Source organism: Phycicoccus jejuensis, assembly GCF_000720925.1.
Lineage (GTDB): Bacteria > Actinomycetota > Actinomycetes > Actinomycetales > Dermatophilaceae > Phycicoccus > Phycicoccus jejuensis.
Window position 1 is genome coordinate 397,095 of the sequence record NZ_JOEE01000003.1, and the last position, 55,492, is coordinate 452,586.

Here is a 55,492-nt window from a genome sequence, read left to right on the forward strand (position 1 = left end):
AGATGGCCCGGGGGCTCGCGCTCGCCGAGTCGACGCCCGGGCCGCTCATCATGGTCGTGCAGTTCGTCGCCTTCCTCGGCGCGTACCGCGACCCCGGCGCCCTCTCCCCCTGGGCCGCCGGGGTCCTCGCGTCGCTCCTGACGACGTGGGTCGTGTTCGTCCCCTCGTTCGTCCTCGTCTTCCTCGGCGCCCCGTTCATCGAGCGGCTGCGCGGCAACCGCACGCTCGCCGCCGCGCTGGGCGGGGTCACCGCCGCCGTCGTCGGCGTCATCGCCCACCTCGGCGTCTACCTCGCGGTCCACACCCTCGCCGACCGCACCGTCGTCGCGGCCCGCGGGCCGGTCTCGGTCGAGCTCCCGGACCCGCGCGCCCTCGACCCCGTCGCGTTCGGCCACCTCGCGCTGGCCGCCGTCCTGCTCCTGTGGCGCGGGTGGTCCGTGCTGCGGACCCTGGCGGCCTGCGCGGGCGTCGGACTCGTCGTCGCGCTCGCCCGCCTCGCCCTGGCCTGACGAGCGCGGCGGCGGCTCGGCCGGGTCGGCGGGTCAGCCCTTGAGGAGCTGACGAGCCATGACGATCCGCTGGACCTGGTTGGTGCCCTCGTAGATCTGGGTGATCTTCGCGTCGCGCATCATCCGCTCGAGCGGGAAGTCACGCGTGTACCCGGCGCCGCCGAGCAGCTGGACGGCGTCGGTCGTCACCTGCATCGCGACGTCGGACGCGTAAGCCTTGGCCGCGGCGCCGAAGAACGGCAGGTCGGCGTCGGAGCGCTCGGACTTCGCGGCGGCGACGTAGACGAGCTGGCGGGCGGCCTCGAGCTGCATCGCCATGTCGGCGAGCATGAACTGCACGCCCTGGAACTCGGCGACCTTCTTCCCGAACTGCTGCCGCTCCTTGACGTAGGCCACGGCCTGGTCGAGCGCGCCCTGGGCGATGCCGACGGCCTGGGCGCCGATGGTCACGCGGGTGTGGTCGAGGGTCGCGAGGGCGATCTTCAGGCCGGCGCCGACCTCGCCGACGACGCGGTCGCCGGGGATGCGGCAGCGGTCGAAGTGCAGCTCGCGCGTCGGGCTGCCCTTGATGCCGAGCTTGCGCTCCTTCTCGCCGAACGAGAACCCCTCGTCCGACTTCTCGACCACGAAGGCGGTGATGTTGTTGCCGCGCGGGCCGTCGGGGTCGGTCACCGCGAGGACCGTGTAGTACTCGGAGACACCGGCGTTGGTGATCCAGGACTTCTGGCCGGTCAGCACCCAGTCGTCGCCGTCGCGCACGGCCTTGCACTTCATCGCCGCCGTGTCCGAGCCGGCCTCGCGCTCCGAGAGGCCGTAGGAGAAGGTCGACTCCCCCGCCGCGAGCGGCGTGAGGTAGCGCTTCTTGACGTCGTCGTTCGCCGCGAGGAGCAGCGGCATCGAGCCGAGCTTGTTGACCGCCGGGATGAGCGAGGACGACGCGCAGACCCGGGCGACCTCCTCGATGACGAGGCAGGTGGCGAGCGCGTCGGCCCCCACGCCGCCGAACTCCTCGGGCACGTGCGGGGCGAAGAAGTCCGAGGCGACGAGCGCGTCGTGCGCCTCCTGCGGGTAGCGCGACTCCTCGTCGACCACAGCGGCGAACGGCGCGATCTTGTCCTCGGCGACGGCGCGGACGGCCTCGCGGATGGCCTCGTGGTCCTCCGAGAGCCGGTAGGTGTCGAAGTCGGGGTTGCCGCTCATGGGTGCCTCTTCCGTCCGGCGGCCAAGGCCGCGCGTGGTACTCAGTCCCGTCTCACGATACTCAGTACCACCGTCAGCGTCTATCGTGGGCCGTGTGACGTCCACCCCCCGCGAGCGGCTCACCGACGCCGCCTTCGCCCTCTTCGCCGAGCGCGGCTTCCACGAGACGACGGTCGACGACGTCGTCGCCCGGGCGGGCGTCGGCCGCACGACCTTCTTCCGCGTCTTCAGCGGCAAGGAGGACGCGGTCTTCCCGGACCACGAGGCGCTCGTCGCACGCGTCGAGGAGCGCCTGGCCGCGTCCGAGGCCCCCGCGCTGCAGGCGGCGGCCGACGCCGCGGGGCTCGTGCTCGAGCACTACCTGGCCGAGGGCGACCGGGCGCGGCTGCGCTACCGGATCACCCGGCAGGTCGCCGCCCTGCGCGACCGCGAGGCCGCGAGCCAGCTGCCCTACCACCGCACCTTCCGGGTCTTCCTGCGCCGGCTGACCGACGAGAGCGAGGCCTCCGACTTGCGCGCCGAGCTCCTCGCGGGCGCCGTCGTCACCGCCCACAACCACGTCCTGCGCCGGTGGCTGCGTGGCCACACCGACGCCGCCGACGCCCGCGCCGAGCTCGGCCGGGCGATGGCCGAGGTCGCCCGCTGGGCGGCGCCGTCGGGCTCTCCCGCCCCGCCGCCGCCCGAGACCGAGATCGTCGTCGTGCGCTCCTCCCGCCCCGTGGAGGAGCTCCTCCCCGCCCTGCGCGCGGCCGCCGGCGAGCCGACGACCTGACGGCCCGGGCCGGACCGCACCGGCCCCCGGGGGCGACGTGGACCGCCGGGCCCCCTAGCCTGCCCTCATGGACGAGAGCGGCCGGCTGACCTACGTGCTGGTGGACGGCGAGAACATCGACGCCACCCTGGGCAACGCGATCCTGGCCCGGCGGCCCCGGCCCGAGGAGCGCCCGCGGTGGGAGCGGGTCCTCAAGTTCGCCGAGGAGCACTGGCAGCAGCCGACCCGCGGGCTGTTCTTCCTCGCAGCCAACTCCGAGCTGCCGATGTCGTTCGTCCAGGCGCTGCTCGCCATCGGCTACCGGCCGGTGCCGCTGTCCGGCGACCCGGGCGTCAAGGTCGTCGACGTCGCGATCCAGCGCACCCTCGAGGCGCTGCAGGAGCGCTCCGCCGACGTCATCCTCGTGAGCAACGACGGCGACTTCCTGCCGCAGGTCGAGGGCCTCCTCGACGGCCGCAAGGTCGCGGTCGCGGGCTTCGACGAGTTCCGCAACCAGGCCTTCAACGCGCTCGTGGGCCGTGGGCTCGAGGCGCTCGACCTCGAGCACGACGTCCGCGCGTTCAAGGAGCCCCTCCCGCGCGTCCGGATCATCCCCATCGACGAGTTCGACCCCACCCTCTTCCTCTGACCGACCCCACCCCCACCCTGGGGAAAGCCGGGGCTGGACGTCGCGCGCGGTCAGGTGTGGAAGAGGTCCCAGCACAGGGGGTTGCGGCGCTCCTGGTCCTCAAGGACGAGCCCGCGCACGGCCTCGGGCAGCTGCGCGCGCTGCCACGCGCACTCGGCCCTCCCCGCCGCCTCCGCCTCGCCGGGCGCTGCCGCCGCCCGCACGGCCTTGAGGGCGTACGCGGCCGCCCCGAGGTCGTGCGCCGCGACGTGCGCGACGCACGCCGCCTGCCCGCAGGCGTAGGCCGCGAAGCGCGAGGCCCCTCGCAGGTCGCGGGCCGCCCCCATCGCGTGCCCGCCGGCCGCACGCGAGGCCATCATCCCGACCTCGCCGCGCACCCAGCCCCGGACCGCCTCGAGGGCGGCCCGGGGGCGGGGGTCGTCGGGCCGCTCGGCCTCGACGAGCGGCAGGACGTGCTCGGCGCAGGCCACCGCCCACAGGGCCAGCAGGCGGTGGTCGGCGTCGGTCAGGGTGCCCCCGCGGCGGACGGTCGTCAGCCGCGGGTCCCGCTCGGGCGGGAGGATCACCGGAGCCGGCCCGGGGCGGTCACTCGCCGCGCAGCAGGTGCCACAGGTGGCCGTGGCGCTCGCGGTCGACGAGCTCCGGCATCACCTCGCGCTCGAACAGCTCGACGCCCGAGAGGTCGTAGGCCTGCTCGACGAAGTAGGTGATGGCGTACGTCATCCCGCGCGCCTGGAGGTCCTTCAGCTTCTCGACGACCTGCTCGGGCGTGCCGACGAGGGGCCCGGTCTCGAAGGAGCGCACGGTGTCGTCGACGACGTCGTCCGGCAGCCCGGCGGACGCGTAGTGGTCGCGGATCCACGCGAGCCGCTCCTGCACCTCGCGCTCGTCGCGCCCGATGACGACGTTGTAGTTGGCGCTGCGGACGATCTCGCCGAAGTCCCGGCCGATGTCGCGGCAGTGCTGCTCGAGGATCGCGCTCTTGGCGCTGAAGCCCTCGGGCGAGCCGTCGAAGTTCGTGTAGTCGGCGTACTCGGCCGCGATGCGCAGCGTCTTCTTCTCGCCGCCGCCGGCGACCCACATCGGGATGCCGTTCGCGCGCGAGCCCGGCATCGACGTGCCCTGCAGCGGCTGCGGGAAGCACATCGCGCCGTCGACCTGGTAGTGGTCGCCGTCGAGCGTCGCGCGCCCGGTGGTCCACATCTGCCGCATGACCTCGACGCCCTCGCGCAGGCGGGCCAGCCGCTCGCCGGCGCCCGGGAAGCCGTAGCCGTAGGCCCGCCACTCGTGCTCGTACCAGCCGGCGCCGATGCCCATCTCGACGCGTCCCTCCGAGACGGCGTCGACGGTGGCGGCGACCTTGGCGAGGTAGGTCGGCTCGCGGTAGCCCAGGCAGGTGCACATCTGGCCGAGGCGGACCCGGCCGGTGACGCCCGCGAACGCCGCCATGAGGGTCCACGCCTCGTGCACGCCGGCCTCGGTCGGCCGCGGGACCGGGTGGAAGTGGTCGTAGACCCAGATCGAGGTCCAGTCCTCGATGCCGTCGGCGCGGCGCGCGAGCCCGGCCATCACCCCCCAGTGCTGGGCCGGGTCGATGCCGACGAGGTCGTGGCGCCAGCCCTGCGGGACGAACAGTCCGAACTTCATCGTGAGCTCTCCTCGTGGTCGTGGACCTCGATCATGCCCCAGCGCGCCGAACCGTAGGCTGTCGGCCGTGACCCACAGGATCTGCGTCGTCGGCACCTCGTACGTCGGGCTCTCGCTCGCGGTCCTGCTGGCGCGCCGGCACGACGTCGTCGCCTTCGACATCGACGAGTCCCGCGTCGCGACCCTGCGCGAGGGTCGCAGCCCCATCTCGGACCCCGACATCGAGAGCCACCTCGCCGCCGGCGGGCTGAACCTCACGGTGACGACCGACAAAGAGGAGGCGTACCGCGGCGCAGAGTTCGTCGTCGTCGCCACCCCGACGAACTACGACGAGCGGACGAACTACTTCGACACGAGCAGCGTCGAGCAGGTCGTCGGCGACGTCCGCCGCATCGCGCCCGACGCCACCGCCGTCGTCAAGTCGACCGTCCCCGTCGGGTTCACCCGCGGCCTGCGCGAGCGCCTGGGCACCGACCGCGTCGTCTTCAGCCCCGAGTTCCTCCGCGAGGGCCGCGCGCTGCACGACAACCTCCACCCCTCGCGCATCGTCGTCGGCGACCGCAGCGAGCGCGGCGAGCTCTTCGCCCGCCTCCTCGCCGAGGCGGCCCTCGACCCCGACGTGCCCGTCCTGCTCACCGACCCCACCGAGGCCGAGGCGATCAAGCTCTTCGCCAACACCTACCTCGCGATGCGGGTCGCGTACTTCAACGAGCTCGACACCTACGCGGCGACCCACGGGCTCGACACGCGCCAGATCATCGACGGCGTCGGCCTCGACCCGCGCATCGGGACGCACTACAACAACCCGAGCTTCGGCTACGGCGGCTACTGCCTGCCCAAGGACACCAAGCAGCTGCTCGCGAACTACGCGGACGTGCCGCAGACGCTCATCCAGGCGATCGTCGACGCCAACACGACCCGCAAGGACTTCGTGGCGACCGACATCCTCGCCCGCCGCCCGAAGGTCGTCGGCATCCACCGGCTCATCATGAAGTCCGGGTCCGACAACTTCCGCAGCAGCAGCGTCCAGGGCGTCATGAAGCGCCTCAAGGCCAAGGGCGTCGAGGTCGTCGTCTTCGAGCCCGAGCTGCACGAGGACCACTTCTTCGGCTCGCCGCTCGTCTCGCTCGAGGAGCTCAAGGAGCGTGCCGACGTCATCGTCGCCAACCGCCTCGTCGACGAGCTCGCCGACGTCGCGGACCGCGTCTACACGCGCGACCTCTTCGGCAACGACTGACGGGCCCCGACCGTCCCGCCGTCGGGAGCCCGTCCGCGCGGCGCCCCCCACCGACACCGGCGGCGGAGCATGATGGACGGATGGGCGCACTGAGGCACCAGAACGACCCCGACCTGATCCGCGAGCTGCTCATGGACCCCGGCATCTGGGTGGTCGTCGGCCTGTCGGACAACCGGTCCCGTCCCGCGTGGTCGGTGTCGCGCTGGATGAGCGTCGAGCTCGGGACGCCGATCATCCCGGTGCACCCCAAGGCCCAGACGGTCCACGGCGCACAGGGGTACGCGAGCCTCGCCGACATCCCCGACCAGGACCTCAAGGTCGTCGACTGCTTCGTCAACTCCTCGCGGGTCGGCGCGGTCGTCGACCAGGCGATCGAGCACAAGGACCGCCTCCAGCTCGACGCCGTGTGGATGCAGGTCGGGGTGGTCGACGTCGCGGCGGCCGAGCGCGCCCGGCGCGCGGGCCTCGGCGTGGTCATGGACACCTGCCCGAAGATCGAGTGGCCGAAGGTCCGCCGCGACGGCATGCAGCGCTGAGCCCCGCTCCCGGGCACCCCTCGGGCCCCGATATCGTTGACCCAGCGCGCGTGCTCACCGGCGCTCCCCTCTGCTCCGACCCCGAGAGGCCTCCACCGCCGTGCGGATCCTGCGTCCCGCCACCCTCGAGCGGCTCGAGGTCACCCAGACCGACGACAGGCTCGAGGTCCTCGTCGTCGCCCGCCCCGGGGTGCGGCTGCTCGAGGTCGCGGTGGTCGCCCGGGCGGGCGAGGTCGCCACGCTGTGGTCGGCGCCCCTCGGCGGCAGCAGCACCGAGCGCGCCCGTGTGCCCCTCGCGGAGGTGGGCGCGTCCGCCGACCCCCGCTTCGAGACGATCGTCCGGGCTCCTCGCCCCGGCACCGACCCGATGGCCATCCTCGACCTCGAGCTCACCCTCGAGGCCGACGAGGGCGACGACGTCGTCCGCCCGGGCCGGGGCACCTACCGCACCCTGCCCGTCCGGGACTCCTCCTTCGCCGCCTCCCGGGCGGTGGAGGTCCCCGGCGGCGTCATCGCCCCGTACCAGCGCCGCGGGGGCAACCTCAGCCTCGCCTACGCCCGCCAGGAGCCCCCGGTGTCGGGGTCCGGCCGGGTCGTCCGGGTGCGGGCCTCGCACGAGGGATGGGAGGTCCACGGTGTCGTCGACACCCGCAGCTTCGCCCTCACCTCCGGTGAGCTGACGCTCGTGGCGCGGCGGACGGGCGAGCGCATCCCGCTGCGCACCGAGCTGAGGCCCCTCTCGCCGGTGGAGCGGCCGGCCGCGGCCCGGCGCACCCGCTTCGTCGCGCACCTGACGGCCGCGGACGTCGTCGGGCGCCTGGACCGGCCGGAGTTCCTCGACGTCGTGCTGTCGGCCGACGTCGCGCACCACCACCACCGTGCCGAGGTCCCCGTCCGCCAGGTGGCCCGGCGGATGCGGCTCTCGATGCCCGCGTCCGTCCTGCGGTCCGGCGACGGCGCCGGCGAGGTCCGCGCCTACCGCACCTTCAAGTCCGGCGCCCTCGCCCTCGAGTTCCGTCCGCTCGACGCCGCGGCCGTCGACCTCGCCCGCTCACCGGCGCGCAACGGGGTCCGCCTGCGCTGGCAGACCCGGCACCGCCCGGTCTGGGTGGTTGGCGAGCGTCCGGACACCGCCCAGGACACCGGGATCGCGCTGTACCGCCACCTGCGCGAGCACCACCCCGAGATCGACGCGCGCTACGTCATCGCCCCCGGGTCCCCCGACCGCGAGGCCCTCGGCGACGACCCGGGAGTGCTGGAGTTCGGCAGCCGCGAGCACGTCGAGGCCACCCTGGCGGCGCGGCGCATCCTCTCCTCGCACCACGGCGACTACCTGCTCGCCACCCGCAGCCCCGCCTTCCAGCGCAACGTGCGGGCCCGCCGGGTCTTCCTCCAGCACGGCGTCATGGGAACCAAGAACATGGTCGCCAACTACGGCTGGAAGGCGCCCGGCTTCAGCGCCGACGCGTTCGTCGTCAGCTCCGAGCGCGAGCGCCGGATGATCGTCGACGACTTCGGCTGGCCCGAGCACCGGGTCGTCGTCACGGGCCTGTCGCGGCACGACCGGCTCTTCGAGGAGCACCCGCCGCCCGAGCGCCGCCTCCTCGTCATGCCGACGTGGCGGGACTGGCTGCGCACCTCCGACGACGTCGCGACGAGCGAGTTCTTCGCGCGGTGGAACGACCTGCTCCACGACCCCGCGTTCGTCGACTTCCTGCGCCGCAACGACCTGCGCGCGGACCTCTACCTCCACGCGAACATGCAGCCGTTCGCGCACCTCTTCGACCTCTCGCACGTCGACGTCGTCCGCCACGGCGAGGTGAGCATCCAGGACCTGCTGCTGCGCTCGACCGCGATGCTCACCGACTACACGAGCGCGGCGATCGACTTCTCGTTCCTCGACCGCCCGGTCGTCTACTACCAGTTCGACCGCACCCGGTTCATCGGCAAGCGCCCCTCGCACTTCGACCTCGACGAGGAGCTGCCCGGCGAGATCGTCGCGACCCGGGCGGAGGTGCTCGAGGAGCTCGACGCCGCCGCCGCACGCGGGTTCGCCATCAGCCCGGCGGCCCGGCGCAAGTCCGACAACCTCATCGCCCACCGCGACGCCGGCGCCCGCGAGCGCATCGTCGAGGCGGCCCGCTCGGCCCCCCGTCGACGCCTGGACCCGCCGGGCCTGCGCGACCTCGTCGGGTCCGCCGAGCGGCTGTGGCAGCGCTCGAGCCGCCGCGGCAAGGTCGCCGCCGTCCGTCGCCGGGTCGTGCGTCCTGCCGGCCGGGTCGCCTTCACCCTCGCGAGCCGGCTGCCGCGCTCCTCCCTCGTCGTCTTCGAGAGCAACATCGGCAACGACCTCGGCGACAGCCCCGGCGCCATCCACCGCGAGGTGCTGCGCCGCCGCCTGCCGGTGCGGACCGCGTGGAGCCTCGAGCCCGGCGTGCCGGTGCCGGCCGACGTGCCGGTGCTGCGCCGGCAGTCGCTGCGCCACCAGTGGGTCATGGGTCGCGCCCGCGTCTGGGTCAGCAACCAGAACATGCCTGCCCTCGTCCCCCGGCCGCGGGCGACGTCATGGGTGCAGACCTGGCACGGCACGCCGCTCAAGCGGATGCTCCACGACCTCGACGCCGTCGTCGGCCGCGACGCCGGTTACGTCGGGCGCGTCGACCGGATGATCGGCGACTGGAGCGTGCTGCTCTCGCCCGGGCCGTGGGCCACCGAGCGCTTCCGCTCCGCCTTTCGGTACGACGGGCCGGTCATCGAGCAGGGCTACCCGCGCAACGACGTGCTCGTCACCGCGCCGCAGGAGCGCGCCGCCGCGGTGCGCCGCCGCCTCGGCCTCGCCCGGTCCAAGAAGGTCCTCGTCTACGCGCCGACCTTCCGCGACGACCAGCGCTCGGGCAACCGCTTCACCTTCACCGTGCCGGTCGACCTCGACGCGCTGGTGCGCCTCGTCGGCGAGGAGTACGAGGTGCTCGTGCGCCTGCACCCGGTGGTCCGCGGCAAGGTGCGGCTGCCGTGGGGTGTCCACGAGACCGGCGCCGGCTTCGAGATGGACGACCTCCTCGCCGCCGCGGACGTCCTCGTCACCGACTACTCCTCGGTGATGTTCGACTACTCCGTGCTCGGCCGGCCGATGGTCTTCTTCGTCCCGGACCTCGACCACTACCGCGACTCGCTGCGGGGCTTCTACCTCGACTTCGAGCAGGAGGCGCCCGGGCCGCTCGTGCGCACTACCGCCGAGCTCGCCGAGGTGCTGCTCGACGACGCGCGCCTGGCCGGGTACTCCCCGGCGGTCCGCGACTTCCGCGAGCGGTTCGCGCCCCTCGACGACGGCGGCGCCGCGCGGCGCGTCGTCGACGACCTGCAGCGGCGCGGCATCCTCCCGGCCGACCCCGCCTGAGCCGACCGGCCGGGGCCGACCTTGCCGGAGCCGAGCCGGCCGGAGCCGAGGGCTCAGGAGCGGCGGCGCTCCCGCAGGGCCGCGCCCTTGGCGTGCGCCTGGTCGCGCAGCGCGGTGCGGAACTCCCCCATCGCCGCGCGCAGCCGCTGCGCCTCGGCTCCCTCGCCGGACCCGAGGATGCGGGCCGCGAGCAGGCCGGCGTTGCGCGCCCCGCCGACCGACACCGTGGCCACCGGCACGCCGGCGGGCATCTGGACGATCGAGAGCAACGAGTCCATCCCGTCGAGGTACTTCAGGGGCACCGGCACGCCGATGACCGGCAGCGAGGTGACCGACGCGAGCATGCCGGGCAGGTGCGCGGCGCCCCCGGCCCCGGCGATGACCACGCGCAGCCCGCGCTTCTCGGCGGAGCGGCCGTACTCGAGCATCTCCTCGGGCATCCGGTGCGCGGAGACGACGTCGACCTCGCACTCGACGCCGAGCTCCTCGAGCGCGGCGACGGCGGCCCCCATGACGGGCCAGTCGGAGTCCGAGCCCATGACGACGCCGACGACCGGCTGCGTGCTCATTCGGTGACCACTCCCTGGAGGTAGTCGGCGGCGTGCCCGGCCCGCTCGCGCAGGTCGGCGAGGTCGTCGCCGGAGACGTTGACGTGCCCGATCTTGCGGCCCGGGCGCACGCCCTTGCCGTAGAGGTGGACCTTGGCCTCGGGGTCGCGGGCCATGACGTGCCGGTAGGCCGGGTAGAGCTCGGGGTAGTCACCGCCGAGGACGTTGGCCATGACGGTCCAGGGCGCGCGCGGCCGCGGCGAGCCGAGCGGCAGGTCGAGCACCGCTCGCAGGTGCTGCTCGAACTGCCCCGTCACCGCGCCGTCCATCGACCAGTGGCCGGAGTTGTGCGGGCGCATCGCGAGCTCGTTGACGACGAACCCTGGCTCGCCGTCCGCCCCCTCCAGCTCGAAGAGCTCGACCGCGAGGACACCGGTGACGCCGAGCGCGCCGGCCACGCGCAGCCCCGCCTCGACGGCCCGCGCCGACAGGTCCGCGTCGAGCGCGGGCGCCGGGGCGAGCACCTCGGTGCAGATGCCGTCGGTCTGGACGGTCTCGACGACGGGCCACGCGGCCGCCTGCCCCGAGGGGCTGCGTGCCAGGAGCACGGCGAGCTCGCGGCGGAAGGGCACCTTCTCCTCGAGGAGCAGCCCGGTGCCGGCCTCCTGGGCCCGGGCGAGCCAGTCCTCGAGCTCGGCGGCGGACGACACGACGGCCACGCCCTTGCCGTCGTACCCGCCCCGCGGGGTCTTGGCGACGAACGGCCGGCCGACCTCGTCGGCGAAGGCCTCGACGTCGGCCGCGGTGTCGGCGCGCACCCAGCGGGGGCAGGGCACCCCGAGCGCGGTGAGCCGCTTGCGCATCGCGAGCTTGTCCTGGGCGAAGCGCAGGGCGTCGGGCGTCGGGTGCACCGGCACCCCGGTCGCGACGAGCTGCGCGAGGACCTCGGCCGGGACGTGCTCGTGGTCGAAGGTGACGACGTCGCAGGCCTGCGCGAAGGCGAGGACGGCCTCGGCGTCGGTGTGGTGGCCGACCGGCGAGCTCGGGACGACGAGGGCGGCGCTGGCGTCCTCGGCCTCCGCGAGGACGCTCAGCGTGACGCCGAGCTCCGCGGCGGGGCCGGCGCACATCCGCGCCAGCTGCCCTCCCCCGACGATGCCGACGACGGGGAACCCTCCGGGCGCACGACGTGGGGTGGTCACCCGGCCGAGGATACCGACCTGCACTCAGTAGGCTGCACGGGTGACCGCCCAGGACGCCCCCTCGCGAGGCCCCGTCTCCCGCGTCCTCGCCTCGGCGCGGGGCGCGGTCGACGTGCTGTACCGCGAGATGATCAAGTTCGGGGTCGTCGGCGCCGTCGCCTTCGTCATCGACCTGGGCGGCGCGAACCTCCTCTGGCACACGGTGCTCGCCGACAAGATCACGACCGCCAAGATCATCTCCGGGGCGGTGGCCACGCTCGTCGCGTGGATCGGCAACCGGCAGTGGACCTTCCGGCACCGCCGCAGCCGCCCGGTCCACCACGAGGTGATGCTCTTCTTCGGGGTCAACCTCGTCGCGCTCGGCATCTCGGCGCTCGTGCTGGCCCTCTCGCACTACGGGCTCGGGTTCGAGAGCCGCCTGGCCGACAACGTCGCGACGGTCGTCGGCATCGGCCTCGGGACGCTCTTCCGCTTCTGGGCCTACCGGCGGCTCGTCTTCTCGCACGAGCCCCTCTGAGACCTGCCACTCAGTCGGTGCTGACCGACAGGAAGAGCGCGAAGACCGGCGGCGCGGCGCGGGCCAGCTCCAGCCGGCCCCCGGCGCCCTCGGCGAGGTCGCGCGCGAGCGAGAGCCCCAGCCCGGAGCCGGACGACGACACCGAGCGCTCGAAGATGTGCGGCGCCATCGACGCCGGCACCCCGTCGCCCTGGTCGCTCACCTCGATGACGACCGACGGCCCCACGCGTCGCGCGTTGACCTCGACCGTCCCGCGCCCGTAGGCGAGGGAGTTCTCGAGCAGCGTCGTGAGGATCTGGCCGAGCGCCACCGGGGTCGCGCGCACGAGGAGGCCGCGCTCGCCGCTCACCTTGATGCTGCGCCGTGCCTGCGCGAAGGCCGGCTGCCACTCGCGCTGGAGCGAGGCGAGGACCGAGTCGAGCGAGACCGACGGGTTGACCTCGGCGCCGTGCCGCGTGCGCGTCATCAGGTCGTCGACGACCTTGCTCAGCCGCTCGACCTGCCCGATGGCGATCGTCGACTCCTCGGCGACGACGGAGAGGTCGTCGGTGAGGTTGATCTCCTCGAGGCGCATGAGGAGCGCGGTGAGCGGCGTGCGCAGCTGGTGCGAGGCGTCGGCCGCGAAGTCGCGCTCCGACGCCAGGCGCCGAGCGCCCTGGGCCGCGCCGCGGATGAGGGCCGCGTCGAGCCGGTCGACCTCGACGATGCCCGAGTGCAGCGGCACCGGCCGGTCACCGGCGTTGAGCCGGTCGACCCGTTGTCGGAGCGTCTCGAGCAGCGTCGAGACGCGCGCGGCGCTGCGCTCGGCGAGCCACATCGCCCCGAGGACCGCCACGGCGAGCGCGGCGAGCACGGTGATCCCGGGCGCGACCCAGGACGCGGGGTCGTCGGTCGTCGGCACGCCCTCGGCGGCGACCCCCGCGACGGCGGCGACGGCGGCCACGGTCGTGAGCCCGAACGCCTGGAGGACGACGGTCAGCGCGATGCGGCGCACGCGGCGTCAGTCCTCCGGGGAGTCGAACCGGAAGCCGAGGCCGCGGATCGTCGTGATGTAGCGCGGGCTCGCGGCATCGTCGCCGAGCTTCCGGCGCAGCACGGAGATGTGCATGTCGAGCGTCTTCGTCGACCCGTACCAGGCGCTGTCCCAGACGTCGCGCATGAGCTTCTCGCGGGAGACGACCTTGCCCTCGTTCGCGACGAGCACGCGCAGCAGCTCGAACTCCTTGCCGGTCAGCTGCACCTCCTCGCCGCGCAGGAACACCCGGCGGCCGTCGGGGTCGATGTCGATCAGCTGCTCGCCCTCGTCCTCGGCGGCCTCGACGACGCCGCGGCGCAGCAGCGCCCGGGCCCGCGCGAGCAGCTCGGCGAGCCGGAAGGGCTTGGTCACGTAGTCGTCGGCGCCGGCGTCGAGCCCGACGACGGTGTCGACCTCGTCGGCGCGGGCGGTGAGGATGAGGACGGGGACGCCGCTGCCCTCCTGCCGCAGCCGGCGGCAGACCTCGAGGCCGTCCATCTTCGGCAGGCCGAGGTCGAGCACGACGAGGTCGGGCTGGCGCAGGGCCGCCGCGAGGGCGGACTCACCGTCGGAGCACACCTCGACGTCGTAGCCCTCGCGCCGCAGGGCGCGGGCGAGCGGGTCGGAGATGGCCGGGTCGTCCTCGGCGAGCAACACCTTCGTCATGGGGGCGATCGTAGTCACGCAGAGCCGTTCGGCACGGCAGGGCGGCGACCTCCGGGCGAGCGCTGGAGCTCGTGGAGGGTCACGACACCGATGCCGCGCAGCATCCGGCGGCGGCGTTCGACCGCCGTGAAGCCGGACACCGAGCCCAGCGCGCGGGCCATGTCCTCGTCGACGAAGACGGTGCCCGACGGCGTGACGGCGGTGATCCGGCTGGCCTTGTTGACCGTCACCCCGAAGACGTCCCCGAGCCGCGAGACGACCCGGCCGTGCGCCATCCCGACGCGCACCGGGGGCAGCAGCTCGTCCCCGGCCATTGCGTCGACGAGGTCGAGGGCGATCGCGGACGCCGCGGCGATGTCGGTGTGGACGAAGAGGACCTCGTCACCCACCGTCTTGATGACGCGGCCGCCGTGCTCGGCGACGACGTCGCTGGCGAGCAGCTCGAAGTGCTGGACGAGCCGGGCGAGCTGGCGCTCGCTCATCCGGCGCACGAAGGACGTGAACGACACGAGGTCGGCGAACCCCACGGCGCGCACGGGCGCCGACGGGTCGGAGCGGACGGCGGGGTCGGCGTCCGCGAGCATACGCTGGATCGCGTTCGTCAGGTGCCGGCGCCACACGTAGACGAGCAGCGGCTCGATGTCGTCGATGGTGCGCGAGAGCAGGTTCGCCGCGTCGGCGGCGATGCGGGGCTCGGGCACCGAGCGGGTGTCCTTGCCCTCGAGCTGGTCCGAGACCTCCGGCGTCAGCGACTCGGCGACGAGCTGGGTCTGCCAGACCGCGAGCCGGTCGGCGGTCCGGGCGAAGGCCCGGGTCATCCCGAGCGCGAGCTCCTCGCTCACCGCACCGCGCTGGACGAGGTCGGTGACGCGGCGCAGGGCGGCCCGGTCGGCCTCGGTGAACATCGCCTCGTCGTCCTCGACGAGCTGGAAGCCCATCGCGTGCCAGAAGCGGCGCGCCTCGGTGGGGTCGACGCCCGCGGCCGCGCTCACCTCGGCGCGGGCCATCGACGCCGAGCGACCGAGCAGCGAGCGCTCGACCCGCTCGGCGAGGTCGTCGGCGGCCGGCTCCGGCGGCGGGACGGGGAGGACGGTCTCCTCCCCCGGTGGCTCCTGCGTCATCCCACCTCCCTCGCTCAGCGCGACCGGACGTGGACGACGTCGCCGGCGGAGACGCTCGTCGTCCCGCCCTCGGTGCGCACGGCCAGTCTGCCCTCCGCGTCCACGCCTGTCGCCCTGCCCCGCCGGACGCTGCCGTCCGGCTGGTGGACCTCGACGTCGCGCCCGACCGTGCCGCACGCGTCGCGGTAGGCGGCGACCGACGGGCCCGCCGGGCCGGTGTCCTCCCGCAGGACCGCGGCGAGGTGGCGCAGGTAGGACGTGAGCAGCGCGGCGCGGTCGACGCCCGGTGCGCCCGCGGCCCGCAGCGACGTGGCGGTGTCGAGCGGCAGCTCCGCGCGCGGCGTGTCGACGTTGACCCCGCAGCCGACGACGACCCCGGCGGGCGGGACCCACTCGCAGAGCAGGCCGGCGAGCTTGCGGTCGCCGTCCCCGGGGACGAGGACGTCGTTGGGCCACTTGAGGCTCGTCGCGACGCCGGCCACCTCCGAGACCGCCCGGTGCAGCGCGAGCCCGGCGAGCAGCGGCACCCACCCGGCGCCGGACGCCGGCACCGGCACGCAGACCGAGACGGCGAGCGCCGTGCCGGGCGTCGTCGTCCAGGCGCGCCCCAGCCGGCCACGGCCGGTCTCCTGCACCTCCGCGACGAGGACGCGCCACGGCCGCGGGTCGGCGCGCACCTCGTCGTTCGTCGACCCGACCCGCTCCCGCACCTCGACCGGGAGCCACGGGTCGCCGGGTGTGACGGACGCCGCGTCCAGCGCCGCGTTCAGGGGGTTCTCGCTCACGGCGCCAAGGCTAGGCTCGGGTCATGTCGAAGAGCGACCACCACTCCATGGGCGGGACCGACGTACCGACCGACATCGACACCACGACCACCGCGGGGAAGCTGGCCGACCTCAAGCGGCGCGTCGCGGAGGTCGCCAACGCGGGGTCGGAGCGCGCGGTCGAGAAGCAGCACGCGCGGGGCAAGAAGACCGCCCGCGAGCGCCTCGAGATGCTCCTCGACGAGGGCTCGTTCGTCGAGATGGACAAGTACGCCCGGCACCGGTCGGTCTCCTTCGGGCAGGACAAGAACCGCCCCTACGGCGACGGCGTCGTCACCGGGTACGGCACGGTCGACGGCCGCACGGTCGCGGTGTTCGCGCAGGACTTCACGGTCTTCGGCGGCTCGCTCGGCGAGGTCTTCGGCGAGAAGATCTGCAAGGTCATGGACTTCGCGATGAAGGTCGGCTGCCCCGTGGTCGGGCTCAACGACTCCGGCGGCGCGCGCATCCAGGAGGGTGTCGTGTCGCTCGGCCTGTACGGCGAGATCTTCCGGCGCAACGTCCACGCGTCCGGGGTGGTCCCGCAGATCTCGCTCATCATGGGCCCGTGCGCCGGCGGCGCCGTGTACTCGCCGGCCGTCACCGACTTCACCGTGATGGTCGACCAGACGTCGCACATGTTCATCACCGGCCCGGACGTCATCAAGACCGTCACCGGCGAGGACGTCGGCTTCGAGGAGCTCGGCGGCGCGCGGACGCACAACACGAAGTCCGGTGTGGCGCACTACATGGGCACCGACGAGGACGACGCCGTCGAGTACGTCAAGGCGCTGCTGTCGTACCTGCCCAGCAACAACATGGAGGACCCGCCGGTCTTCGGCGAGGAGCTCGACCTCGAGGTCACCGACGACGACCGCTTCCTCGACACGATCGTCCCGGACAGCCCGAACGTCCCCTACGACATGCACCAGGTCATCGAGAAGGTCGTCGACGACGGCGAGTTCCTCGAGGTCTCGCCGCTGTTCGCGCCGAACATCATCACCGGCTTCGGTCGCGTCGAGGGTCGCTCGGTCGGCGTCGTGGCGAACAACCCGATGCAGTTCGCCGGCACGCTCGACATCGACGCCTCCGAGAAGGCCGCGCGCTTCGTGCGCACCTGCGACGCCTTCAACGTCCCCGTGCTGACCTTCGTCGACGTGCCCGGCTTCCTCCCCGGCACCGACCAGGAGTGGGACGGCATCATCCGGCGCGGCGCCAAGCTCATCTACGCGTACGCCGAGGCCACCGTCCCGCTCGTCACGGTCATCACCCGCAAGGCGTACGGCGGTGCCTACGACGTCATGGGCTCCAAGCACCTCGGCGCCGACATCAACCTCGCGTGGCCGACCGCGCAGATCGCCGTCATGGGCGCGCAGGGCGCGGTGAACATCCTCTACCGCAAGGAGCTGGCGAAGGCCGCCGAGAAGGGCGAGTCGGTCGAGGAGGCGCGCGCGGCGTTCATCAAGCAGTACGAGGACGCGCTGGCCAACCCCTACGTCGCCGCCGAGCGCGGGTACGTCGACACCGTCATCACCCCGTCGAACACGCGGATGAACGTCACGAAGGCGCTGCGGGCGCTGCGCACCAAGCGCGAGTCCCTCCCGCCGAAGAAGCACGGGAACATTCCCCTGTGATGGCTTCGCAGGCTCAGCCCTCCCACGGGACCCGCCCTATGACCTCTTCGCAGGCTCAGAGCTCAGGGGGACCCGGCCCTGTGATGGCTGACGACGTGCAGCAGAACGAGCCGCCGGCGATCGTCGTCCACGGCCCCGCGACCCCCGAGGAGGTCGCGGCGGTCGTCGCCGTGCTCCTGGCCGCCGGCGGCGGCGAGGACCCGGCGCCGCCGCAGCGCACCTCGAGGTGGGCGGCCCACGACGCCGCCGTCCGCCGGCCCGTCGGCCACGGCCCCGGCGCCTGGCACACCACCTACCGCCGCTGACCGCCCCGCCCCGTCCCTCCCCGCCCCGTCCCTCCCCGCCCCGTCCCTCCCCGCCCCCACCGGCCTCCCGCTGACGCCCGTGCACAAACCGACGAATGTGTCGATTCGTGCACACCCCCGGACTCGCCCGATGTACACATTCCGACGAATGTGTCGATTGCCGTACGCCCCGACGGCTGACGGCGTGCCCTGCCAAGCCTGCTGCCACCCCTGGCCTGTGGACAACGCGATCTGATGCTGCATCGGGTGCCACGCTCGAAGGATGCAGACCGACGACCCGCTGAGCCCTTTCCTCGCGGCTGACGCAGTTGCCCTCGGCATCTCGGCGCGCGCGCTCCGCGGATCTCGCTACCGGACGGTCCTGCGTGGCGTACTCGTCGACGTCCGGGTGCCCGACACCGTCGTCGTCCGCTCGCGAGCGGCGCTCCTCGTCGCCCCCGACGGTGCAGTCCTCAGCCACTGGACGGCGGCTCGCCTCTGGGGTGGGCGTGTCCCGGACAACGACTGTGTTCACGTCGCGTTCTCCCGCCGCGTGAGATGGCGGCTGCGTGGGGTCAAGCCGCACTGCTTCACCTACCGACTCGGCACCACGCGCCGGCACGGTCTCCCGGTCACCACCCCTGCTGTCACGTTCTGTCACCTCGCGAGGTTCCTCGGGCTGGTCGACCTTGTCGCCCTCGGGGACAGCCTCGTGCGGCGCGGACACATCACGGTGCTCGACCTCCGTGCGTCGGCAGAGGGCTGGGAAGGCCAGTGCCGCGCCGAGGCCACCGACGCCGCGCGCCTCGTCCGGGACGGCGTCGACTCGTCACCCGAGACGTCGCTGCGACTGCTCATCGTGCTGTCCGGCCTCCCCGAACCGCAGATCAATGTCACCGCCCACCACGAGGACGGTTCGATCCGCTACCGCATCGAGCTCGCCTTCGAGGAGCACCGGGTCGCCATCGAGTACGACGGTCGCTGGCACGAGGAACCCGCCCAACGTCTGCACGACTCCTCGCGCCGATCACGCCTGTCCGAGGAGGACGGATGGACGTTCCTCGTCGTCACTCCGGACCAGCTCTTCAACGCCACGGAGAACCTCGTCAGTCGGCTGCACGACGAGCTGAGGACTCTGGGTGTGCCGGTACCGCCTCGACCGCACGACGCGTGGCGCCGACATTTCCGTGTCGTGCGAGTGGCCGCCTGACGGCCGCCACTGGACCACCGTGCATCAATCGACACCTTCGACGATTCGTGCACACCCGGTCCGTCCAGGCGTGCATCAATCGACACATTCGACGATTCCTGCACACCCCGTGTCGTCCAGGCGTGCATCAATCGACACATTCGACGATTGCTGCACATCGGCGGGGGGTCAGGGGGTGCGGCGGGCGACCGACCGCTCGAGCTCGGCGTGGTGCTGGGGGTCGAGCACCCGCGCCCCGAGCACCTCGGCCGCCGCCTCCAGGTCGCCGCAGAGCGCCCGGAACACCCGCGGGACGACGATGCCGTGCTCCGGCCGCTCCACCACCTCGACGACGTCCCCGGCCGACACCGTCCCCGGCTCGAGCACCGCGAGGTAGGCCCCGGTCCGCCCGCGCTCGGTGAAGCGCCGCACCCAGCCGCGCTCGCCCATCCACGCCCTGAACGTCGCGCACGGGATGCGCGGTCCGGTCACCTCGAGCAGCGCCGTCCCGACCCGCCAGCGCTCGCCGACGAGGGCCGCGTCGACGTCGAGGCCCTCCGTCGTGAGGTTCTCGCCGAAGAGCCCGTCGCGCAGCCCGCGCCCGAGCTCGACGCCCCAGTGGTCGAGCTCCTCCCGGGCCACGGCGTAGACCGCCTGCGAGGACCCGCCGTGGTGCCTGCGCGAGACGACGTCGTCCCCGACGACCCCGCTGCCGAGCCCGCCCCGCTTCGGCCCGGGGTCGCGCACCTCGACCGCCGCGACCGGCTGCTTGTCGATGGCGCTGGCCCGGCCGCGCGCCCCGACGCCCTCGCGCGGGCCACCGACGTTGACCGACCGGATGCGTGCTGTCACGGACCCGAGCCTAGGCCGGGAAACCGGGGCGCCGCCGACGCCCTCCTCGGGTAGCGTCCGCCGGGTGAGCGAGCCCACCACCGTCCGCACCCCCACCGCCGTCGACGCCGTCGCCGACGCCCACTTCGACGCCGCCGTCGCCCTCAGCCCGATGGAGGCCACCTACCTCGGCGTCCCCGGCCACGAGCACGAGCTCGACGACCTCTCCCCCGAGGGCTACGCGGCCCACGCGGACCTCGCCCGCGCCACCCTCGTCCGCCTCGACGCCGCGGAGCCGGTCGACGACGTCGACCGCGTCACCGTCGCCGCGATGCGCGAGCGGCTCGGCCTCGCGCTCGAGACCCACGACGCCGGCCTGGACCGGATGCAGCTCGACGTCATCGCCTCCCCGCTGCAGGGCGTCCGCGACGTCCTCGACCTCATGGCGACCGACACCCAGGACGACTGGGCGACGATGGCCGCCCGCGTCGGGCAGATCCCGCGGGCGCTCGAGCAGTACACCGGGACCCTGCGCGAGTCGGCCGACCGCGGGCTCGTCACGCCACGGCGGCAGGTGGAGGCCTGCATCCGCCAGTGCGAGGACCTCGTCGCCCCCGACGGCTACTTCGCGGGCCTCCTCGCGGGAGCCCGGGCGGGCGACGCGCCGCTCGACGACGCCGTCGCCGCCGACCTGCGCCGGGCCGTGGAGGGCGCGGCCGCCGCCTACCGCCGCGCCGGCGAGGACCTCGCGACGCACCTGCTCGACCGGGCGCCGGAGTCCGACGCCGCCGGCCGCGACCGCTACGCCCTCGCCTCGCGCTCCTTCCTCGGCGCGGCCGTCGACCTCGAGGAGACCTACGCGTGGGGTCAGGAGGAGCTCGCCCGCATCACCGCCGACATGGAGCGCACCGCCGCCCGCATCGTCCCCGGCGGCTCGGTCGACGACGCCGTCGCGCACCTCGACCGCGACGAGGCCTACCGCCTCCACGGCACGGACGCGCTCCAGCGGTGGATGCAGGTGCGCGCCGACGAGGCCATCGAGGCGCTCGCCGGCACCCACTTCGACATCCCGGAGCCGGTGCGCACCATCGAGTGCCGCATCGCCCCGACGCAGACCGGCGGGATCTACTACACCGGCCCGAGCGACGACTTCGCGCGCCCCGGCCGGATGTGGTGGTCGGTGCCCAAGGGCGTCACGGAGTTCGGCACCTGGAAGGAGCTGACGACCGTCTACCACGAGGGTGTCCCGGGGCACCACCTCCAGGTCGCGCAGACGGTGTACCGCCGCGAGCTGCTCAACAAGTGGCGCCGGATGATGTGCTGGGTCAGCGGTCACGGCGAGGGCTGGGCCCTGTACGCCGAGCGGCTCATGGCCGAGCTCGGGTACCTCGAGGACCCCGGCATGTACCTCGGGATGCTCGACGCCCAGTCGCTGCGCGCGGTGCGCGTCGTCATCGACATCGGCGTCCACTGCGGGTTCGAGGCCCCGGCCGAGGTCGGCGGTGGCGCGTGGACCTACGAGAAGGCCTGGACGCTGCTCAGCCGCCACGCCCGCAACGACGAGGCCTCGCTGCGCTTCGAGCTCGACCGCTACCTGGGCTGGCCCGGGCAGGCCCCGAGCTACAAGATCGGCGAGCGGCTCTGGCTCCAGATGCGCGACGAGGTGGCCGCCCGCGAGGGGGACGCGTTCTCGCTCAAGGACTTCCACCGCCGGGCGCTCGACGTCGGCTCGGTCGGGCTCGACGTGCTGCGCACCGCCGTCGTCGGGGGCTGAGGCACCCGGACGCACCGGCCGGGAAAACTCGAGGGCCCGAGGGGGTGGACACCGGTGGACCCGCGTCCCCTACGCTGGTGGATCACCGGGGGGTGGGGCCGACGGCCGGGTCGACGCCTCCCCGTCCTGCGACCGTGGGACCCGGACCCGGAGGAGCACCCATGCCGAGATCACGAGGGCGACGCCCGGCGGGCAGCAACACCCGCGAGGACATCCTCGCCGCCGCCACGCACCAGTTCGGTGAGCACGGGTACCCCGGCACGACGCTGCGGGCCATCGCCCGTGAGGCCGACGTCGACACCCGGCTCGTCACGCACTACTTCGGCACCAAGCAGAACCTCTTCGTCGCGGTCGTCGACTTCCCCTTCGACCCCGACCAGCTCGCGGGCGCGGTGATGTCCGAGGGCCCGGAGCGGGCCGGGTACCGCCTCGCGCAGGTGGTCGTCCGGATGTTCGACGACCCCGGCACCCGGCAGTCGATGACCGGCCTCGTGCGCGCCGCGGCCTCGGAGGACGACGCCGCGCTGCTCGTCCGCGACGTCCTGTCCGACCGGATGCTCACCCCGCTCGCGCGCCTGCTCGGCGAGGACGAGCCGGAGCTGCGGGCCTCGCTCATCGGCAGCCAGCTCGTCGGCTACATCTTCTCGCGCTACGTGCTGGCCCTCCCGGGCATCCCCGAGGAGGACCCGGACCGCCTCGCGGCCGCGGTCGGTCCGGTCCTGCAGCACTACCTCACCGGGGCCCTCGAGGACGTCGTTCCCCGCTGACGACCGGCCGCGCGCCGGCAACGCACCGACCGTTCGCCGACCGTCCACGGACCGGGCACCGCGGGGTCCGCCCGGCCCCGGGCTCCCCTCCGGCGCCGCAACAGGCGAGAATGCACGCCGTGGAGCCCGCCGCGCTCGTCGTCGCCATCATCCTCGTCGTCATCGTCGTCAGCCGTCTCGCCGCACCCCTCCGGGTCCCGGCGCCGATCGCGCTGCTCGTCGTCGGCGCCGTGCTGTCGGCCATCCCCCAGGTCCCCGAGATCCGCCTCTCCCCCGAGGTCGCGCTCTTCGGGCTGCTGCCGCCGCTGCTGTACTCGGCCGCGCTGTCGAGCTCGCTCGTCGACATCCGCACCTTCCGCTCGAAGATCCTCAGCCTGTCGGTCGGCCTCGTCCTCTTCACCGCGTTCGGGGTCGCGCTCGTCGTCTGGGCGCTCATGCCGGGCGTCTCGTTCGCCCTGGCACTGGCCCTCGGGGCGGTCGTGGCGCCCCCGGACGCCGTGGCTGCCACCGCCGTGGCGCGCCGCATCGGCCTGCCGCGCAAGATCACGACGATCCTCGAGGGCGAGTCGCTGCTCAACGACGCGACCGCGCTCGTCACCCTCCGCACCGCCCTCGCGGCGGCCGGCCTCGCGGCGCACGGCGCCGAGATCACGCAGGTCACCTTCACGTCGGTCACCCTCGAGCTGCTCGTCGCGGCGGTCGGCGGCGTGGCCGTCGGGGTCGTCGCGTTCGTCGTCATCGGCTGGATGCGCCGCCGGCTCACCGAGGTCGCCGCCGACACAGCGCTGTCGTTCATCGCGCCGTACGTCGCGTACGCCCCGGCGGAGGCCGTCGGCGCGTCGGGCGTCCTCGCCGTCGTCACGGCGGGCCTGCTGCTCGCCTACCGGGCTCCGATGCTGCAGTCCGCGCCGTCGCGCCTGGCCGAGCGGATCAACTGGGGCAGCGTCACCTTCGTCCTCGAGAACGCGGTCTTCCTGCTCATCGGCCTGCAGGTGTGGACGCTCTTCGAGGACACCCGCACCGGCGAGCTCGGCGCCGGCCGCACGCTGGCCGTCGCCGGCGCCGTCCTGCTGACCGTCCTCGTCCTGCGGCCGCTGTGGCTGTTCGGGCAGTCGGTCGTCCAGGTGCTGCGGGGACGGGCCGACCGCCGACAGATGCTCGGCTGGTCCCTCGTCACCGGCTGGGCCGGGATGCGCGGTGTGGTCACCCTCGCGGCGGCCCTCACGCTGCCCGAGGACACCCCGATGCGCCCCGAGCTCGTGCTCATCGCCCTCGTCGTCACCGTCGGCACGCTCGTCCTCCAGGGCACGACCCTGCCGGCGCTCGCCCGCGGCCTCGACGTGCGCGGCCCCGACCCACGCGAGGACGCGCTCCAGGAGGCGACCGTGCTCGGCGCGACGACCGGGGCCGGGCTGCGCCACCTCGAGGCCGACCCCGACGTCGACCAGGACGTGCTCGAGGTCATCCGCCAGCAGGCCGCCGACCGGGTCAACCGCAGCTGGGAACGGCTCGGCACGCTCGGCCGGACCGACCGCGAGAGCCCCGCCGAGGCCCGCGCCCGGCTGCGCGCCGAGATGATCCGTGCCGAGCGCGAGGAGCTGCTGCGCATCCGCGGCAACGGCGAGGTCGACCACGCCGTCCTCACGAGCGTGCTCGCCCAGCTCGACGCCGAGGAGACCGCCCTGGTGTGGAGCGCCACCCGGACCGCGGGCGTGCGCGAGTCCGAGCTGCGACCCCCCGACCGCGTGGCCGGCGCGTGCGACCACCTCGCCGACGACAGCGCCCCGCACCCCCCGTCCGACACCGAGGGGTGCCCCGAGTGCCGGGCCGAGGGCCTCACCTGGGTGCACCTGCGCTCGTGCACCGAGTGCGGGCACGTCGGCTGCTGCGACTCCTCCGTCGGGCAGCACGCGAGCCGCCACTTCCACACCTCGGGCCACCCGGTGATGCGCTCGATCGAGCCCGGCGAGGCGTGGCGCTGGTGCTTCGTCGACGAGGTGCTGGGCTGAGGCCCGGCGCCGCCGTCTACCGTGTGCGCCATGCCCGACGTCACCCTCGTCCTCGCCTCCGCCAGCCCTGCCCGCCTCGCGACCCTGCGGTCGGCCGGCGTCGAGCCCGTCGTCCGGGTCTCCGACGTCGACGAGCCCGGTGCGGTCGCCGCGGCCGAGCAGGAGCACGGCACCCTCGCGGCCGAGGACGTCACCCTGCTCCTCGCCCGCGCCAAGGCCGAGGACGTCGTCGCGAGCCTCGAGGAGTCCGGCGAGGACCTCCAGGTCGAGCTCGTCCTCGGTTGCGACTCGATGCTCGAGCTCGACGGAGAGGTGCACGGCAAGCCGGCCGACGCCGCCGAGGCCATCGAGCGCTGGCGCCGGATGCGCGGGCGCTCCGGGGTCCTGCACACCGGCCACTGGCTCGTCGACCTGCGCGACACGGGTGACGGAGGCACCGGCGGCCAGCTCGGCGGCACGGCGAGCACGACCGTGTACTTCGCCGACCTCTCCGACGCCGAGATCGACGACTACGTCGCGACCGGCGAGCCGCTGCGGGTCGCGGGTGCCTTCACCCTCGACGGCCTCGGCGGGCCGTACGTCGCCGGCATCGAGGGCGATCCCGGCACCGTCGTCGGCGTCTCCCTGCCGCTGCTGCGCGAGCTCGTCGGCGAGCTGGGCCTCGCCTGGCACGACCTGCGCACCCGCTGACCCACCTCTCCCCCCGCACGCTCGCGGGCTACGAGTGCTTGCCAGAAAGTACTTGACGTATTGGAAAGTACTTTCGTAGTGTGATGCTCATGCACACGACACGGGAGGGATCCACGATGAACGACCTGACGCCCCAGCAGGCCCGCGAGCGGCTCGCCCACGCCGAGGCCGCCACCGGCCGTCGCGACGCCGAGCGCCGCGTCCACGCCTGGGCCACCGCCGGCTTCGGCGCCGCGATGGGCGCCTACCTGTCGCTCTCGCGGGCCACCGACGACACGCCCTTCGAGCAGCCCGTGCTCGTCGCCTACACGCTGGCGATCGTCGGCCTGGCCACGTGGCAGACCCGCGCCTCGCGGGCCTGGCCCCGGCACGCCCGACGGGCCGGGTACGTCGGCCTCGGCGTCACCTTCGGGCTGTTCCTCGTCGCCGTCATCGGTCTCAACATCCGCGAGGCGGAGCAGAAGATGGACGGCCTGGCACCGTCGGAGAACCCGTGGCTGCTCGCGCTCGCCGGGGTCGTCGTCGCGGCCCCGATGCTCCTCGCGGCGGTGCGCATCCGCCGCGGTGACCCGCGGTGAGCGCCGACGGCACCACCCGGCCCCCGCACGCGCGGCACCGCCTCGACGACGTCCTGCACGCCCCGGTGCGCTTCAGCATCGCCGCCACGCTCGCCGGTGTCGACGAGGCCGAGTTCGCCCTCGTGCGCGACGAGGTGGAGGTGTCGGACTCGGTGCTCTCCAAGCAGGTCTCGGCGCTCGAGCAGGCCGGCTACGTCAAGGTCCGCAAGGGCTACGTCGGCAAGCGGCCGCGGACCTGGCTGTCGCTCACGCGGGCCGGCCGCGACGCGTGGCAGGCCCACCTCGCGGCGCTGCGCGACATCGCCGGCGCCTGAGCACGCCGCCCGACCCCGACGCGAGAACCCGTCGAGTGAACAGAACACGCCGTGCGAGCGACCGCGCACGCGGCGTGTTCTGTTCACTCGACGGGTGGGCGCCGAGGACCGGACGAGGTCAGACCGGGGGGACGTCGCGGCGCTTGGTCGAGAAGTGCCGGTCGCGGCGGGCGGCGTAGCGCAGCCGGTGCAGCAGCTCGGCCCGCAGCTCGTCGGCCTCCACCACCTGGTCGACGACGAGGTCGGCCGCGAGCCGCTCGAGGTCGACGTCCTCGAGGTACTCGGCCCGCCGCGCCTCGACGAACGCGTCGCGCGCCTCGGCCCCCTCGGCGGCCTCGATCTCGGCGATCTTGTTGGCGTACACCGCGTTGACGGCGGCTTCGGGCCCCATGACGGCGATGCGCGCCGTCGGCAACGCGATCGTCGCGTCGGGGCCGAAGCCCGGCCCGCCCATCGCGTAGAGCCCTGCGCCGTAAGCCTTGCGGACGACGACGCAGAACTGCGGCACGGTCGCGGAGGCGACGGCCGAGACCATCTTCGCGCCGTGCCGGATGATGCCGCCGCGCTCGACCTCGGAGCCGATCATGAAGCCGGGGACGTCGGCGAGGTAGACGAGCGGGATCGAGAACGCGTCACACAGCCAGATGAACCGGGCAGCCTTGTCGGCGGAGTCGGTGAACAGCACGCCGCCCTTGACGGCCGAGTTGTTGGCGACGATGCCGACCGACTCCCCCGCCATCCGGCCGAAGCCGACGACGAGCTCGGGGGCGAAGAGCGGCTTGATCTCGAAGAAGCTGTCGTCGTCGACGAGGCCGTCGATCAGCTCGTGGACGTCGAACGGCTGGCTCTCGCGCTCGGGCACGCTGGCCTGCGTCAGCGGCGCGGTCGGCTCCTCCGCGTGGTAGCTCGGCGTGGGGACGCGCCACGAGTCGGGCACGTACGAGAAGTACAGGCGTGCGAGCTCGATGGCCTCGGTGTCGTCGGCGGCGAGCAGGTCGCCGACGCCCGAGACGGTGCAGTGCATCCGGGCGCCGCCCATCTCCTCGAGCGACACCTTCTCGCCGACGACCATCTCGGCCATCCGCGGGCTGCCGAGGTACATCGAGGCGTTGCCCTCGACCATGATGATGACGTCGCAGAAGCTCGGGATGTACGCGCCGCCGGCGGCCGACGGGCCGAAGAGGCAGCAGATCTGCGGGACCTTGCCCGAGAGCGCGACCTGGTGGTGGAAGATCCGCCCCGCCCCGCGCCGGCCGGGGAACATCTCGACCTGGTCGGTGATCCGGGCGCCCGCGGAGTCGACGAGCCAGAAGACCGGCAGCTCCTCGCGCAGGGCGGTCTCGGTGGCGCGCACGATCTTCTCGACCGTGCGGGCACCCCACGACCCCGCCTTGACGGTCGGGTCGTTGGCGATGACGACGACGGGCCGGTCCTCGACCGTGCCGCGCCCGGTGACCACGCCGTCGGCGGGCAGCCCGGCCGCGCGCGAGTTGGCGTAGCGGCCGTCCTCGACGAACGAGCCCTCGTCGAGCAGCAGCGCGATGCGGTCGCGGACGTAGAGCTTGCCCTGGGCGGCGAGCTTGGCCGCCGCCTTCTCCGTCGGCGCGGCCGAGGCCGCGTGGGCGGCCTGCAGCCGGGCGCGGACGTCGGCGACGCGGGCGTCGGTGGTCACGGGGTCGGTGCTCATGCCGGGAGGCCGAGGCCCTTCGCGAGGACCATCCGCTGGACCTCGGAGGTGCCCTCGCCGATCTCGAGGATCTTCGCGTCGCGGTAGAAGCGCGCCACCGGGTACTCCTCCATGAAGCCGTTGCCGCCGAAGACCTGGGTCGCGATGCGGGTCGCGGTGACCGCGGCCTCGGAGGTGTAGAGCTTCGCCTTCGCGGCGGCCTGCTTGACCTCCTCGACCGAGCGGCGGCCGGCCTCGTGCTCGTCCTTGAGCCAGGCGGCGCGGTAGGTGAGCAGGCGGGCGGCGTCCTCCATGACGGCGAGGTCGGCGACGGGGAAGGCCACGCCCTGGTTGACGCCGATCGGGCGACCGAAGGCGGTGCGGGACTTCGCGTACGCCGCGGCCTCCTCCCGCATCCGCGTGATGAGGCCGAGCGCGAGCGCGCTGATCGCGATGCGCCCGTCGTCGAGGGTCTTGAGGAACTGGTGGAAACCACGTCCGCGCTCGCCGAGGAGGTTCGCCTCCGGGACGCGGCACCCGGCGAACGAGAGGCCGTGGGTGTCGGAGATGTTCCAGCCCATCTTCTGGTAGGCCGGCTCGACGGTGAACCCGGTTGTGCCGGAGGGGATCATGATGGCGCTGATCTCGGGGCGGCCGTTCTCGAGCGTGCCGGTGCGCGCCGTGACCGTGACGACCGAGGTGATGTCGGTGCCGGAGTTCGTGATGAACGCCTTCGCCCCGTCGACGACCCACTCGCCGCCGTCGAGCACCGCCTTGGTGCGGGTGGCGCCGGCGTCCGACCCGGCGTCCGGCTCGGTGAGGCCGAAGCCGGCGAGCGCGCGGCCGGCGACGAGGTCGGGCAGGAAGCGCTCCTTCTGCTCCTCGCTGCCGTACGTGAGGATCGGGTTGATGCCGAGGCCGACCCCGGCCGAGAGCGTGATGCCGATCGACTGGTCGACCCGGCCGAGCTCCTCGATGGCGATGCACAGGCTCGTGAACGCCCCGCCGTCGGCGTCCTCGAGCGACCCGCCGAACGCCTCGGGGACGACGAGCCCGAAGAGCCCGAGCTCCCCCATGCGCGGCACGAGGTCGGCCGGGAAGTGGTGGTCGCGGTCCCACTGCGCGACGTGCGGCTCGACGGCGTCGGTCGCGAACTCGCGGACGACCGCCCGGAAGTCCTCGTGGTCCTTGCTGAGCTCGTACATGGGCGCCCCTTCGCGCTCGAGGTGCGCGGCCCCGGGTCACGGCGGCCGGCGGTGGTCACGTTCTTGACGTTGACGTCAACGTAAAGCAATACTCACCCCCGTGACAAGCCAGCGCACCTCCCCCGGCACGACGGACGTCCTGCCCGACGAGGTCGACCCGGCGTCCGACGCCATGACGTGGACGATCGCCGAGGTCGCCGACGAGTTCGGCGTGACCCACCGCACGGTGCGCCACTACGAGGACCTCGGCCTCATCTCACCGGAGCGCCGCGGCACCACGCGCGTCTACCACCGGCGCGACCGCACCCGCCTCGGGCTCGTCCTGCGCGGCAAGCGCCTCGGGTTCCCGCTCGAGGAGATCCGCACGATCATCGACCTCTACGACGCACCGCGCGGCCGGCGCAGCCAGCTCGAGTACGTCCTCGCCCAGATCGACGAGCGCCGGGCCGACCTCGAGCAGCGCCGCCGCGACCTCGAGGCCGCGCTCGCCGAGCTCGACGGCTTCGAGCGCCGCTGCCGCGAGGACCTCGGCCGGATGCGCTGAGCCCGCGCACCCCGATTACCCGCCGGTGCTCCGGCTCAGCCCGCCAGGAAGGCGTCGACCTCGGCGCGCGTCGGGGCGGTGTCCGGGCCGCGCCTCGTGACCTTGAGGGCGGCCGCCGCGTTGGCACGCACGGCCGCGTCGACCCACGGGAGCCCGGCCGCGCGCTCGGCGAGCAGCACCCCGGTGTGGGTGTCGCCGGCGCCGTTGGTGTCGACCGGTCGCTGCGGGTGGCCCGGCAGCACGTCGACGCGCCCGTCCGCCCGCACGAGGCATCCGCGCGGGCCGTCACGGACGACGGTGACGGCGTCCGGCCGCAGGATGCCGGCCACGACCTGCGCCGCCTCCTGCAGGCCGCGCAGCCCCGCGAGCGCCTCCGACTCCTCGGCGTTGCCCGTCCACACGGTCGTGCGCGCCAGCAGCGCGTCGCGGACGGCGGGGGGCACCTCGGCGAAGGCGGCGCCCGGGTCGAGGACGACCTGCACCCCGCCGTCGAGCGTGCCCAGCCACTCCATCAGCGGGTCGCGCGTGCGCCCGACGAGCGAGTAGCCGCTGACGCACACGAAGTCGCCCGCGACGGGGGCGCTCGTCGCCAGGGAGGCGACCGTGATCTCGCGCTCGGCGCCCTGGGTCGTCACGAAGCTGCGCTCCGCGCTCGGCTCGACGAGGACGATGCAGACCCCCGTGTCCGAACCCTCGACCGGCGGGGCCGCCGCCTCCACGCCGTCCGCGGCGAGCGAGGCCCGCACGAGGTCGCCGTTCGGGCCGGTCCCGATCGCGCCGGCGTGGACGGCGCGCGCCCCCGAGCGGGCCGCCGCGAGCAGGATGGTCACGGCGCCCCCGGCGTAGCGCCGGTAGGAGCTGGCCATGACGTTGCCGCCGCCCCGCGGGAGGGACGGCACCTCCATCACGGCGTCGACGAGGGCCTGCGCGGTGTGGATGACCCGGGGCGGCATGCCTCGACCCTAGTGAGACGCTCGCGGGTCAGCCGACCTGTGTGCGCACCTCGTAGAGCTCGGGAAAGAACGTGAGGTCGAGCGCGCGGCGCAGGAAGTCGACGCCGCTCGACCCGCCCGTGCCCACCTTGTGGCCGATGGTGCGCGTGACGACCTGGAGGTGGCGGAAGCGCCACTGCTGGAACAGGTCCTCGATGTCGACGAGCTCCTCGCAGGTCTCGTAGACGCCCCAGTGCTCGTCCGGGGCGGCATAGACCTCCGCGACGACGGCGACGAGGTCCGGGTCGAGCCGGTAGGGCGCGCGGACGTCACGGTGCAGGACCGCCTCCGGGACGGCGTACCCCCGGCGCGCGAGGAGGCGCAGGAACTCGTCGTAGAGCGTCGGCTCGGCGAGGAGCTCCCCGAGCAGGACGCTCGCCCGGGCGTCGTGCTCGAAGACGCGGAGCATGTCGGCGTTCTTGTTGCCGAGGAGGAACTCCACCGCCCGGTACTGGTCGCTCTGGAACCCCGAGCTCGTCGCGAGGAACGGGCGGATCTGCGCGTACTCGCTCGGCGTGAGGGTCGCGAGCACGTCCCACATCTCCACGAGCTGGCGCTGCACGTGCTTGACCCGCGCGAGCCGCTTGAGCGCCGGGGCGAGCTCGTCGGCGGCGAGCAGCGTTCGCGCGGAACGCAGCTCGTGCAGCAGGAGCTTGAGCCACAGCTCCGAGACCTGGTGCTGCACGATGAAGAGAAGCTCGTCGTGCTGGGGCGGCTCGCTGCGGGGGTGCTGCGCCGACAGCAGCGTGTCGAGGTCGAGGTAGGCGCCGTACGACATCGCGGTGCCGAAGTCCCGCGAGATGCCCTCCTCGAGTGCTCGCTGGGCCCGGTCGACCGCGTCGTCGCTCATGGCCGCCATCGTGCCACCGCGCGCCGCCGTCCCGCCGCAGCCCCGACCCTCCCGAACCGGACCACGAAAAGCCCGCACGTGCGGGGTTGTCGATGCCCCCACGCCTCCCGGACCACGAAAAGCCCGCACGTGCGGGGTTGTCGCGCCCGAGTTCCGTGGCGGACCGCGGAAAGCCCGCACATGCGGGGTTGTCGATGCCCCCACGCCTCCCGGACCACGAAAACCCCGCACGTGCGGGGTTGTCGCGCCCGAGTTCCGTGCCGGACCACGAAAAGCCCGCACGTGCGGGGATGTCGCCCCGGGTGCTCAGCCCGTGACGGCGCCGCGGTACCACTCCGGCCCGACGAGCGCCGCGACCTCGGCCGGGTCGACCGGCGTGAACGCCGGCGCACCCCGACCCTCCAGCACCTCGGCGAGCTCGTCGAGGCGCCGGGCGGCGAGGTCGGCTCCCGCGGCGCGCGCCGTCGCGTCCATCCGGCCGACCGCGTCGCCCCAGATCGCGCGCCCGGCCATGAAGCCGCTGCAGCCGTGGTCGGCGGCGACGTCGAGCTGGGTGCGGAACCCCTCGTACGTCACGCCCGCCGAGAGCAGGACCCACGGCCCGGAGACCGCCTCGTCGAGCGCGGCACAGGCCTCGTGCGCGGCGTCGAGGTCGTCGAGGTCGAGGACGGGGAACTCGACCTTCATGATGTCCGCGCCGGCCTCCCGGAAGGAGCGGGCCGAGGCCAGGACGCTGCTGCGGCGCACGCGCTGCACCGCGGGGTCGGCGGTGTCCTCGTCGCCCGTCGGGAACCACAGCGGCTCGACGACGAGCGGCATCTGCAGGGCCCGGCACTGCGCCGCGGCGTCGGCGACGACGGCGTGCTGCTGCTCGACGACCTCGGCGGGCTGGTCCTCGCGGTGGAAGACGACGAGCTTCGCCGCGTCGGCCCCGAGCGTCGCGAGCACCTGCGGCCCCCACCCCTCTTTGAGGTGCAGCCCGGTGTCGAAGCCGACCGCGCTGTCCGGCCGGTAGTAGAGGTCCTCGATGCCGCTGATGACGCCGACGTCACCGGGCACGACGCCGGCGGCGACGGACTGGCCGAAGCTCCAGACCGGGTCGACGAGCACCGAGGTCGCGTGCCGCGAGAGCACGCGCAGCATGTCGAGCTTGGACTCCACGACCTCCTCGAACGAGACGGCGTCGAGGTCGGCGTCGAAGAGACGCAGGTAGTTCTCGGGGTGGTCGATGGCCATCGTGCGGATGTGCCCGGCGGCGTCGCAGATGCGCGCGAGGCGGCGGTGCAGGCCGATGGTCGAGGGGGTCGGGACGCGAGGCGTTGACAGCGCTGTCATGCCGCCCTACGGTACGCGGAGCGAGGCGGTCCGACAAGACCCCGCGCGCCCCGACACCGCCGTCGCCCCGGAAGGACCTCCGTGCTCGTCGTCACCCCCAACACGTGCCTCGACGTCACCACGTGGCTCGGCGCGCTGACCCCGGGCATGGTCTCGCGGGCCTCGCGCACCGTCACGGTGGCCGGCGGCAAGGGGGTCAACGTCTGCCGCACCCTGCGCGTCCTCGGCCGCGAGCACCGCCTCCTCGGCCTCGCCCCGCGCGACGACGACCGGCTGCCGACCCTCCTCGCCGCCGAGGGCTGCGCCTTCGTCCCGGTCCCCCACGACGGGCAGGGGCGGCTCTCGCTGATCTTCCTCGAGGACGACGGACGCGCCACCGTCGTCAACGGCCTCGGCCCCGACCCCGCCGCGTGGGACCGCGACGCGCTGCTGCCCGCCGTCGAGGCGGCGCTCGACGACGCACCCGCCGTCGCCTGCTCCGGGTCCCTCCCACCGGGACTGCCCGACGACACCTACGGCCGGGTCGTCGAGCTGGCCCACGCCCGCGGGCTCGAGGCCTTCGTCGACGGCTCCCCCGCCGTCCTCGGCGCCGCGCTCGCATTCGAGCCGGACCTCGTGAGCCCCAACCTCGGTGAGGCAGAGGCCCTCCTGGACGGTCGCGCCGACGAGGCGGTCGAGGAGACGGGCGACGACCTCGTCGACCGGTGTGTCACCGCGGCCCGCGACCTGCACGGGCGGGGCGCGCGACGGGCGGTCGTCACCGCGGGCTCGCACGGCGCCGCCCTCGCCACGTCGGCCGGAGCGTGGTGGCTCGGAGCGGCCCGCGTGCCGGTCGCCAACCCCATCGGCGCCGGCGACTCCTTCCTCGCCGGGACGGCCGACGCGCTCCTGTCCGGCGCCCCCGACGCCGAGGCCGTCCGCCGCGGGATGGCCGTGGCGGCCGCCGCCGTGCAGCACCCGTCCGGCGGGATGCTCGACGCGGCCCTCGTCGCCCCGGCGCTGGCCGCGCTGCCCGAGGCGGTGCCCGCGTGAGCCGGCCCACGATCTACGACGTCGCCCGCGAGTCGGGGGTCTCCATCAAGACCGTCTCGCGCGTCATCAACGACGCCCCCAACGTCCGCCCGGCCACGCTCGCCCGGGTGCGCACCGCGATCGACCTCCTCGGCTACCAGCCCGACCCGGCCGCGCAGCGGCTCGGCGGCGGGCGCCTGCCCACGGTCGGCGTCGTCGTCGACTCCATCGCCGACCCCTTCTTCGCCCAGCTCGCGGCGGTCGTCGAGTCACGCGCCGCGGCCGTCGGGATGGACGTGCTCATCGCCTCGACCGGCCTCGACGAGGAGCGGCTGCGCTCGCAGGTCGAGCGGCTCTCGCGGCGCGGTGTGGCGGGGTTCGTCGTCGCCCCCTTCGGTGACCCGGCGGCCGTCGCCGCGGCCCTGCCGTCCGACGTACCGGTGGTCGTCGTCGACCGTCCCTGCGGCACGGTCGGCACCGACGCCGTCCGGGTCACGGACGAAGCGGGCGCGTACGAGGCCGTCCGGCACCTCGTCGACCACGGGCACCGGCGCATCGGGTTCGTCGGTCGCACAGGCCAGTTCGTCACCCTCGCCGACCGCTACCGCGGTTACGAGCGGGCGCTGCGGGAAGCCGGTCTCGAGGTCGACCCCACCCTCGTCGAGACACGGGCGTGGACGACCGAGGAGGCCCTGCCGCTCATGGCGCAGCTGCTCACCCGCCCCGACGCCCCGTCCGCCCTCCTCGCCGCGACCCCGATGACCGGGCTCGCCGTCCTCACGGCGCAGCAGCGCCTCAACCGCCGGGACGTCGCGCTCGTCGTCTTCGGCGACCTCCCGGGAGCAGAGCTGATGACACCACCCACGACCGTCGTCGACCAGCAGCCGACCGCGTTGGCGGAGACCGCGTTCGACCTCCTCCAGCGACGGCTGCGCGAGCCGTCCGCCGAGCCGCTCGACACCGTGCTGCCGACCCGGCTCGTGCCCCGCGGCTCGGGCGAGCTGCGACCGCGGGGTGCGGCATGAGCACCGTCGACCTCGGCATCGACCTCGGCACGACGATGACCAAGGTGGCCGCCGTCGACGAGGCCGGCGTGGTCGTCGGCGACGCCGCTGTCGCCACCGCCTGGAGCGAGCCCGGCGACGGCCGGTCCGAGCGCACGCCGGAGTCGGTCGTCGAGGCGGTCGAGCACCTGCTCGACGAGGTCGTGGCCGCCCTGCCCGCCGGCACGGGCGTCCGCTCCGTCGGCATCACCTCGATGGCGGAAGCAGGGACGCTGCTCGACGCCGACGGGGCCGCGCGCTCCCCCGTCATGGCCTGGCACGACCCGCGCGGCGACGAGCAGGCAGCGGTCCTGCCTGCGGACCTCGCCCGGGCCTTCCCGGAGCGCACGGGGCTGCCCGTCGGCCACGTCGCGACGCTCTTCAAGCTGCTCTGGCTGCGCGACGAGGGCCTGGACCTGCGCGGCCTGCAGTGGCTCGGCGCACCCGAGCTCGTCGTGCACCGGCTCGGGGGCCGACGCGTCGCCGAGCGCTCGCTGCTCGGGCGGACCGGGCTCCTCGATGTCCACACCGGCGGATGGTGGGGCCCGGGCCTCGACCTGCTCGGGGTCGACGGCTCGCTCGTGCCCGACGCGGTCGCGGCCGGCGAGCCGGTCGGCACCGTGCGCGCGGACCATCCGGTCGTCCCCCTGCGCGGCGCGGTCCTCACGATGGCCGGCCACGACCACGCGGTGGCAGCGGCCGCGACGGGTTGCGGCACACCGGGATCGGCCCTCGACAGCTTCGGCACGGCCGAGGCCTGGCTCGCGGCGTCCGACCACGTCCCCGAGCCGGCGGTCGTCGGCCGTCTGTCGCACGAGGGCATCTCCGTGTACCCGCACGTCGTGCGCGGCAGCACGGCCCTCATCGGCGGGACCCGGACCGGGCTCGTGCTCAAACGGGTCCAGCGCATCCTCGGAGCCACCGAGGACCCCTCGCGTTCGGAGCTCGACGCCGCCGCGCTCCTGCTGGCACCGGGTGACTCGGCGGACGTCCGCGTCACGGGCTTCGGGATGGAGGACCGGGAGGTCGTCGTGCACCTCGGGTCCGACCACCACCGCCCGGCCCACGTCTGGCGGGCCGCCCTCGACGGCGGCACGGCGCGCGGGCGGGCCGTCCTCGCGACCCTCGAGCGGGCCGGCGTGCCCGTCGAGCGCATCGTCGTCGCCGGCGGGTGGGCCCGGATGCGGTCCGTCGTCGCGGCGCGGGGCGACCTCGCGCCGCTCGTCGAGATCGGTGACGTCGAGCAACCGGGCACCTGGGGCGCCGCGCGGTTCGGGGCCTGGGCCGCGACCGGCGGCGCGTCGGGCGACCCGGACCCGCGGCCGCCGGCGGACTGGTTCGCGCACTAGGGGGCGCTGCCGTCGTAGGGCGGTGCCGCGGCTCGGGTGTCAGGGATCGATGGAGACGTCGACGAGCGCCGCGTGGCCTCGTGCGTCGACGCGCACCGTCGCGACGGCGCGCCCCGCGCGGACCGCCTCCGCGAGCGCCGCGGCGCGGTCCTGCGGCAGGAACCAGCTCTCGATGCCGCACCGCAGGCGCCATCCTGCGTCGTCGCACCGGAGGAAGGGCCCGTCCTCGGGGGCCGAGCGGCGGACCGGCCCGCCGACCCACACCCGGCCCGAGCGGGTCAGGGGGACGAAGGCCGTGCCCCGGGTCTCGGGCGGCTCGGCGTCGGGCCGGTCGCCGGTCGCGGCACTGTCCGGGAGGTCGGGGTAGGTGAGGTCGACGTAGGCGCCACGGAAGGGGTCGTAGGGGTCGACGGGCGCGACCCGCAGGCGCACCTCGTCACCGGTGAGCCGGGCGGACAGCGGAGCCCAGACCGCGACGCCGGCGAGCAGGAGCTGGGCGAGGGTGGCGGCGACGAGGCGTCCCGTACGGCCGGTCACGAGCGCGCCTCCCGGCCCTCGGCGACGAGGCGTCGGCGCCCCCGGTCGGCGACGATGCCGGTGCCGAGGAGGACGACGCCGACGGCGAGGAAGAGCACGGCCCCGGAGAGCACCGGCGCGAACACCGCGAAGGCCTGGACGGTCGTGAAGAGGACGAGCGCGACGGTGGCCACCCAGGTGAGCCGCTCGGAGTCGCGCATCCCGCCGAGGACGGCGTAGCCGCTCGTCACGGCGAGGTAGACGAGGACCGCGACGACCGCCCGAGCCCAGTCGGACGGTGTCGGGTCCGCCACTCCACCGAGTCCGGCCGACGCCCGCCACAGCCCGAGGACGACGACGCCGACGAGGGTGACCGCCGCGAGCGCGATCTCGGTGCGGCCGAGGCGGTCGGCCCGCAGGGTCGCGGCGAGGGCGACGGCCGCGGCGACGCCGAGCGCGATGACGAAGACGGCGCCGGTCCGCTCACCGCCGTCGTCGACCGGGAGCGCGGCGACGAAGAGGCTGCCCAGGGCGAGCGCGGCTCCGAGCTCGCGCCACGGGACGCCCAGCGCCCGCCAGTCGCGCAGCGGGCCGTCGAGGCGCAGGTGGAGGACCCCGACGGCGACCGCGGCCAGCGCGGCGGCCGCGACGGTGAGGGTCACCCCGAGGACGGTGCGGCCCGCGTCGGCGGCGCTCCACACCGTCCAGATGCTGCCGAGCACGACGCCGAGGACGACCGGCCCGACGCCGACGACGGCGTAGCCGTAGAGCAGCACCCCGGCGGCCCACAGCCCGACGAGGCCCGGCCGGTCGGCGGGGACCTGGAGGCTCTGGGCGGCCTGGAAGACGACCGCCCCGAAGGCGGCCGCGGCGAGCAGCCGGACGGCGCCGACGACCGGGGAGGCGACGTCGCCGAGGTGCTCACGTCGTCGCTGGAGGACCTCCGCTGCGACGACGAGCCCGAGCCACACGAGCGCCACGAGGAGGATGCGGACGAGCGGCGAGACCGCGTCGAGGTTGGCCGCGACGGTCCACACGAGGCCGATGCCGACGAAGGCCGCCCCGAGGGTGAGCACGATCCGCGCGAGGGTGAGGCGGCGGTGGGCGACGTAGCGGGCGCGCAGGCGGTCGGCGGTGGGTGCGTCGACGAGGCCCTCGGACTGCCAGGCGGTGAGCTGGGTGTCGAGCCACGCCAGCTGGCCCGGCGTGGCCGGGTGGCGGAGGGTGTGGGCGCCGTCCGGGTCCGGATGGGTCGCCGCTGCGGTGCTGGGGGGCGAGGTCATCGCGGTGCTCCTCGAGGAGAGCGGGCCCGGGTCCGGGTTCACCGCCAGTGTCCCGCGCCCCTCCCGGCGGGGCCATGGGCACTCGTGCTCAGACGGTGTCTCGTCGGCCACGCCGACCGGACCGGGTGGCCACGGGCCGCGCGGGGGCCGACCGCACCCGGGACCCGATACCCGCCCCACGGGTCCCAGGTGTCACTCGTGCCGCCGGCCGACGGACAACCCCGTGCCCCGATCTCCATGCGCACCGGAAGGGAAACCTTGCGGAGCGGAAGGGAAACCTTGCGGAGCGGAAGGGAAACGTTGCCGGGCGCAAGCATCGGGGCGGCGACGCCGCGAGGTGGTTGCCGGTGGAAGGGAAACCTTCCGCGGCGCATGGAGGCTGGGAGAACACCTGTCCCGGGCCGGTTCTCAGGTCGGCGGGCCCGCGCACCCGGGGGCCATCGCACCTCGAGCCGAGGTGATTCCCCCTGCACGCCCCTACGAGCGGCAGGCCGCGGGCTCGGACGGCTCGCGGACCGCGTCGGCCGCCCCTTCGCGCTCCGGCGTCCGGCCGTCGGAGCGCGAGCCGCGCGGCCCGCCCACCCCGACCCGGTGGCCCCGCACACGCTGCGCCCACCTCGCGGCCGCGGCACGCACCGGCGCCTGGGCCACCAGCACCCCACCGAGGACGACGAGCATCGCCCCGAGCTGCACCCACCCGAAGCCCTCGCCCAGCAGGACCACCCCGAGCACCGTCCCGACGACCGGGTTGAGCAGCCCCACCACCGCGACGGCGCCGGCGTCCATCCGGGTCAGCCCGCGGAACCACACGACGTACCCGACCACCGACCCGACGAGCCCGAGCCACAGCAGCGCCAGCACCGCCGCCCCGTCCAGCGCCGGCGGCGCCCCCTCGACCACCAGCGCCACCGGCACGAGCACCAGCCCACCGGCCACCAGCTGCCACGCCGTCGTCGCGAGCACCGCGTCGCGCGGCGTCCAGCGCCGCACGAGCACGAACCCCACCGACGCCGACACGACGGCCCCGACCGACGCCGCCACCCCGACCGGGTCGACGGACCCCGACGCCCCGCCCCCCGCGGAGACCAGCACGACCACTCCCCCGATGCCGGCCACGGCCGCGAGCACCGCGACCCACGGCTGGCGCTCCCCGAGCAGCAGCCACGCCACACCCATGACCACCAACGGGGAGAGCGCGGTCAGCGTCGACGCCAACCCGCTCGGCAGCCGGTAGGCCGCGACGTACACGAGCCCGAAGAAGACCGCGTGGTTGAGCGTCCCCAGCACCGCCGCACGACCCCACCACGCACCGCGCGGCCGCCGCCGCACCCAGAGCAGCAGCAGCACCCCCGCCGGGAGGATGCGCATGACCGCGGCGAAGAGCGGGCGACCCGGCGGCAGCCAGAGCTGCGTCACCGCGTACGTCGACCCCCACACCACCGGAGCGACCGCCGTCACGAGCACCGTCCGCATCCCCGCTGTACCTTCCATGGAAGAGACATTACCTTCCACGGAAGATATTGTCGAGGGATGGACCACGTCGCCACCGTCCACGCGCAATGGCGCACCGAGCGCCCCGACCTCGACACCACCCCGCTCCTCGTCATCGGACGCATCCACCGCATCGCGGCCGCCCTGACCCCCGAACTGACCGCCGTCTACGCCGAGTTCGGCCTCGGCGAGGGCGAGTTCGACGTCCTCGCCACGCTCCGCCGCCAGGGCGAGCCCTTCACCCTCTCCCCCGGCGAGCTCGCCGAGCGGACGATGGTCACCTCCGGCGCCGTGAGCAAGCGCCTCGACCGGCTGCAGGCACGCGGCCTCGTCGAGCGACGGGCCGACGCCACCGACGGCCGCGCCCGCACCGTCGTCCTCACACCGGCGGGCCGCACCCTCATCGACGACGCGATGGCCGCCCACGTGGCCAACGAGGCCCGGCTGCTCGAGGCCCTCGGCGCCCGCGACCGCGACACCCTCGCCCGCCTGCTGGCGCGCCTCGCGGAGTCGCTCGGCGCCTGAGCGGAGCCCGCGCCGAGCACCCCGACCACGTGTGAGGGAGACCTCGCCGCGCCCCCGGGTGGGCGGCGCACGGGACCGATAGAGTCCGAGACATGCCGATCAGCAAGGTCCTCATCGCGAACCGGGGCGAGATCGCGGTGCGCATCGCCCGTGCCTGCAAGGACTCCGGGGTCGCGTCCGTCGCGGTCTACGCCGAGCCCGACCGGGACGCCCTCCACGTCAAGGTCGCCGACGAGGCCCACGCCCTCGGCGGCTCCACCCCCGGCGACTCCTACCTCCTGCAGGACAAGCTCATCGAGGTCGCGCAGCAGGCCGGCGCCGACGCCGTCCACCCCGGCTACGGCTTCCTCGCCGAGAACGCCGACTTCGCGCAGAAGGTCATCGACGCCGGCCTGACCTGGATCGGCCCCGGCCCCGAGGCCATCGACTCGCTCGGCGACAAGGTCAAGGCGCGGCACATCGCCCTCGCCGCCGATGCCCCGCTCGTCCCCGGCACCAAGGACCCGGTCGAGGGCCCCGACGAGGTCGTCGCCTTCGCGCAGGAGCACGGCCTCCCCGTCGCCATCAAGGCGGCGTACGGCGGTGGCGGCCGCGGCCTCAAGGTCGCCCGCACCATCGAGGAGATCCCCGAGCTGTTCGACTCCGCGGTGCGCGAGGCGGTCACCGCCTTCGGCCGCGGCGAGTGCTTCGTCGAGCGCTTCCTCGACCACCCGCGCCACGTCGAGACCCAGTGCCTCGCCGACCAGCACGGCAACGTCGTCATCGTCTCGACGCGTGACTGCTCCCTCCAGCGCCGCAACCAGAAGCTCGTCGAGGAGGCACCGGCCCCGTTCCTCACCGAGGAGCAGCACACCGAGCTCCTCCGCGCGAGCAAGGAGATCCTCCGCAGGGCCGGCTACGTCGGCGCCGGCACCTGCGAGTTCCTCGTCGGGCCGCAGGGCGACATCAGCTTCCTCGAGGTCAACACCCGCCTCCAGGTCGAGCACCCCGTGTCCGAGGAGGTCACCGGCATCGACCTCGTCCGTGAGCAGCTGCGCATCGCGAACGGCGAGTCCCTCGACTACCCCGACCCCGAGCCGCACGCGCACTCCATCGAGTTCCGCATCAACGGCGAGGACGCCGGCCGGAACTTCCTCCCCGCCCCCGGCACCGTGTCGCGGATGGTCGTGCCGCAGGGGCCGGGCGTGCGCTGGGACGCCGGCATCGTCGAGGGCGACACCGTCGCCGGCGCGTTCGACTCGATGATCGCCAAGCTCGTCGTCACCGGCCGCACCCGGCAGCAGGCGCTCGAGCGCTCCCGCCGCGCGCTCGCCGAGCTCGTCGTCGAGGGGATGCCGACCGTCGTCCCCTTCCACCGCAAGGTCGTCGCCGACCCGGCCTTCGCCCCGGCCGACCCCGACGAGAAGTTCACCGTCCACACGCGCTGGATCGAGACCGAGTTCGACAACGACATCGAGCCGTACTCGGGCCCGGTCGGTGACGCCCCCGAGGCGCAGGAGCGCCAGACGGTCGTCGTCGAGGTCGGCGGCAAGCGGCTCGAGGTCTCGGTCACCGGAGGCCTGTCCTTCGGCGGCGGCGGCGGCGCCGCGCACGGCGCGAAGAAGAAGGCCCCCCGGCGCTCCGGCGGCGGGTCCGGCGGCGCCGCGGCGTCCGGCGACTCCCTCACCGCCCCGATGCAGGGCACCATCGTCAAGGTCTCCGTCGAGGAGGGCGCGACCGTCGCCGCCGGCGACCAGGTCGTCGTCCTCGAGGCGATGAAGATGGAGCAGCCGATCACCGCGCACAAGGCCGGTGTCGTCACCGGCCTCAAGGCCGAGGTCGGTGGGACGGTCACCAACGGCGCGGTCATCTGCGACATCAAGGACGCCGAGGCGCCCGCCGACGCCTGACCGCCTCCCAGCGGGACGACTCCAACCGGTCGACCCCGTCGAGTGAACAGAACACGCCGTCCGAGCCAGCGCTCGGACGGCGTGTTCTGTTCACTCGACGGGTGTGGTGGAGCTGCTACCCCAGGTCACGGCGGGGCTGGGGGTCGTCACCGGTCCCCGGCGAGGGGTTGGGCGCGACCGGCGCCGGGTCCGCGGGGTCGTGAGGGTGCCACGGCTCGACGGGGTCGGGGTCGAGGGTGTCCGGCGCGTCGGGGTCGACCGGGTCCGGGGCCTCGGGTGCCGCGGGCAGGTCCTCGTCGGGCAGGTCGGGGACGTCGGGGCCGGGCTCGGCGCTCATCCCGCCCGCCTCAGTGGGTCGGACCGGACGACGGCGGGGGCGGCGGGGGCACCTGACCGCCACCGGAGGGCGGCGGGGGCGGGGGCACCTGGCCCCCACCGGAGGTCGGCCCACCGGACCCGCCGTGCGGCGGCAGCCCGAGCCCCTTGCGCAGCGCGTCGCTGCCCTTGTCGACCTTCGCCGAGTGCGTCGGCCCGGCCTTGGACCGCACGAACCCCTCGACCTTGCCGATGGCCTCGTCGGCCTTCTGCGGGTTGTTGCGGGCGTAGTCCTTGACCTTCGTGACGGCGGCGATGAGCGCCGCGGCGCGACCCTTGGCCATGTCGTCCTCCTCGGGGATGGGGTGTCTGAAGGGACAACCCATCCTGCCCGAGCAAGGTTCCCGGCGGGCCGGGCGCGACGCAGCAGCGACGGCGTCGCCGCAGGTCAGGCGATGGGGTGCAGCCGGCGCGCGGCTTCGGCGAGCGAGCCGGACAGCGACGGGTACACCGTGAAGGTCGACGCGACCTGGTCGACGTTGAGGCGGTGCTGCACGGCGAGGGTCACCGGGAAGATCAGCTCGGAGGCGCGCGGCGCGACGACGACGCCGCCGACGACCGCCCCCGAGCCCTTCTGCGCGAACAGCTTGACGAAGCCGTCGGTGATGCCGAGCATCTTCGCGCGCGGGTTGCGCGACAGCGGCAGCATGAGGACCTCGGCGTCGACACGCTCCTCGTCGACATCCTTCTGCGAGATGCCGACCGTGGCGATCTCGGGGTCGGTGAAGATGTTCGCCGACACCACACCGAGGTTGAGCGGTGCGACGGCGTCCCCGAGGGCGTGCGCGATCGCGATGCGCCCCTGCATCGCCGCGACGGACGCCAGCGGCAGCACGCCGGTGCAGTCCCCGGCTGCGTAGACGCCGCGGACGGACGTGCGCGAGACGCGGTCGACGACGACGTGGCCCGAGGGCGCGAGCTCGACCCCGACCTCCTCGAGGCCGATGCCCCGCGTCGACGGCACCGACCCGACCGCCAGCAGCGCGTGAGTCCCGGTGACCTCCCGGCCGTCCTCGAGGCGCACCAGCACGCCGTCGTCGGTGCGCTCGACGGCGGCCATCCGCGAGCGACCGAGCACCTCCATCCCGCGCTTGCGGAACACCTTCTCGATGACCGAGGCGGCGTCGGGGTCCTCGCCCGGCAGGACCCGGTCGCGGGAGGAGACGAGGACGACCTCGGACCCGAGGCCGAGGTAGGCCTGCGCGAGCTCGGCGCCGGTGACGCCGGACCCGACGACGACGAGCCGCCGCGGCAGCTCGGGCAGGTCGTAGATCTGCTGCCAGGTGAGGATGCGCTCGCCGTCGGGCACGGCGGTGTCCATCACGCGGGGCGAGGCGCCGGTGGCGACGAGGACGACGTCGGCGTCGAGCTGCTCGTCGTCGACGCGGACGGTGCTCGACGAGACGAGCGAGCCGGTGCCCTCGACGACGCGGACGCCGACCTCGCGCAGGCGCGCGCGGATGTCGTCGCTCTGCGCGCGGGCCAGGCGCAGGACCCGGCGGTTGACCTCGGGCAGGTCGGCGATCGCGTCGGAGACCTCGTCGCCCTCCTGGTCCTCGAGGTGGACGCCGAGGTCGGCCGCGGTCTCGAAGTCGCTCATGTAGTCGGCGGTCGAGATGAGGGCCTTGGACGGCACGCAGTCGGTGAGCACCGCGGCGCCCCCGATGCCGGTGCGCTCGACGACGGTGACGTCGGCGCCGACGTGGGCGGCGACGAGGGCGGCCTCGTAGCCACCCGGTCCCCCGCCGAGGATGACGACTCTGCTCGACCGCGCGTTCACGGCCACCATCCAACCACTCCGGGGCAGGTCACGATCCGGGCACCCGGATGACGAAGTGGCAAAGGTCCCTTTCCGAACCACTACCTCTGCCCCTAGGGTGCGAGCGGGACCCCCGCCGGTCCCCGGCCCCCGCCGTCCCCCGTTGTTGGAGGTCTCCCATGTCCCGTCCCCTCGGCCGCCGCGCGGGTGCTCTCGCCGCCGCCGGACTCACCGCCCTCGCCCTGGCCGCCTGCTCCCCGCCCTCGGAGGGCGGCTCGGGCGACAGCGCGTCCTCGGGCGGCTCCTCCGCCGCCACGGCCACCTCGGCCGCCGACCTCGGGGGGATGGACGCCCTCGTCGCCGCCGCCAAGAAGGAGGGCGCGCTCAACGTCATCGCGCTGCCGCCGGACTGGGCGAACTACGGCGAGGTCATCAAGGCGTTCCAGGCGAAGTACCCGGACATCAAGATCACGAGCGACCAACCCGACGCGAGCAGCGCCGACGAGATCGCGACGGCGAAGCGCCTCAAGGGCCAGTCCGGCGCCCCCGACGTCTTCGACCTCGGCGCGGCCGTCGCCCTCGCGAACACCGACATGTACGCCAAGTACAAGGTCTCGACGTTCGACGACATCCCGGCCGACTTCAAGGACGCCGACGGCACGTGGGTCAACGACTACGGCGGGTACATGAGCATCGGCTACGACTCGGCCAAGGTCCCCGCCCCGACGAGCGTCCAGGACCTCCTCGGTGCGGACTTCAAGGGCAAGGTCGCGCTCAACGGCAACCCGACCGAGGCCGGCGCCGCGTTCGCGGGCGTCCAGATGGTCTCGATCGCCGAGGGCGGCAGCGCCGGTGACCTCACCAAGGGCGTCGACTTCTTCAAGCAGCTCAAGGCCGCCGGCAACTTCCTGCCGGTCGACCCCACGCCCGCCACCGTCGAGTCCGGCCAGACGCCGGTCGTCATCGACTGGGACTACCTCAACGCCTCGCTGAGCGCCAAGGTCCCGACGTGGAAGGTGTTCGTGCCCAAGGAGGCCGTCGTCGCCGGCTACTACTACCAGGCGATCAACGTCGACGCGCCGCACCCGGCCGCCGCGCGCCTGTGGCAGGAGTTCCTCTACAGCGACGAGGGCCAGAACCTCTGGCTCAAGGGCGGCGCCCGACCGGTCCGCTTCGACGCGATGAAGACCGCCGGCACGCTCGACGCCGACGCGGCCGCCCTGCTGCCCGCCGTCGAGGGCACCCCGGTCGTCCCGACCCAGGCCGACTCCGACAGCGGCAAGAAGTACCTCGCCGACAACTGGGCCAACGCGGTTGGCTGACACGGCGATCGCCCGCCCCGCGGGGGCGCTGCGACGGCTGCGGCCGTCCGGCGCCCTCGCGGGGGTCGTGCCGTTCTTCGCCTACACGACCGTCTTCCTGCTGATCCCGACGCTCGTCGTCGTCATCGGCGCCTTCCTCGACGCCGACAACCGGCCGACGCTCGGCAACGTCTCGGCGCTCACGCAGCCGGCGGTCGTCCGGGGGCTCGTGCAGTCGGTCGTCCTCTCGGCCGTCACCGCGCTCGGGGGCGCGGTCATCGGGGGTGTTCTCGCGTACGCCGTGAGCACCGCGCGGCCGGGGTCGGTCACGCAGCGCTTCTTCACCTCGCTGTGCGGCGTGCTCGCCCAGTTCGGCGGTGTCGCACTGGCGTTCGCCTTCATCGCGTCGTTCAGCGCGCAGGGCCTGCTCAGCGTCCTGCTCTCGAAGGTCGGGATGTCGACCGGCGGCGGCCTGTGGCTCTACGAGTGGGACCGCGGGCTGATGCTCGTCTACCTCTACTTCCAGATCCCGCTCATGCTCATCGTCTTCCTGCCCGCGGTCGAGGGGCTGCGGCCGCAGTGGCGCGAGGCGACCGAGACCCTCGGCGGCACCACGTGGACGTACTGGCGCCGCGTCGCCGGGCCGATCCTCCTGCCGTCGTTCGTCGGCGCCACGCTGCTGCTGTTCACGAACGCGTTCTCGGCGTACTCGACGGCGAAGGCGCTCGTCCCGCAGGCGAACCCGCTGCTCCCGCTGCAGATCGGCAGCTCGCTGTCGTCCGAGGTCATCCTCGGCCAGGAGAACATCGGCAAGGCGATGGCCCTCGAGATGGTCGTCGTCGTCGCCGTCGTCATGGCCCTGTACGCGTGGCTCGACAAGCGCGCCGGCCGCTGGATGACGCGATGAGCGGGCGGTCGACGTTCCGTCGCCGCCAGCGGGTCTTCCGCTGGGTGACCCTCACCTTGCTGCTCGCGTTCTTCGGCCTGCCGCTGCTCGGCATGCTCGAGTTCACGCTCCAGGGCCCCGGCGGGAACGGCCGGACGCTCGACACCTGGCGCACCCTGGCCGACGTCTCGCAGATCTCGCTCGAGTACCCGGCGCTCAAGGAGGGCTTCCTCGCGTCCGTCGGGCTGGCGGTCGTCACGCCGCTCATCATGCTCGTGCTCCTCGTCCCGACGATGACGTGGGTGCGGCTGCGCCTGCCCGGCCTGTCGCGCACCGTCGAGTTCGTCTGTCTCCTGCCGCTCACGGTGCCCGCCATCGTCCTCGTCGTCGGCCTCACCCCGGTGTACGCGTGGGTGTACTACCTCGTCGGCTCCTCGACGATGTGGCTCGCGCTCGCCTACGTCGTGCTCGTCCTCCCCTACGCGTACCGCTCGCTCGACGCGGGGCTGCGCGCCATCGACGTCCGCACGCTGTCGGAGGCCGCGCGCTCGCTCGGGGCGTCGTGGTTCACCGTCATGTGGCGGGTCGTCCTGCCGAACCTGCGCACCGCCGTGCTGTCGGCCTCGTTCCTCTCGGTCGCGCTCGTCCTCGGCGAGTTCACCATCGCCAGCCTGTTCAGCAAGAAGAACCTCCAGGTCGCGATGTACGAGCTCGGCAAGTCCGACGCGAAGATCTCCGTCGCCGTCGGTCTCGCCGCCCTCGTCTTCGGCTTCGTCGTGCTCTTCGCCATGTCCTTCGTCGGCACCCGCCCGGCCGGCGCCGGGCGCATCGCCCGCCTGCGTCGTCCCCGTCCCGCCAAGGAGACCCCGTGACCGCCGCCCCCGACACCGCGACGACCCGCGGCACCGCCGTCCAGCTGACCGACCTGCGCCGCGTCTACGGCGGGGTCTCGGCCCTCGACGGGCTGACCCTCCACCTCGAGCCCGGCGAGCTGGTGTGCCTGCTCGGCCCGTCCGGCTGCGGCAAGACGACGGCGCTGCGCTGCCTCGCGGGCCTCGAGGACCCCGACAGCGGCACCATCGAGGTCGGCGGCCGCGACGTCACGCGCATCCCGACGAACAAGCGCGACATGGGGATGGTCTTCCAGGCCTACAGCCTCTTCCCGCACATGACGGCGCGGCAGAACGTCGAGTTCGGCCTCGAGCTGCGCGGCCGGGACAAGGCCTCGCGGCGGGCCCGCGCGGGCGAGATGCTCGACCTCGTCGGGCTCCAGCAGCACGCCGACAAGTACGCCCACCAGATGTCCGGCGGGCAGCAGCAGCGTGTCGCGCTGGCCCGGGCGCTGGCCATCGAGCCGCAGGTGCTGCTGCTCGACGAGCCGCTGTCGGCCCTCGACGCCAAGGTGCGCACGCAGCTGCGCGACGAGATCCGGCGCATCCAGCTCGAGGTCGGCACGACGACGCTCTTCGTCACGCACGACCAGGAGGAGGCGCTCGCCGTCGCCGACCGGGTCGGCGTCATGTCCACCGGCCGGCTCGAGCAGCTCGCGCCGCCGGCGGAGCTCTACTCCGCCCCGCGCACGCCGTTCGTCGCCGACTTCGTCGGGCTGACCAACCGGCTGCGGGCGCGCGTCGAGGGCGGTCGGGCGCACGTGCTCGGCGGCAGCATCCCGGTCCTGCCGGGCTCGGCCGAGGGCGACGCCGTCGTGCTCGTGCGCCCCGAGGGCGTCACGGTCTCCCCCGGGGGCGACGGTTCCGGCGAGGGCGGGGCGAGTGTCGTCAGCGCCAGCTTCCTCGGCGGCCACGGGCGGGTCATCGTCCGCACGCCGGCCGGCGAGCTCGTGACGGTCCAGGTGCCCAACACCGACGTCACGCGCTACCGGCCGGGCGACCACGTCGTCCTCGCCCCGCGCGGTGACGCCGCGCTGGCCGTCGCCGCCGACTGACGCCCCCAGCCCCGTGCGAGCGCGGGCTACACCGCAGTAACTGCCGCCCCAGCGACCATTACTGCGGTGTAGCCCGAGCCGCCGGTGGCCACGGATCAGCCGGGGACGACGACCGCGGAGCTGCGACGGGCGAGGCGGTCCCCGGCGGCGACGACCGCCACGACCGTGACCGCGAGGACGACGAGCGCGGCGGCCGCGCCGAGCGGCTCGTCGACGGCGAACGTCGGGATCATCCGGGTCGGCAGCGCGAGCGCGAAGACCATCGCGATCGCCGAGCCGAGCCAGCTGCCGACCATGTTCGCCCGATGCGCCCGCAGGTCGCCGCGGCGGATGCCGACGACGCCGAGCGACACGGTCACGAGCGTCACGAGGCTGAGGACGTGCAGCCAGCTGAACGCGCCGTCGCGCAGGTGACGGATCCAGAACGAGGACACCGCCGTCCAGAGCATGAGGACGACCCAGACCCGCCCGAGGTGACGGTGGCGGGCGTCGCCCTTGCGGCGGGCGAGCTGCACGACACCGAGCGACACCGAGAGGAGCGCGGCGGCGACGTGGGAGGTGATGAGGAGGGTCCAGGCGTGCACGGTCAGTCCTTCCGGAGGGCGGTGACGAGGGTGGTGACGGTGTGCAGGAGGTCGACCGGGTCGGCGCCCACCGCGCGGACGGCGTCGTCGAAGCGGTCACCGAGCACCTCGGTGGCGGCCGCGAGGCGGGTGACGCCCTCGGCGGTCACCGCCAGCTCGCGCCGGTTGCCGTGGCCGCGACCGACGTCGAGCAGGCCGTCCGCCGCGAGGCCGGCGACCATCCGGCTCGTCGCGGCCTCGCTCGCGCCGAGTCCGTCGGCGAGCTCGCGCTGGGTGGGCCGGTCGAGCCGAGAGGCGTGGAGCAGGACGAGGTAGCGCCGGTAGGTCAGGCCGCTGCCCGAGCGCGCGAGGAGGGTCTCGGCGCGGCGGTCCATCAGGGCGACGAGGACGTGGAGCTCGTGGGCGAGGGAGGCCATGCAGGCAGACTTGCACATGCAACTTGCATCCGCAAGTCCTAACGCGCCCGGTGCGCGCTACACCGCAGTACGTGCTGCCCCAGCGACCGTTACTGCGGTGTAGCCCGGCACTGGGGCGGTCCGCGCGGCGTCGCTAGGCTGCCGCCGTGACCGACACCGCCGCCGCCCACGACCTGTCCGACCCCTCGACCGACCCGTTCGCGGTCGCCGAGGCCGCCGCCGCGGTCATCCGCGAGCGCACGGGGGTCGAGCGCCACGACGTCGCCCTCGTCCTCGGCAGCGGCTGGGGCCAGGCGGGCGACCTCGTCGGCGAGACCGTGACGACGATCGAGAACACCGACGTCCCCGGGTTCGGCAAGGCCGCGGTCGCCGGGCACAGCGGCTCGATGCGCTCGGTGGCCATCGGCGACACCGGCCGGCGCGCGCTCGTCTACGGCACCCGCACCCACTTCTACGAGGGCCGCGGCGTGCGTGCCGTCGTCCACGGCGTGCGCACCGCGGCGGCCGCCGGCTGCACGACGATCGTCATCACGAACGGCTGCGGCGGCCTGCGCCCCGAGTGGGCGCCCGGCACCCCCGTACTCATCAGCGACCACATCAACCTCACCGCGCACTCCCCCATCGAGGGCGCGAACTTCGTCGACCTCACCGACCTCTACAGCCCCCGGCTGCGTGCGGTCGCGCAGGAGGTGGACCCGACCCTCGACGAGGGCGTCTACGTCCAGTTCCGCGGCCCGCACTACGAGACCCCGGCCGAGGTGCGGATGGCCAAGCTCCTCGGCGGTGACCTCGTCGGGATGTCCACCTCGCTCGAGGCGATCGCCGCCCGGCAGAGCGGCCTCGAGGTGCTCGGCGTCTCGCTCGTGACGAACGCGGCGGCCGGCATCTCGCCGAACCCGCTGAGCCACGAGGAGGTCCTCGAGGCCGGCCAGGCCGCGGCCGAGCGCTGCGGACGACTCCTCGCCGACGTCGTCGGCCGCATCTGAGGACCGCCCCCGTGAGCGCCCCCACCGACCTCGACGCCCTGATCGCCGCCGCCCGCGCCTGGGCGGCCGACGACCCCGACCCCGCGACGCGCGCCGAGCTCGAGGGCCTGGCCGACCGCGCCGGCACCGACGACGCCGCCCGCGAGGAGCTCGCCGACGCGATGTCGGGGATGCTCGAGTTCGGCACCGCCGGCCTGCGCGGCAAGCTCGGCGGCGGCCCGAACCGGATGAACCGCGCCGTCGTCATCCGGGCCGCGGCCGGGCTCACCGCGTACCTGCGCACCGTCACCGACGAGCCGTTCGTCGTCGTCGGCTACGACGCGCGCACCAACTCCGACGTCTTCGCCCACGACACCTGCGCCGTCGTCACCGGGATGGGCGGCCGGGCCGTCGTCCTCCCCCGGCCGCTGCCGACCCCGGTGCTGGCGTACGCGATCCGCCACCTCGGCGCCGACGCCGGCGTGATGGTCACCGCCTCGCACAACCCGCCGCAGGACAACGGCTACAAGGTCTACGTCGGCGACGGCTCGCAGATCGTCCCGCCGGTCGACGGGCTCATCGCCGCCGAGATCGACCGCATCGCGTCGGTCGCGTCCGTGCCGCGGGCCGACGACGGCTGGGACACGCTCGGCGACGACGTGCTCGAGGCCTACCTCGACGACGTCGTCACGGTTGTCTCGCCCGAGGCCCCGCGCGAGCTGACCGTCGTCCACACCGCGCTGCACGGCGTCGGCTCCGAGACCGTGCGCCGAGCCTTCCTCGCCGCGGGCTTCGCCGAGCCGCTGCCCGTCCCCTCGCAGGCCGAGCCGGACCCGATGTTCCCGACGGTCTCCTTCCCCAACCCGGAGGAGCCGGGGGCGATGGACGCCGCCCTCGAGCTCGCCGAGCAGACCGGCCCCGACCTCGTCGTGGCCAACGACCCCGACGCGGACCGCTGCGCCGTCGCGGTGCCCGGCCCGGGTGGCTGGCGGATGCTGCGCGGCGACGAGGTCGGCGCGCTGCTCGGCTCGTACGTGCTCGAGCGGGGCGTCGCCCAGGACTCCCCCGACGCCGTGTTCGCCAACTCGATCGTCTCCTCGCGCCTGCTCGCGGCGATGTGCCGGGCCGCCGGCGTGCGCCACGAGGAGACCCTGACCGGCTTCAAGTGGATCGGTCGCGTGCCCGGGCTGCGCTACGGCTACGAGGAGGCGCTCGGCTACTGCGTCGACCCCGGCCACGTCCGCGACAAGGACGGCGTCTCGGCCGCGTTGCTCGTCGCCGAGCTCGCGGCGACGCTCAAGCAGCAGGGCCGCACCCTCGTCGACCGCCTCGACGACCTCGCGCGCGCCCATGGCGTGCACGCCACCGACTCGTTCTCCGTGCGCGTCGAGGACCTCTCGCTCATCGGCCGGATCATGGAGCGGCTGCGCGCCCAGCCGCCGACGACGGTGGCCGGTGTCGACGTCGCCCGCGCCGACGACCTCGCGCGCGGGGACGGCGGCCTCCCGCCGACCGAGGGCCTGCGCTACCACCTGGCGGACGACTCGCGCATCATCGTGCGGCCCTCCGGCACCGAGCCGAAGCTCAAGGTGTACCTCGAGGTCGTCGAGCCGGTCACCGGCGACGACCTGCGCGGCGCCCGCCAGCGCGCGGCCGACCGGCTCGCGGCCGTCCGCGCCGACCTCGAGGCCGCGACCGCCCTCTGACCCCGGCGGCCGCAGCACCCTGATGGCTGCAGCACCCCGCGCTCCATCGGCGGCCGTCCGTGGCGCACCCGACGGTGGGGCCCGTGGCGCGGGAACGGGGGTGATCACCCCCGTTCCCGCGCCACCGGCCGCACCTCGAGCCGGTGCCGGCGACGCCTCGGCCATCCGCCGGACGCGTCGAGGAGGATGCCCCGGCCGGCCCGGCTGGGTGCATCGAGGGGGCGCAGGCGCCGGCCCCTCGGCATCGTCCGAGGTCAGCGCCCGCGGGTGGCGAGATGTGCCATCCCGGCGGGCCCCGGGTCGTGCGGTGGTGCCCCCGTCCGACGGTGACCCGGCCCCACCGACCCCCGTACACTCCCGGGGTGAGCACGAGCACCGAGGTCGACCCGACGACGCGAGCCCGCGACATCCTCGGGGTCTCCCGCCTGACCAACTCCGCCCTGACCGGCTGGCTGCACGGCCTGCCGGGCGTCGACCAGGTCGGCTGCGAGGCCCGCGCGGCGGCGCTGTCGACCCGCTCGGTCAAGACCTCGAGCAAGGCGTGGGCCATCGACACCGCCATCTCGATGATCGACCTGACGACGCTCGAGGGCGCCGACACCCCGGGCAAGGTCCGCGGGCTCGCGACGCGCGCGCTCGTCCCGGACCCCAGCGACCCCAGCACGCCGAGCCCGGCCGCGGTCTGCGTCTACGGTGACATGGTCCCCTTCGCCCGGGAGGTCATCGGCGAGCGCGACGTGCGCATCGCCGCCGTGGCCACCGCGTTCCCGAGCGGCCGCGCGAGCCGCGCCGTCAAGCTCGCCGACACCCGCGACGCCGTGCAGAACGGCGCCGACGAGATCGACATGGTCATCGACCGCGGGGCCTTCCTCGCCGGCGACTACCTGTCGGTCTTCCGCGAGATCGCCGAGACCAAGGAGGCCTGCGGCGACGCGCGCCTCAAGGTCATCATGGAGACCGGCGAGCTCGTCACCTACGACAACGTCCGCCGCGCCTCGTGGCTCTCGATGCTCGCCGGCGGCGACTTCATCAAGACCTCGACCGGCAAGATCTCGCCGGCCGCGACGCTGCCGGTCACGCTCGTCATGCTCGAGGCCGTCCGTGACTGGCGCGACGCCACCGGTGAGCAGGTCGGCGTCAAGCCGGCCGGCGGCATCCGCACGAGCAAGGACGCCATCAAGTTCCTCGTCACCGTCAACGAGGTCGCCGGCGAGGACTGGCTGAGCAACGAGTGGTTCCGCTTCGGCGCCTCGAGCCTGCTCAACGACCTCCTCCTCCAGCGCCAGAAGATGACGACGGGCGCCTACTCCGGCGCCGACTACGTCGCCGACGACGCCCCCAGCGGCTACTGACCCGCCACCCCGACCGACCCAAGGACAGCAGCGAATGCCCACCTTCGAGTACGCGCCGGCCCCGGAGTCCCGGGCCGTCGTCGACATCGCCAGCAGCCACGGTCTGTTCATCGGCGGCGAGTTCGTCGAGGCCACCGGCGGCAAGCCGTTCAAGACGCTCAACCCCGCCACCGAGGAGGTCCTCTCGGAGGTCTCCGAGGCGACCGCGGACGACGTCGACGCCGCCGTCCGCGCGGCCCGCAGCGCCTACACCCGTGTCTGGTCGCGGATGAGCGGCGCCGACCGCGGCAAGTACCTCTACCGGATCGCCCGGATCATCCAGGAGCGCGCCCGCGAGCTCGCCGTCCTCGAGACGCTCGACAACGGCAAGCCCATCAAGGAGAGCCGCGACGTCGACATCCCCCTCGTCGCCGCGCACTTCTTCTACCACGCGGGCTGGGCCGACAAGCTGTCGTACGCCGCGCTCGGCGAGAACCCCCGGCCGGTCGGCGTCGTCGGCCAGGTCATCCCGTGGAACTTCCCGCTGCTCATGCTCGCGTGGAAGGTCGCGCCGGCGCTCGCGTGCGGCAACACGGTCGTGCTCAAGCCGGCCGAGACCACCCCGCTCACCGCGCTGCTCTTCGCCGAGATCTGCCAGCAGGCCGAGCTGCCCGCCGGTGTCGTCAACATCGTCACGGGCGCGGGCGCCACCGGGCAGGCCATCGTCGACCACCCGGGCATCGACAAGCTCGCGTTCACCGGCTCGACGGGCGTGGGCAAGATGATCGCCCGCTCCATCTCCGGCACCCGCAAGAAGGCGACCCTCGAGCTCGGCGGCAAGGGCGCGAACATCATCTTCGACGACGCCCCGGTCGACCAGGCGGTCGAGGGCATCGTCAACGGCATCTTCTTCAACCAGGGCCACGTCTGCTGCGCGGGTAGCCGGATCCTGGTGCAGGAGAACGTCGCCGACGAGGTCGTGCGTCGCCTCAAGCGCCGCCTCACGACGCTGCGCATCGGCGACCCGATGGACAAGAACACCGACGTGGGCGCCATCAACAGCCGCGCGCAGCTGCAGCGCATCGAGGAGCTGACGGCCGCCGGGTCGCAGGAGGGCGCCGAGCGCTGGGACTCCGGCTGCGAGCTGCCGAGCACCGGCTACTGGTTCCGCCCGACCGTGTTCACCGACGTGTCGCAGTCGCACCGGGTCGCCCAGGAGGAGATCTTCGGGCCGGTCGTCTCGGTGCTGACCTTCCGCACCCCCGGCGAGGCGGTCGCCAAGGCGAACAACACGCCGTACGGCCTCTCGGCCGGCATCTGGACCGAGAAGGGCAGCCGCATCCTCTGGATGGCCGACCAGCTGCGCGCCGGCGTGGTCTGGGCCAACACGTTCAACAAGTTCGACCCGACCTCGCCCTTCGGCGGCTACAAGGAGTCGGGCTACGGCCGCGAGGGCGGCCGCCACGGCCTCGAGGCCTACGTCAAGACCGGGAGTGACCAGTGAGCGCGCGCGTGGACGTCCGCAAGACGTACAAGCTCTACATCGGCGGGAAGTTCCCCCGCTCCGAGAGCGGCCGCTCCTACGAGGTGCTCGCCGCGCCGACCGGCCGGCGCGCCACCCCGCGCTTCCTCGCCAACGCGGCGATGGGCTCGCGCAAGGACGCCCGCGACGCCGTCGTCGCCGCTCGCAAGGCGCAGCCCGGATGGGCCGGCGCCACCGCGTACAACCGCGGCCAGGTGCTCTACCGCGTCGCCGAGGTGATGGAGGGCCGCCGCGCGCAGCTCGTCCAGGACGTCCGCGACTCCGAGGGCCTGACGCCCGCGCGCGCCGAGGCCGTCGTCTCCGCCGCGATCGACCGGTGGGTCTGGTACGCCGGCTGGGCCGACAAGTACGCGCAGGTCCTCGGCGGGCTCAACCCGGTCGCCGGGCCGTACTTCGACATCTCCGCGCCGGAACCCACCGGGGTCGTCGCGGTGCTCGCGCCCCAGGCGTCGTCGCTGCTCGGCCTCGTGTCGGTCGTGGCGCCGGTCGTCGTGTCCGGCAACACCTGCGTCGTCCTCGCCTCCGAGGACCGGCCGCTGCCGGCCATCGACCTCGCCGAGTGCCTCGCGACGTCCGACGTGCCGGGCGGTGTCGTCAACGTCGTCACCGGGCGGACCGCCGAGGTCGCGCCGTGGCTCGCCTCGCACCGCGACGTCAACGCCATCGACCTCACCGGCGCGGCGGACGCGGCCGGCGTGGAGTGGGGCGACCTCGAGCTGGCCGCCGCCGAGAACCTCAAGCGGGTGTTGCGCCCCGGCGGCTCCGGCCCCGAGGCGGTCGAGCCCGACTTCGACGCGGTGCCCGACCTCTCGCGCCTCACGGCGTTCCTCGAGACCAAGACGGTCTGGCACCCGAAGGGCCGCTGACCCTCGTCTCCTCCCCCGCCCCACCTTTTCGGGGTCACCCCGAAATGTCCACGAGACCCCGGATCCGTTCCGGGGTCTCGTGGACGTTCCGGGGTCTCGGAGCGTCAGATGCGTCCCTCGCTGCTCCGCGCCGGAAACCCGGTCGCCCCGACGCGTCGACCGCTCCTAGCCTGCCGGGATGCCGACACCGCTGCCGACCCCGACCCTGGAGACCGCCAGGCTGCGGCTGCGTCCCTTCCGCCCGGAGG

At 74.0% G+C, this 55,492-nt stretch carries 55 protein-coding genes (2 of these 55 only partly in view); 32 read left to right on the forward strand and 23 right to left on the reverse strand.

Annotated features, from left to right (window positions below; translation table 11 throughout):
* Positions 1–509, forward strand: the final stretch of a protein-coding gene (gene chrA, locus IG69_RS0108120; RefSeq protein ID WP_036829432.1) for a chromate efflux transporter. The gene continues 865 nt to the left of window position 1, outside the view; 509 of the gene's 1,374 nt are visible here — the last part of the coding sequence; the start codon falls outside the window, past its left edge; it ends in the stop codon at positions 507–509.
* 33 nt (positions 510–542) lie between these two features.
* On the opposite strand, the gene IG69_RS0108125 is transcribed toward chrA, so the two are convergent.
* A complete protein-coding gene (locus IG69_RS0108125; protein WP_030527665.1) occupies positions 543–1,709 on the reverse strand; it encodes an acyl-CoA dehydrogenase family protein in 1,167 nt (388 codons plus the stop codon).
* Positions 1,710–1,803: 94 nt separating this feature from the next.
* Between IG69_RS0108125 and IG69_RS0108130 the strand changes: the two genes are divergently transcribed.
* Both IG69_RS0108130 and IG69_RS0108135 read left to right on the forward strand, forming a co-directional pair.
* The gene (locus IG69_RS0108130; RefSeq protein WP_051750358.1) at positions 1,804–2,481 is read left to right on the forward strand and encodes a TetR family transcriptional regulator; all 678 of its coding nucleotides are present in this window, start codon (positions 1,804–1,806) and stop codon (positions 2,479–2,481) included.
* Between the two features lie 67 nt (positions 2,482–2,548).
* Complete coding sequence (locus tag IG69_RS0108135; protein WP_030527667.1) at positions 2,549–3,109, forward strand: NYN domain-containing protein; 561 nt, start codon at positions 2,549–2,551, stop codon at positions 3,107–3,109.
* Positions 3,110–3,159: 50 nt separating this feature from the next.
* Here IG69_RS0108135 and IG69_RS0108140 read toward each other — a convergent pair whose 3' ends face one another.
* Positions 3,160–3,675 carry a putative immunity protein gene (locus IG69_RS0108140; protein ID WP_030527668.1) on the reverse strand — a complete coding sequence of 172 codons (516 nt, stop codon included), beginning with the start codon at positions 3,673–3,675 and terminating at the stop codon, positions 3,160–3,162.
* A 19-nt stretch (positions 3,676–3,694) separates the two neighbouring features.
* The gene (locus IG69_RS0108145) at positions 3,695–4,756 is read right to left on the reverse strand and encodes an LLM class F420-dependent oxidoreductase (RefSeq protein WP_051750359.1); all 1,062 of its coding nucleotides are present in this window, start codon (positions 4,754–4,756) and stop codon (positions 3,695–3,697) included.
* A gap of 67 nt (positions 4,757–4,823) precedes the next feature.
* On the opposite strand from IG69_RS0108145, the gene IG69_RS0108150 reads away from it, so the two are divergent.
* The 3 genes from IG69_RS0108150 (at position 4,824) to IG69_RS0108160 (ending at position 9,926) form a co-directional block, all read left to right on the forward strand.
* The gene (locus tag IG69_RS0108150; protein WP_030527670.1) at positions 4,824–5,993 is read left to right on the forward strand and encodes a nucleotide sugar dehydrogenase; all 1,170 of its coding nucleotides are present in this window, start codon (positions 4,824–4,826) and stop codon (positions 5,991–5,993) included.
* 80 nt (positions 5,994–6,073) lie between these two features.
* The gene (locus IG69_RS0108155; RefSeq protein WP_030527671.1) at positions 6,074–6,529 is read left to right on the forward strand and encodes a CoA-binding protein; all 456 of its coding nucleotides are present in this window, start codon (positions 6,074–6,076) and stop codon (positions 6,527–6,529) included.
* 100 nt (positions 6,530–6,629) lie between these two features.
* Positions 6,630–9,926, forward strand: a complete 3,297-nt coding sequence (locus IG69_RS0108160; protein ID WP_051750360.1) for a CDP-glycerol glycerophosphotransferase family protein — start codon at positions 6,630–6,632, stop codon at positions 9,924–9,926.
* Between the two features lie 53 nt (positions 9,927–9,979).
* On the opposite strand, the gene purE is transcribed toward IG69_RS0108160, so the two are convergent.
* Together purE and IG69_RS0108170 are read right to left on the reverse strand one after the other, a co-directional pair.
* Entirely contained in the window at positions 9,980–10,495 is a 516-nt protein-coding gene (purE, locus tag IG69_RS0108165) for a 5-(carboxyamino)imidazole ribonucleotide mutase (protein WP_030527673.1), read from the reverse strand.
* Positions 10,492–11,676, reverse strand: coding sequence for a 5-(carboxyamino)imidazole ribonucleotide synthase (locus IG69_RS0108170; RefSeq protein WP_030527674.1), 1,185 nt, complete (start codon positions 11,674–11,676; stop codon positions 10,492–10,494). The genes purE and IG69_RS0108170 overlap by 4 nt, the downstream gene beginning before the upstream one ends.
* Positions 11,677–11,716: 40 nt before the next feature.
* Here IG69_RS0108170 and IG69_RS0108175 point away from each other — a divergent pair, with 40 nt between their 5' ends.
* On the forward strand, positions 11,717–12,193 hold the full coding sequence (locus tag IG69_RS0108175) for a GtrA family protein (RefSeq protein ID WP_030527675.1): 477 nt from the start codon (positions 11,717–11,719) through the stop codon (positions 12,191–12,193).
* Positions 12,194–12,203: 10 nt separating this feature from the next.
* Here IG69_RS0108175 and IG69_RS0108180 read toward each other — a convergent pair whose 3' ends face one another.
* Genes IG69_RS0108180 through IG69_RS0108195 form a run of 4 tightly spaced genes read right to left on the reverse strand, consistent with a single transcriptional unit; the run spans position 12,204 to position 15,780 of the window.
* Positions 12,204–13,187, reverse strand: a complete 984-nt coding sequence (locus tag IG69_RS0108180) for a sensor histidine kinase (RefSeq protein ID WP_030527676.1) — start codon at positions 13,185–13,187, stop codon at positions 12,204–12,206.
* A gap of 6 nt (positions 13,188–13,193) precedes the next feature.
* Positions 13,194–13,874, reverse strand: coding sequence for a response regulator transcription factor (locus IG69_RS0108185; protein ID WP_030527677.1), 681 nt, complete (start codon positions 13,872–13,874; stop codon positions 13,194–13,196).
* Between the two features lie 14 nt (positions 13,875–13,888).
* Positions 13,889–14,995 (reverse strand): adenylate/guanylate cyclase domain-containing protein, encoded by a 1,107-nt coding sequence (locus IG69_RS0108190; protein WP_051750361.1) that lies wholly within the window; start codon positions 14,993–14,995, stop codon positions 13,889–13,891.
* Positions 14,996–15,009: 14 nt separating this feature from the next.
* A complete protein-coding gene (locus IG69_RS0108195) occupies positions 15,010–15,780 on the reverse strand; it encodes a biotin--[acetyl-CoA-carboxylase] ligase (RefSeq protein WP_030527679.1) in 771 nt (256 codons plus the stop codon).
* 23 nt (positions 15,781–15,803) lie between these two features.
* Here IG69_RS0108195 and IG69_RS0108200 point away from each other — a divergent pair, with 23 nt between their 5' ends.
* The 3 genes from IG69_RS0108200 to IG69_RS0108210 all read left to right on the forward strand — a co-directional run bounded on the left by IG69_RS0108200 (position 15,804) and on the right by IG69_RS0108210 (position 18,926).
* Positions 15,804–17,432 (forward strand): acyl-CoA carboxylase subunit beta, encoded by a 1,629-nt coding sequence (locus tag IG69_RS0108200; protein WP_245616109.1) that lies wholly within the window; start codon positions 15,804–15,806, stop codon positions 17,430–17,432.
* 83 nt (positions 17,433–17,515) lie between these two features.
* Complete coding sequence (locus IG69_RS23105) at positions 17,516–17,737, forward strand: acyl-CoA carboxylase epsilon subunit (protein WP_030527681.1); 222 nt, start codon at positions 17,516–17,518, stop codon at positions 17,735–17,737.
* Between the two features lie 262 nt (positions 17,738–17,999).
* On the forward strand, positions 18,000–18,926 hold the full coding sequence (locus IG69_RS0108210; protein ID WP_030527682.1) for a hypothetical protein: 927 nt from the start codon (positions 18,000–18,002) through the stop codon (positions 18,924–18,926).
* 168 nt (positions 18,927–19,094) lie between these two features.
* Here IG69_RS0108210 and IG69_RS0108215 read toward each other — a convergent pair whose 3' ends face one another.
* Positions 19,095–19,757: an MOSC domain-containing protein gene (locus tag IG69_RS0108215; RefSeq protein WP_030527683.1), complete on the reverse strand. Its 663-nt coding sequence runs from the start codon at positions 19,755–19,757 to the stop codon at positions 19,095–19,097.
* Positions 19,758–19,821: 64 nt separating this feature from the next.
* On the opposite strand from IG69_RS0108215, the gene IG69_RS0108220 reads away from it, so the two are divergent.
* The 6 genes from IG69_RS0108220 (at position 19,822) to IG69_RS0108245 (ending at position 25,868) form a co-directional block, all read left to right on the forward strand.
* Entirely contained in the window at positions 19,822–21,510 is a 1,689-nt protein-coding gene (locus IG69_RS0108220; RefSeq protein WP_030527684.1) for a DUF885 domain-containing protein, read from the forward strand.
* A 161-nt stretch (positions 21,511–21,671) separates the two neighbouring features.
* Positions 21,672–22,277: a TetR/AcrR family transcriptional regulator gene (locus tag IG69_RS0108225; protein WP_030527685.1), complete on the forward strand. Its 606-nt coding sequence runs from the start codon at positions 21,672–21,674 to the stop codon at positions 22,275–22,277.
* A 110-nt stretch (positions 22,278–22,387) separates the two neighbouring features.
* Positions 22,388–24,286, forward strand: a complete 1,899-nt coding sequence (locus tag IG69_RS0108230) for a cation:proton antiporter domain-containing protein (protein WP_030527686.1) — start codon at positions 22,388–22,390, stop codon at positions 24,284–24,286.
* Between the two features lie 30 nt (positions 24,287–24,316).
* Positions 24,317–24,976 (forward strand): Maf family protein, encoded by a 660-nt coding sequence (locus IG69_RS0108235; protein ID WP_030527687.1) that lies wholly within the window; start codon positions 24,317–24,319, stop codon positions 24,974–24,976.
* Positions 24,977–25,092: 116 nt separating this feature from the next.
* Positions 25,093–25,554, forward strand: a complete 462-nt coding sequence (locus IG69_RS0108240) for a hypothetical protein (RefSeq protein WP_030527688.1) — start codon at positions 25,093–25,095, stop codon at positions 25,552–25,554.
* A complete protein-coding gene (locus tag IG69_RS0108245) occupies positions 25,551–25,868 on the forward strand; it encodes a winged helix-turn-helix domain-containing protein (RefSeq protein WP_030527689.1) in 318 nt (105 codons plus the stop codon). The genes IG69_RS0108240 and IG69_RS0108245 overlap by 4 nt, the downstream gene beginning before the upstream one ends.
* A 118-nt stretch (positions 25,869–25,986) precedes the next feature.
* On the opposite strand, the gene IG69_RS0108250 is transcribed toward IG69_RS0108245, so the two are convergent.
* Positions 25,987–27,555: an acyl-CoA carboxylase subunit beta gene (locus IG69_RS0108250; protein WP_030527690.1), complete on the reverse strand. Its 1,569-nt coding sequence runs from the start codon at positions 27,553–27,555 to the stop codon at positions 25,987–25,989.
* Complete coding sequence (locus IG69_RS0108255; protein WP_030527691.1) at positions 27,552–28,739, reverse strand: acyl-CoA dehydrogenase family protein; 1,188 nt, start codon at positions 28,737–28,739, stop codon at positions 27,552–27,554. The genes IG69_RS0108250 and IG69_RS0108255 overlap by 4 nt, the downstream gene beginning before the upstream one ends.
* A 172-nt stretch (positions 28,740–28,911) precedes the next feature.
* Between IG69_RS0108255 and IG69_RS0108260 the strand changes: the two genes are divergently transcribed.
* Entirely contained in the window at positions 28,912–29,283 is a 372-nt protein-coding gene (locus IG69_RS0108260; protein WP_030527692.1) for a MerR family transcriptional regulator, read from the forward strand.
* A 35-nt stretch (positions 29,284–29,318) separates the two neighbouring features.
* On the opposite strand, the gene IG69_RS0108265 is transcribed toward IG69_RS0108260, so the two are convergent.
* The 3 genes from IG69_RS0108265 to IG69_RS0108275 all read right to left on the reverse strand — a co-directional run bounded on the left by IG69_RS0108265 (position 29,319) and on the right by IG69_RS0108275 (position 32,460).
* Positions 29,319–30,236: a PfkB family carbohydrate kinase gene (locus tag IG69_RS0108265; protein WP_030527693.1), complete on the reverse strand. Its 918-nt coding sequence runs from the start codon at positions 30,234–30,236 to the stop codon at positions 29,319–29,321.
* A gap of 28 nt (positions 30,237–30,264) precedes the next feature.
* Positions 30,265–31,125 carry a tryptophan 2,3-dioxygenase gene (locus IG69_RS0108270; RefSeq protein WP_030527694.1) on the reverse strand — a complete coding sequence of 287 codons (861 nt, stop codon included), beginning with the start codon at positions 31,123–31,125 and terminating at the stop codon, positions 30,265–30,267.
* Between the two features lie 306 nt (positions 31,126–31,431).
* Entirely contained in the window at positions 31,432–32,460 is a 1,029-nt protein-coding gene (locus IG69_RS0108275) for a beta/alpha barrel domain-containing protein (RefSeq protein ID WP_030527695.1), read from the reverse strand.
* A gap of 81 nt (positions 32,461–32,541) precedes the next feature.
* Between IG69_RS0108275 and IG69_RS0108280 the strand changes: the two genes are divergently transcribed.
* Genes IG69_RS0108280 through IG69_RS0108290 form a run of 3 tightly spaced genes read left to right on the forward strand, consistent with a single transcriptional unit; the run spans position 32,542 to position 35,863 of the window.
* Entirely contained in the window at positions 32,542–33,492 is a 951-nt protein-coding gene (locus IG69_RS0108280) for a 1-phosphofructokinase family hexose kinase (protein ID WP_051750363.1), read from the forward strand.
* A complete protein-coding gene (locus IG69_RS0108285; protein ID WP_036829439.1) occupies positions 33,489–34,496 on the forward strand; it encodes a LacI family DNA-binding transcriptional regulator in 1,008 nt (335 codons plus the stop codon). Before IG69_RS0108280 ends, IG69_RS0108285 begins: the two co-directional genes overlap by 4 nt.
* Entirely contained in the window at positions 34,493–35,863 is a 1,371-nt protein-coding gene (locus tag IG69_RS0108290; RefSeq protein ID WP_030527698.1) for an FGGY-family carbohydrate kinase, read from the forward strand. The genes IG69_RS0108285 and IG69_RS0108290 overlap by 4 nt, the downstream gene beginning before the upstream one ends.
* 39 nt (positions 35,864–35,902) lie before the next feature.
* Here the strand turns inward: IG69_RS0108290 and IG69_RS22480 are convergent, their stop codons facing one another.
* From IG69_RS22480 to IG69_RS0108305, 3 genes are all read right to left on the reverse strand, one after another.
* Positions 35,903–36,400, reverse strand: coding sequence for a GDYXXLXY domain-containing protein (locus tag IG69_RS22480; RefSeq protein ID WP_030527699.1), 498 nt, complete (start codon positions 36,398–36,400; stop codon positions 35,903–35,905).
* A complete protein-coding gene (locus IG69_RS0108300; protein ID WP_030527700.1) occupies positions 36,397–37,662 on the reverse strand; it encodes a DUF2157 domain-containing protein in 1,266 nt (421 codons plus the stop codon). Before IG69_RS0108300 ends, IG69_RS22480 begins: the two co-directional genes overlap by 4 nt.
* A 477-nt stretch (positions 37,663–38,139) precedes the next feature.
* The gene (locus tag IG69_RS0108305) at positions 38,140–39,153 is read right to left on the reverse strand and encodes an EamA family transporter (protein WP_157577434.1); all 1,014 of its coding nucleotides are present in this window, start codon (positions 39,151–39,153) and stop codon (positions 38,140–38,142) included.
* A 39-nt stretch (positions 39,154–39,192) separates the two neighbouring features.
* On the opposite strand from IG69_RS0108305, the gene IG69_RS0108310 reads away from it, so the two are divergent.
* Complete coding sequence (locus tag IG69_RS0108310; RefSeq protein ID WP_030527702.1) at positions 39,193–39,678, forward strand: MarR family winged helix-turn-helix transcriptional regulator; 486 nt, start codon at positions 39,193–39,195, stop codon at positions 39,676–39,678.
* 92 nt (positions 39,679–39,770) lie between these two features.
* Positions 39,771–41,567 (forward strand): acetyl/propionyl/methylcrotonyl-CoA carboxylase subunit alpha, encoded by a 1,797-nt coding sequence (locus tag IG69_RS0108315; RefSeq protein WP_030527703.1) that lies wholly within the window; start codon positions 39,771–39,773, stop codon positions 41,565–41,567.
* Between the two features lie 115 nt (positions 41,568–41,682).
* On the opposite strand, the gene IG69_RS0108320 is transcribed toward IG69_RS0108315, so the two are convergent.
* From IG69_RS0108320 to IG69_RS0108330, 3 genes are all read right to left on the reverse strand, one after another.
* Positions 41,683–41,904, reverse strand: coding sequence for a hypothetical protein (locus tag IG69_RS0108320; RefSeq protein WP_030527704.1), 222 nt, complete (start codon positions 41,902–41,904; stop codon positions 41,683–41,685).
* A gap of 10 nt (positions 41,905–41,914) precedes the next feature.
* Entirely contained in the window at positions 41,915–42,226 is a 312-nt protein-coding gene (locus tag IG69_RS20950; protein WP_051750364.1) for an antitoxin, read from the reverse strand.
* A gap of 104 nt (positions 42,227–42,330) precedes the next feature.
* Entirely contained in the window at positions 42,331–43,731 is a 1,401-nt protein-coding gene (locus IG69_RS0108330) for an NAD(P)H-quinone dehydrogenase (RefSeq protein ID WP_030527706.1), read from the reverse strand.
* Between the two features lie 149 nt (positions 43,732–43,880).
* Here IG69_RS0108330 and IG69_RS0108335 point away from each other — a divergent pair, with 149 nt between their 5' ends.
* The 4 genes from IG69_RS0108335 to IG69_RS0108350 are packed head-to-tail and all read left to right on the forward strand — an operon-like array spanning position 43,881 to position 47,833.
* Positions 43,881–45,023 (forward strand): ABC transporter substrate-binding protein, encoded by a 1,143-nt coding sequence (locus IG69_RS0108335; RefSeq protein WP_030527707.1) that lies wholly within the window; start codon positions 43,881–43,883, stop codon positions 45,021–45,023.
* Positions 45,016–45,909 (forward strand): ABC transporter permease, encoded by an 894-nt coding sequence (locus tag IG69_RS0108340; protein WP_242525758.1) that lies wholly within the window; start codon positions 45,016–45,018, stop codon positions 45,907–45,909. The genes IG69_RS0108335 and IG69_RS0108340 overlap by 8 nt, the downstream gene beginning before the upstream one ends.
* Positions 45,906–46,760 (forward strand): ABC transporter permease, encoded by an 855-nt coding sequence (locus tag IG69_RS0108345; RefSeq protein ID WP_084696668.1) that lies wholly within the window; start codon positions 45,906–45,908, stop codon positions 46,758–46,760. Before IG69_RS0108340 ends, IG69_RS0108345 begins: the two co-directional genes overlap by 4 nt.
* Positions 46,757–47,833: an ABC transporter ATP-binding protein gene (locus IG69_RS0108350; protein ID WP_030527710.1), complete on the forward strand. Its 1,077-nt coding sequence runs from the start codon at positions 46,757–46,759 to the stop codon at positions 47,831–47,833. The genes IG69_RS0108345 and IG69_RS0108350 overlap by 4 nt, the downstream gene beginning before the upstream one ends.
* Positions 47,834–47,928: 95 nt before the next feature.
* On the opposite strand, the gene IG69_RS0108355 is transcribed toward IG69_RS0108350, so the two are convergent.
* Positions 47,929–48,417: a DUF2306 domain-containing protein gene (locus IG69_RS0108355; RefSeq protein WP_030527711.1), complete on the reverse strand. Its 489-nt coding sequence runs from the start codon at positions 48,415–48,417 to the stop codon at positions 47,929–47,931.
* A 2-nt stretch (positions 48,418–48,419) separates the two neighbouring features.
* Positions 48,420–48,833: a MarR family winged helix-turn-helix transcriptional regulator gene (locus IG69_RS0108360; RefSeq protein ID WP_030527712.1), complete on the reverse strand. Its 414-nt coding sequence runs from the start codon at positions 48,831–48,833 to the stop codon at positions 48,420–48,422.
* Between the two features lie 146 nt (positions 48,834–48,979).
* On the opposite strand from IG69_RS0108360, the gene IG69_RS0108365 reads away from it, so the two are divergent.
* The 6 genes from IG69_RS0108365 to IG69_RS0108395 all read left to right on the forward strand — a co-directional run.
* On the forward strand, positions 48,980–49,819 hold the full coding sequence (locus IG69_RS0108365) for a purine-nucleoside phosphorylase (RefSeq protein ID WP_030527713.1): 840 nt from the start codon (positions 48,980–48,982) through the stop codon (positions 49,817–49,819).
* Positions 49,820–49,830: 11 nt separating this feature from the next.
* On the forward strand, positions 49,831–51,504 hold the full coding sequence (locus IG69_RS0108370) for a phospho-sugar mutase (RefSeq protein WP_030527714.1): 1,674 nt from the start codon (positions 49,831–49,833) through the stop codon (positions 51,502–51,504).
* Positions 51,505–51,866: 362 nt separating this feature from the next.
* Positions 51,867–52,856 carry a deoxyribose-phosphate aldolase gene (gene deoC / locus IG69_RS0108380; RefSeq protein ID WP_030527725.1) on the forward strand — a complete coding sequence of 330 codons (990 nt, stop codon included), beginning with the start codon at positions 51,867–51,869 and terminating at the stop codon, positions 52,854–52,856.
* Positions 52,857–52,890: 34 nt separating this feature from the next.
* The gene (locus IG69_RS0108385; RefSeq protein WP_030527715.1) at positions 52,891–54,339 is read left to right on the forward strand and encodes an aldehyde dehydrogenase family protein; all 1,449 of its coding nucleotides are present in this window, start codon (positions 52,891–52,893) and stop codon (positions 54,337–54,339) included.
* A complete protein-coding gene (locus tag IG69_RS0108390; RefSeq protein WP_030527716.1) occupies positions 54,336–55,244 on the forward strand; it encodes an aldehyde dehydrogenase family protein in 909 nt (302 codons plus the stop codon). Before IG69_RS0108385 ends, IG69_RS0108390 begins: the two co-directional genes overlap by 4 nt.
* Positions 55,245–55,422: 178 nt before the next feature.
* Positions 55,423–55,492: the 5' end (the start) of a GNAT family N-acetyltransferase gene (locus tag IG69_RS0108395; protein ID WP_030527717.1), read on the forward strand. Its footprint extends 503 nt past the window's final position; only the first 70 of its 573 coding nucleotides appear in the window; it begins with the start codon at positions 55,423–55,425; the stop codon falls past the right edge of the window.

Coding starts and splice junctions, on each gene's coding strand:
- IG69_RS0108125 (WP_030527665.1), bottom strand. CDS start 1,709: ATGAGCGGCAACCCCGACTTCGACACCTACCGGCTCTCGGAGGACCAC.
- IG69_RS0108135 (WP_030527667.1), top strand. CDS start 2,549: ATGGACGAGAGCGGCCGGCTGACCTACGTGCTGGTGGACGGCGAGAAC.
- IG69_RS0108145 (WP_051750359.1), bottom strand. CDS start 4,756: ATGAAGTTCGGACTGTTCGTCCCGCAGGGCTGGCGCCACGACCTCGTC.
- IG69_RS0108155 (WP_030527671.1), top strand. CDS start 6,074: ATGGGCGCACTGAGGCACCAGAACGACCCCGACCTGATCCGCGAGCTG.
- purE (WP_030527673.1), bottom strand. CDS start 10,495: ATGAGCACGCAGCCGGTCGTCGGCGTCGTCATGGGCTCGGACTCCGAC.
- IG69_RS0108185 (WP_030527677.1), bottom strand. CDS start 13,874: ATGACGAAGGTGTTGCTCGCCGAGGACGACCCGGCCATCTCCGACCCG.
- IG69_RS0108190 (WP_051750361.1), bottom strand. CDS start 14,995: ATGACGCAGGAGCCACCGGGGGAGGAGACCGTCCTCCCCGTCCCGCCG.
- IG69_RS0108200 (WP_245616109.1), top strand. CDS start 15,804: ATGTCGAAGAGCGACCACCACTCCATGGGCGGGACCGACGTACCGACC.
- IG69_RS23105 (WP_030527681.1), top strand. CDS start 17,516: ATGGCTGACGACGTGCAGCAGAACGAGCCGCCGGCGATCGTCGTCCAC.
- IG69_RS0108210 (WP_030527682.1), top strand. CDS start 18,000: ATGCAGACCGACGACCCGCTGAGCCCTTTCCTCGCGGCTGACGCAGTT.
- IG69_RS0108225 (WP_030527685.1), top strand. CDS start 21,672: ATGCCGAGATCACGAGGGCGACGCCCGGCGGGCAGCAACACCCGCGAG.
- IG69_RS0108230 (WP_030527686.1), top strand. CDS start 22,388: ATGCACGCCGTGGAGCCCGCCGCGCTCGTCGTCGCCATCATCCTCGTC.
- IG69_RS0108235 (WP_030527687.1), top strand. CDS start 24,317: ATGCCCGACGTCACCCTCGTCCTCGCCTCCGCCAGCCCTGCCCGCCTC.
- IG69_RS0108240 (WP_030527688.1), top strand. CDS start 25,093: ATGAACGACCTGACGCCCCAGCAGGCCCGCGAGCGGCTCGCCCACGCC.
- IG69_RS0108250 (WP_030527690.1), bottom strand. CDS start 27,555: ATGAGCACCGACCCCGTGACCACCGACGCCCGCGTCGCCGACGTCCGC.
- IG69_RS0108255 (WP_030527691.1), bottom strand. CDS start 28,739: ATGTACGAGCTCAGCAAGGACCACGAGGACTTCCGGGCGGTCGTCCGC.
- IG69_RS0108260 (WP_030527692.1), top strand. CDS start 28,912: ATGACGTGGACGATCGCCGAGGTCGCCGACGAGTTCGGCGTGACCCAC.
- IG69_RS0108265 (WP_030527693.1), bottom strand. CDS start 30,236: ATGCCGCCCCGGGTCATCCACACCGCGCAGGCCCTCGTCGACGCCGTG.
- IG69_RS0108270 (WP_030527694.1), bottom strand. CDS start 31,125: ATGAGCGACGACGCGGTCGACCGGGCCCAGCGAGCACTCGAGGAGGGC.
- IG69_RS0108275 (WP_030527695.1), bottom strand. CDS start 32,460: ATGACAGCGCTGTCAACGCCTCGCGTCCCGACCCCCTCGACCATCGGC.
- IG69_RS0108290 (WP_030527698.1), top strand. CDS start 34,493: ATGAGCACCGTCGACCTCGGCATCGACCTCGGCACGACGATGACCAAG.
- IG69_RS0108300 (WP_030527700.1), bottom strand. CDS start 37,662: ATGACCTCGCCCCCCAGCACCGCAGCGGCGACCCATCCGGACCCGGAC.
- IG69_RS0108305 (WP_157577434.1), bottom strand. CDS start 39,153: ATGGAAGGTACAGCGGGGATGCGGACGGTGCTCGTGACGGCGGTCGCT.
- IG69_RS0108310 (WP_030527702.1), top strand. CDS start 39,193: ATGGACCACGTCGCCACCGTCCACGCGCAATGGCGCACCGAGCGCCCC.
- IG69_RS0108315 (WP_030527703.1), top strand. CDS start 39,771: ATGCCGATCAGCAAGGTCCTCATCGCGAACCGGGGCGAGATCGCGGTG.
- IG69_RS0108320 (WP_030527704.1), bottom strand. CDS start 41,904: ATGAGCGCCGAGCCCGGCCCCGACGTCCCCGACCTGCCCGACGAGGAC.
- IG69_RS20950 (WP_051750364.1), bottom strand. CDS start 42,226: ATGGCCAAGGGTCGCGCCGCGGCGCTCATCGCCGCCGTCACGAAGGTC.
- IG69_RS0108330 (WP_030527706.1), bottom strand. CDS start 43,731: ATGGTGGCCGTGAACGCGCGGTCGAGCAGAGTCGTCATCCTCGGCGGG.
- IG69_RS0108335 (WP_030527707.1), top strand. CDS start 43,881: ATGTCCCGTCCCCTCGGCCGCCGCGCGGGTGCTCTCGCCGCCGCCGGA.
- IG69_RS0108345 (WP_084696668.1), top strand. CDS start 45,906: ATGAGCGGGCGGTCGACGTTCCGTCGCCGCCAGCGGGTCTTCCGCTGG.
- IG69_RS0108360 (WP_030527712.1), bottom strand. CDS start 48,833: ATGGCCTCCCTCGCCCACGAGCTCCACGTCCTCGTCGCCCTGATGGAC.
- IG69_RS0108385 (WP_030527715.1), top strand. CDS start 52,891: ATGCCCACCTTCGAGTACGCGCCGGCCCCGGAGTCCCGGGCCGTCGTC.